This is a genomic window from Streptomyces sp. NPDC053673, from assembly GCF_055585225.1.
Genome location: NZ_JBVJKN010000009.1, coordinates 168465 through 224411, shown reverse-complemented (window position 1 = coordinate 224411; position 55947 = coordinate 168465). Strand labels below are relative to the sequence as shown.

At 69.9% G+C, this 55947-nt stretch carries 53 protein-coding genes (2 of these 53 running past the window's edge); 30 read left to right on the top strand and 23 right to left on the bottom strand.

The window, feature by feature from the left end; translation table 11 throughout:
• A protein-coding gene (locus ACZ6ZQ_RS16235; RefSeq protein WP_469769182.1) for a cystathionine gamma-synthase crosses the window boundary here: on the top strand, nt 1–333 show its 3' end. The gene continues 813 nt to the left of window position 1, outside the view; only the last 333 of its 1146 coding nucleotides appear in the window; its start codon lies off the left edge, out of view; it ends in the stop codon at nt 331–333.
• A 285-nt stretch (nt 334–618) separates the two neighbouring features.
• On the opposite strand, the gene ACZ6ZQ_RS16230 is transcribed toward ACZ6ZQ_RS16235, so the two are convergent.
• From ACZ6ZQ_RS16230 to ACZ6ZQ_RS16215, 4 genes are read right to left on the bottom strand one after another with little or no spacing between them, the layout of a single operon-like run.
• Complete coding sequence (locus ACZ6ZQ_RS16230) at nt 619–810, bottom strand: DUF1059 domain-containing protein (RefSeq protein WP_453665443.1); 192 nt, start codon at nt 808–810, stop codon at nt 619–621.
• Nucleotides 811–863: 53 nt separating this feature from the next.
• Nucleotides 864–1115 (bottom strand): hypothetical protein, encoded by a 252-nt coding sequence (locus ACZ6ZQ_RS16225; protein WP_469769181.1) that lies wholly within the window; start codon nt 1113–1115, stop codon nt 864–866.
• Nucleotides 1112–1612, bottom strand: a complete 501-nt coding sequence (locus ACZ6ZQ_RS16220; protein WP_469769180.1) for a sigma factor-like helix-turn-helix DNA-binding protein — start codon at nt 1610–1612, stop codon at nt 1112–1114. The genes ACZ6ZQ_RS16225 and ACZ6ZQ_RS16220 overlap by 4 nt, the downstream gene beginning before the upstream one ends.
• Before the next feature lie 31 nt (nt 1613–1643).
• Nucleotides 1644–2174 carry a MarR family winged helix-turn-helix transcriptional regulator gene (locus ACZ6ZQ_RS16215; RefSeq protein WP_469769179.1) on the bottom strand — a complete coding sequence of 177 codons (531 nt, stop codon included), beginning with the start codon at nt 2172–2174 and terminating at the stop codon, nt 1644–1646.
• Nucleotides 2175–2340: 166 nt separating this feature from the next.
• Here ACZ6ZQ_RS16215 and ilvA point away from each other — a divergent pair, with 166 nt between their 5' ends.
• The 3 genes from ilvA (at nt 2341) to ACZ6ZQ_RS16200 (ending at nt 5753) form a co-directional block, all read left to right on the top strand.
• The gene (ilvA, locus tag ACZ6ZQ_RS16210; protein WP_469769178.1) at nt 2341–3570 is read left to right on the top strand and encodes a threonine ammonia-lyase; all 1230 of its coding nucleotides are present in this window, start codon (nt 2341–2343) and stop codon (nt 3568–3570) included.
• 297 nt (nt 3571–3867) lie between these two features.
• Nucleotides 3868–4902, top strand: a complete 1035-nt coding sequence (locus ACZ6ZQ_RS16205; protein ID WP_469769177.1) for an ATP-binding cassette domain-containing protein — start codon at nt 3868–3870, stop codon at nt 4900–4902.
• Nucleotides 4899–5753 (top strand): ABC transporter permease, encoded by an 855-nt coding sequence (locus ACZ6ZQ_RS16200; protein WP_469769176.1) that lies wholly within the window; start codon nt 4899–4901, stop codon nt 5751–5753. Before ACZ6ZQ_RS16205 ends, ACZ6ZQ_RS16200 begins: the two co-directional genes overlap by 4 nt.
• 68 nt (nt 5754–5821) lie before the next feature.
• On the opposite strand, the gene greA is transcribed toward ACZ6ZQ_RS16200, so the two are convergent.
• Together greA and ACZ6ZQ_RS16190 are read right to left on the bottom strand one after the other, a co-directional pair.
• Nucleotides 5822–6319 carry a transcription elongation factor GreA gene (greA, locus tag ACZ6ZQ_RS16195; RefSeq protein WP_453668936.1) on the bottom strand — a complete coding sequence of 166 codons (498 nt, stop codon included), beginning with the start codon at nt 6317–6319 and terminating at the stop codon, nt 5822–5824.
• Between the two features lie 169 nt (nt 6320–6488).
• Nucleotides 6489–6905: a DUF4307 domain-containing protein gene (locus ACZ6ZQ_RS16190; RefSeq protein ID WP_469769175.1), complete on the bottom strand. Its 417-nt coding sequence runs from the start codon at nt 6903–6905 to the stop codon at nt 6489–6491.
• Between the two features lie 97 nt (nt 6906–7002).
• On the opposite strand from ACZ6ZQ_RS16190, the gene mca reads away from it, so the two are divergent.
• Nucleotides 7003–7884, top strand: coding sequence for a mycothiol conjugate amidase Mca (mca, locus tag ACZ6ZQ_RS16185; RefSeq protein WP_469769174.1), 882 nt, complete (start codon nt 7003–7005; stop codon nt 7882–7884).
• Nucleotides 7877–8113: a hypothetical protein gene (locus tag ACZ6ZQ_RS16180; protein WP_469769173.1), complete on the top strand. Its 237-nt coding sequence runs from the start codon at nt 7877–7879 to the stop codon at nt 8111–8113. Before mca ends, ACZ6ZQ_RS16180 begins: the two co-directional genes overlap by 8 nt.
• Before the next feature lie 137 nt (nt 8114–8250).
• On the opposite strand, the gene ACZ6ZQ_RS16175 is transcribed toward ACZ6ZQ_RS16180, so the two are convergent.
• Entirely contained in the window at nt 8251–11631 is a 3381-nt protein-coding gene (locus ACZ6ZQ_RS16175; RefSeq protein WP_469769172.1) for a tetratricopeptide repeat protein, read from the bottom strand.
• 179 nt (nt 11632–11810) lie between these two features.
• On the opposite strand from ACZ6ZQ_RS16175, the gene ACZ6ZQ_RS16170 reads away from it, so the two are divergent.
• From ACZ6ZQ_RS16170 to ACZ6ZQ_RS16140, 7 genes are all read left to right on the top strand, one after another.
• Entirely contained in the window at nt 11811–12254 is a 444-nt protein-coding gene (locus ACZ6ZQ_RS16170; protein WP_469769171.1) for a Scr1 family TA system antitoxin-like transcriptional regulator, read from the top strand.
• Nucleotides 12244–12438, top strand: coding sequence for a DUF397 domain-containing protein (locus tag ACZ6ZQ_RS16165; RefSeq protein WP_469769170.1), 195 nt, complete (start codon nt 12244–12246; stop codon nt 12436–12438). The genes ACZ6ZQ_RS16170 and ACZ6ZQ_RS16165 overlap by 11 nt, the downstream gene beginning before the upstream one ends.
• A 141-nt stretch (nt 12439–12579) precedes the next feature.
• On the top strand, nt 12580–14610 hold the full coding sequence (locus ACZ6ZQ_RS16160; RefSeq protein WP_469769169.1) for a thioredoxin domain-containing protein: 2031 nt from the start codon (nt 12580–12582) through the stop codon (nt 14608–14610).
• 205 nt (nt 14611–14815) lie between these two features.
• Nucleotides 14816–16072 carry a glycosyltransferase gene (locus ACZ6ZQ_RS16155; protein ID WP_469769168.1) on the top strand — a complete coding sequence of 419 codons (1257 nt, stop codon included), beginning with the start codon at nt 14816–14818 and terminating at the stop codon, nt 16070–16072.
• A complete protein-coding gene (locus ACZ6ZQ_RS16150) occupies nt 16069–17700 on the top strand; it encodes an ArnT family glycosyltransferase (protein WP_469769167.1) in 1632 nt (543 codons plus the stop codon). Before ACZ6ZQ_RS16155 ends, ACZ6ZQ_RS16150 begins: the two co-directional genes overlap by 4 nt.
• Nucleotides 17701–17726: 26 nt before the next feature.
• Complete coding sequence (locus ACZ6ZQ_RS16145) at nt 17727–19073, top strand: glycosyltransferase (protein WP_469769226.1); 1347 nt, start codon at nt 17727–17729, stop codon at nt 19071–19073.
• A 204-nt stretch (nt 19074–19277) separates the two neighbouring features.
• Nucleotides 19278–21695, top strand: a complete 2418-nt coding sequence (locus ACZ6ZQ_RS16140) for a galactose oxidase-like domain-containing protein (RefSeq protein ID WP_469769225.1) — start codon at nt 19278–19280, stop codon at nt 21693–21695.
• Here ACZ6ZQ_RS16140 and ACZ6ZQ_RS16135 read toward each other — a convergent pair.
• Together ACZ6ZQ_RS16135 and trhA are read right to left on the bottom strand one after the other, a co-directional pair.
• Nucleotides 21673–22296, bottom strand: a complete 624-nt coding sequence (locus ACZ6ZQ_RS16135; protein ID WP_469769166.1) for a TetR/AcrR family transcriptional regulator — start codon at nt 22294–22296, stop codon at nt 21673–21675. The two genes, ACZ6ZQ_RS16140 and ACZ6ZQ_RS16135, sit on opposite strands and share 23 nt — an antisense overlap.
• A 191-nt stretch (nt 22297–22487) precedes the next feature.
• Entirely contained in the window at nt 22488–23165 is a 678-nt protein-coding gene (gene trhA, locus ACZ6ZQ_RS16130; protein WP_469769165.1) for a PAQR family membrane homeostasis protein TrhA, read from the bottom strand.
• A 208-nt stretch (nt 23166–23373) separates the two neighbouring features.
• Here trhA and ACZ6ZQ_RS16125 point away from each other — a divergent pair, with 208 nt between their 5' ends.
• Nucleotides 23374–25197, top strand: coding sequence for a phosphoenolpyruvate carboxykinase (GTP) (locus tag ACZ6ZQ_RS16125; protein WP_469769164.1), 1824 nt, complete (start codon nt 23374–23376; stop codon nt 25195–25197).
• 249 nt (nt 25198–25446) lie between these two features.
• Here the strand turns inward: ACZ6ZQ_RS16125 and ACZ6ZQ_RS16120 are convergent, their stop codons facing one another.
• Nucleotides 25447–26316: a hypothetical protein gene (locus ACZ6ZQ_RS16120; protein WP_469769163.1), complete on the bottom strand. Its 870-nt coding sequence runs from the start codon at nt 26314–26316 to the stop codon at nt 25447–25449.
• A gap of 373 nt (nt 26317–26689) precedes the next feature.
• On the opposite strand from ACZ6ZQ_RS16120, the gene ACZ6ZQ_RS16115 reads away from it, so the two are divergent.
• Nucleotides 26690–27805: a glycosyltransferase gene (locus ACZ6ZQ_RS16115; RefSeq protein ID WP_469769162.1), complete on the top strand. Its 1116-nt coding sequence runs from the start codon at nt 26690–26692 to the stop codon at nt 27803–27805.
• Between the two features lie 157 nt (nt 27806–27962).
• Here the strand turns inward: ACZ6ZQ_RS16115 and ACZ6ZQ_RS16110 are convergent, their stop codons facing one another.
• Together ACZ6ZQ_RS16110 and ACZ6ZQ_RS16105 are read right to left on the bottom strand one after the other, a co-directional pair.
• Nucleotides 27963–28349 (bottom strand): SCO4983 family protein, encoded by a 387-nt coding sequence (locus ACZ6ZQ_RS16110; protein ID WP_469769161.1) that lies wholly within the window; start codon nt 28347–28349, stop codon nt 27963–27965.
• 117 nt (nt 28350–28466) lie between these two features.
• Nucleotides 28467–29678, bottom strand: coding sequence for a pyridoxal phosphate-dependent aminotransferase (locus tag ACZ6ZQ_RS16105; RefSeq protein WP_469769160.1), 1212 nt, complete (start codon nt 29676–29678; stop codon nt 28467–28469).
• Nucleotides 29679–29930: 252 nt separating this feature from the next.
• On the opposite strand from ACZ6ZQ_RS16105, the gene ACZ6ZQ_RS16100 reads away from it, so the two are divergent.
• Both ACZ6ZQ_RS16100 and ACZ6ZQ_RS16095 read left to right on the top strand, forming a co-directional pair.
• A complete protein-coding gene (locus ACZ6ZQ_RS16100; protein ID WP_469769159.1) occupies nt 29931–31016 on the top strand; it encodes a Kelch repeat-containing protein in 1086 nt (361 codons plus the stop codon).
• A gap of 137 nt (nt 31017–31153) precedes the next feature.
• Nucleotides 31154–31789 carry an alpha-ketoglutarate-dependent dioxygenase AlkB gene (locus ACZ6ZQ_RS16095; protein ID WP_469769158.1) on the top strand — a complete coding sequence of 212 codons (636 nt, stop codon included), beginning with the start codon at nt 31154–31156 and terminating at the stop codon, nt 31787–31789.
• Here the strand turns inward: ACZ6ZQ_RS16095 and ACZ6ZQ_RS16090 are convergent.
• From ACZ6ZQ_RS16090 to ACZ6ZQ_RS16055, 8 genes are all read right to left on the bottom strand, one after another.
• Nucleotides 31786–33081, bottom strand: coding sequence for a phosphatase PAP2 family protein (locus ACZ6ZQ_RS16090; protein ID WP_469769157.1), 1296 nt, complete (start codon nt 33079–33081; stop codon nt 31786–31788). The genes ACZ6ZQ_RS16095 and ACZ6ZQ_RS16090 overlap by 4 nt on opposite strands.
• A 416-nt stretch (nt 33082–33497) precedes the next feature.
• Nucleotides 33498–34865, bottom strand: coding sequence for a cytochrome P450 (locus tag ACZ6ZQ_RS16085; protein WP_469769156.1), 1368 nt, complete (start codon nt 34863–34865; stop codon nt 33498–33500).
• Nucleotides 34862–35719, bottom strand: a complete 858-nt coding sequence (locus tag ACZ6ZQ_RS16080; protein WP_469769155.1) for a hypothetical protein — start codon at nt 35717–35719, stop codon at nt 34862–34864. The genes ACZ6ZQ_RS16085 and ACZ6ZQ_RS16080 overlap by 4 nt, the downstream gene beginning before the upstream one ends.
• A gap of 290 nt (nt 35720–36009) precedes the next feature.
• Nucleotides 36010–37224, bottom strand: a complete 1215-nt coding sequence (fabV, locus tag ACZ6ZQ_RS16075; protein ID WP_469769154.1) for an enoyl-[acyl-carrier-protein] reductase FabV — start codon at nt 37222–37224, stop codon at nt 36010–36012.
• Nucleotides 37225–37357: 133 nt separating this feature from the next.
• Complete coding sequence (locus ACZ6ZQ_RS16070; protein WP_469769153.1) at nt 37358–37486, bottom strand: hypothetical protein; 129 nt, start codon at nt 37484–37486, stop codon at nt 37358–37360.
• On the bottom strand, nt 37483–37629 hold the full coding sequence (locus tag ACZ6ZQ_RS16065; RefSeq protein ID WP_469769152.1) for a hypothetical protein: 147 nt from the start codon (nt 37627–37629) through the stop codon (nt 37483–37485). Before ACZ6ZQ_RS16065 ends, ACZ6ZQ_RS16070 begins: the two co-directional genes overlap by 4 nt.
• Before the next feature lie 48 nt (nt 37630–37677).
• Entirely contained in the window at nt 37678–37941 is a 264-nt protein-coding gene (locus tag ACZ6ZQ_RS16060; protein ID WP_469769151.1) for a DUF397 domain-containing protein, read from the bottom strand.
• Nucleotides 37938–38732 carry a helix-turn-helix domain-containing protein gene (locus ACZ6ZQ_RS16055; RefSeq protein WP_469769150.1) on the bottom strand — a complete coding sequence of 265 codons (795 nt, stop codon included), beginning with the start codon at nt 38730–38732 and terminating at the stop codon, nt 37938–37940. Before ACZ6ZQ_RS16055 ends, ACZ6ZQ_RS16060 begins: the two co-directional genes overlap by 4 nt.
• Nucleotides 38733–38826: 94 nt before the next feature.
• Here ACZ6ZQ_RS16055 and ACZ6ZQ_RS16050 point away from each other — a divergent pair, with 94 nt between their 5' ends.
• The 10 genes from ACZ6ZQ_RS16050 (at nt 38827) to ACZ6ZQ_RS16005 (ending at nt 49058) form a co-directional block, all read left to right on the top strand.
• Complete coding sequence (locus tag ACZ6ZQ_RS16050; protein WP_469769149.1) at nt 38827–39303, top strand: ATP-binding protein; 477 nt, start codon at nt 38827–38829, stop codon at nt 39301–39303.
• 500 nt (nt 39304–39803) lie between these two features.
• Nucleotides 39804–40202: a hypothetical protein gene (locus ACZ6ZQ_RS16045; RefSeq protein WP_469769148.1), complete on the top strand. Its 399-nt coding sequence runs from the start codon at nt 39804–39806 to the stop codon at nt 40200–40202.
• Between the two features lie 111 nt (nt 40203–40313).
• Nucleotides 40314–41060, top strand: coding sequence for an ATP-binding cassette domain-containing protein (locus tag ACZ6ZQ_RS16040; RefSeq protein WP_469769147.1), 747 nt, complete (start codon nt 40314–40316; stop codon nt 41058–41060).
• Between the two features lie 2 nt (nt 41061–41062).
• Nucleotides 41063–42325 (top strand): DUF7224 domain-containing protein, encoded by a 1263-nt coding sequence (locus ACZ6ZQ_RS16035; protein ID WP_469769146.1) that lies wholly within the window; start codon nt 41063–41065, stop codon nt 42323–42325.
• Nucleotides 42322–42933: a hypothetical protein gene (locus ACZ6ZQ_RS16030; protein ID WP_469769145.1), complete on the top strand. Its 612-nt coding sequence runs from the start codon at nt 42322–42324 to the stop codon at nt 42931–42933. The genes ACZ6ZQ_RS16035 and ACZ6ZQ_RS16030 overlap by 4 nt, the downstream gene beginning before the upstream one ends.
• A gap of 164 nt (nt 42934–43097) precedes the next feature.
• The gene (locus ACZ6ZQ_RS16025; protein WP_469769144.1) at nt 43098–43751 is read left to right on the top strand and encodes a hypothetical protein; all 654 of its coding nucleotides are present in this window, start codon (nt 43098–43100) and stop codon (nt 43749–43751) included.
• An 87-nt stretch (nt 43752–43838) separates the two neighbouring features.
• Nucleotides 43839–45386: a polyprenol phosphomannose-dependent alpha 1,6 mannosyltransferase MptB gene (mptB, locus tag ACZ6ZQ_RS16020; RefSeq protein ID WP_469769143.1), complete on the top strand. Its 1548-nt coding sequence runs from the start codon at nt 43839–43841 to the stop codon at nt 45384–45386.
• A 118-nt stretch (nt 45387–45504) separates the two neighbouring features.
• Nucleotides 45505–45966, top strand: coding sequence for a hypothetical protein (locus ACZ6ZQ_RS16015; protein ID WP_469769142.1), 462 nt, complete (start codon nt 45505–45507; stop codon nt 45964–45966).
• Nucleotides 45967–46022: 56 nt separating this feature from the next.
• Nucleotides 46023–48050 carry a bifunctional polysaccharide deacetylase/glycosyltransferase family 2 protein gene (locus tag ACZ6ZQ_RS16010; protein ID WP_469769224.1) on the top strand — a complete coding sequence of 676 codons (2028 nt, stop codon included), beginning with the start codon at nt 46023–46025 and terminating at the stop codon, nt 48048–48050.
• A 168-nt stretch (nt 48051–48218) separates the two neighbouring features.
• Nucleotides 48219–49058, top strand: coding sequence for a trypsin-like peptidase domain-containing protein (locus ACZ6ZQ_RS16005; RefSeq protein ID WP_469769141.1), 840 nt, complete (start codon nt 48219–48221; stop codon nt 49056–49058).
• Nucleotides 49059–49062: 4 nt separating this feature from the next.
• On the opposite strand, the gene ACZ6ZQ_RS16000 is transcribed toward ACZ6ZQ_RS16005, so the two are convergent.
• Both ACZ6ZQ_RS16000 and ACZ6ZQ_RS15995 read right to left on the bottom strand, forming a co-directional pair.
• Nucleotides 49063–50682: an N-acyl-D-amino-acid deacylase family protein gene (locus ACZ6ZQ_RS16000; protein ID WP_469769140.1), complete on the bottom strand. Its 1620-nt coding sequence runs from the start codon at nt 50680–50682 to the stop codon at nt 49063–49065.
• A gap of 60 nt (nt 50683–50742) precedes the next feature.
• Nucleotides 50743–52032 (bottom strand): alanine racemase, encoded by a 1290-nt coding sequence (locus tag ACZ6ZQ_RS15995; RefSeq protein ID WP_469769139.1) that lies wholly within the window; start codon nt 52030–52032, stop codon nt 50743–50745.
• A 184-nt stretch (nt 52033–52216) separates the two neighbouring features.
• Between ACZ6ZQ_RS15995 and ACZ6ZQ_RS15990 the strand changes: the two genes are divergently transcribed.
• From ACZ6ZQ_RS15990 to ACZ6ZQ_RS15980, 3 genes are read left to right on the top strand one after another with little or no spacing between them, the layout of a single operon-like run.
• Complete coding sequence (locus ACZ6ZQ_RS15990; protein WP_469769223.1) at nt 52217–53290, top strand: sugar kinase; 1074 nt, start codon at nt 52217–52219, stop codon at nt 53288–53290.
• Complete coding sequence (locus tag ACZ6ZQ_RS15985; RefSeq protein ID WP_469769138.1) at nt 53287–54039, top strand: IclR family transcriptional regulator; 753 nt, start codon at nt 53287–53289, stop codon at nt 54037–54039. The genes ACZ6ZQ_RS15990 and ACZ6ZQ_RS15985 overlap by 4 nt, the downstream gene beginning before the upstream one ends.
• A 26-nt stretch (nt 54040–54065) precedes the next feature.
• Nucleotides 54066–54479: a RidA family protein gene (locus ACZ6ZQ_RS15980; protein ID WP_469769137.1), complete on the top strand. Its 414-nt coding sequence runs from the start codon at nt 54066–54068 to the stop codon at nt 54477–54479.
• A 126-nt stretch (nt 54480–54605) separates the two neighbouring features.
• Here ACZ6ZQ_RS15980 and ACZ6ZQ_RS15975 read toward each other — a convergent pair whose 3' ends face one another.
• On the bottom strand, nt 54606–55947 hold the 3' portion of the coding sequence (locus ACZ6ZQ_RS15975; RefSeq protein ID WP_469769136.1) for a M14 family metallopeptidase. Its footprint extends 23 nt past the window's final position; 1342 of the gene's 1365 nt are visible here — the last part of the coding sequence; its start codon lies off the right edge, out of view; its stop codon occupies nt 54606–54608.

Sequence of the window (55947 nt, the reverse complement as noted above, 5' to 3'; positions counted from 1 at the left end):
CACCCGAAGGTGACGCGTGTCCTCTACCCGGGGCTCGAGGAGCACCCGGGCCATGAGACCGCGGCCAAGCAGATGAAGCGTTTCGGCGGCATGGTGTCGTTCCAGGTCCAGGGCGGCGAGGAGGCGGCGGTCGAGGTCTGCAACCGCGCGAAGCTCTTCACCCTCGGTGAGTCCCTGGGCGGCGTCGAGTCCCTGATCGAGCACCCGGGCAGGATGACGCACGCCTCTGTGGCGGGCTCGGCGCTGGAGGTTCCGGCGGATCTGGTGCGGCTGTCGGTCGGGATCGAGGCGGTGGACGATCTGCTGGCGGATCTCCAGCAGGCGCTGGGCTGATGGCGAGGGCCCGGGTCGGCGACATCGCCCGCCCGGGCCCGGTACAGCTCGACCTCGCTCGGGCTCGGTTTCGGCTCGACCTCGCTCGGGCTCGGTTTCGGCTCGACCCTGGTCGGGCTCGATTGCAGCTCGACCCTGGTCGGGCTCGGTTACAGCTCGACCTCGCTCGGGCTCGGTTACGGCTCGACCTCGCTCGGGCCCGGTTACAGCTCGACCCGCTCGGGCGCCGTTCCGCCGGGTCCCGGCGCGTGGCCGGGTGTCTCAGCCCCGGTCCCCTGCCCCCGGTCAGGCGCCGACCTTTTCGTCCTCCAGCATGTTGCTGATCTGTTCGCGCAGTTCCGCGCTGTCCTCGTGGCCATGGACGGAGACCGCGTGCTCGGTCGCGGCCCGGAGGACTTCCTCCTCCTCACCCGCGATGGTGAGGGTGCAGTTCGTCTCGCTCGGGAACCTGCGGCAGTCGGCAACTTTTCTGGTCATGACGACCTCCTGTGCTGGTGCGTTGCCCCGCTCTTCCCAGGATAGAACCGGGCTCACCAGCCCTCGATCTCAGGCGTCGTCGCCGACGGAGGAACGCTCCACGGCTCGACGACCGCCGCCCACACCGCGAACGCGACGGCGGCGGCGAGCAGCAGCAGCCAGCCCACGCGGTGCAGGGTGCGGCGGCGGCGCAGCAGCCGGGTGCCGCGGGTGGTCGCGCGGACGTACAGGTCGGCGGGGACCAGCGGGTGGGGGATGTCCAGCAGGCGCCGGACCTCCTCCTCCTTGACATTGCGGCGGCTCATGACGGGCCCGCCGTCCAGACCGGTGCCCGCAGGCGCGGCGGGCGGGTGCTGCGCAGGGTGGAGACGGCGCGTTCGCAGATCGCCCGGACCCGCTCGACCGGCAGCCCGAGCAGCGCCGCGGTCTGCTCCTCGGCGACGCCCTCGTACAGCCGCAGCACCACGATCAGCCGTTCCTGCGGGCTGAGCCGGGCCAGTACGCCGACGTCCGCGCCCTCGTTCCAGGTCCGCTGGTGGAAGCGCCAGGCCGTCCGGGCGAAGCGGGCGGCGAGCTCCTGGCGGGTGCGGTCGTACGGGTCCTCGCCGCGCAGCCTGTCCCACTCCGCGTACGTGTGCGCCAGCGCCGCGACCAGCAGCCGCTGCGCGTGCGGATTGTGCCCGTGAGGCTCGGCCGTGAGCAGGGTCGCGGCATGCAGCAGCCGGCCGGCCGCGCCCGCGACGAATGCCTCGAACTCGCGGGCGCGGCGGCCGGCGAGTGCCGTCTGCCGCGTTTCTCGCACGTCCTCATATCAAGGCAGGCGGCGTCCCGGGTCAAGAGGCTGGGGGCGTCTCCGTTTCGACGGCCGGCAGCCCGGCCTGGCGGGCGGAGAGCGCCGAGTTGAACCGGGTGAGCAGGGTGCAGAACGACTCCCGCTCCTCCTCGGTCCAGCCGTCGGTCACCTGGGCCATCAGCTCGCGTCGCGAGCAGCGGACCTCGTCCAGGCGGGCCTGGCCGCGCGGCGAGAGCTGGAGGACGACCGCGCGCCCGTCCTCGGGGTGCGAGGTGCGCTTGACCAGGCCGGTGTCGACGAGCGGCGCGACCTGGCGGGTGACGGTCGACGAGTCGATGCCCATTCCGGCGGCGAGGGCCTTGACGCCCATCGGGCCTTCCTGATCGAGCCGGTTGAGCAGGAGATAGGCGGCGCGGTCCATGGAGTTGCGCACCTGGCCGACCCCGCCGAGCCGGGTCTGCTCGGCACGGCGTGCGAATACGGCGACCTGGTGCTGCAGGGCATCGAGGAGACCGGGGGCTCCCTGAGGTTCGGGGGCCGAGCCCCGGGAGTCAGGCGCAGTGGTCGTCATGTCCTGAGATGTGGGCATGGCTGCGAGGGGCTCTCTCGTGCGGTGGTCGGTTGGTGGGGGACAGAGTACGCGGACCGGGGCGGGTCCGTACCTGCCCTGCGAAATCCCGTGGACCCCTGTGTGACCGGGGCCGCTGTCAGGCCGCTGAGCTGCGAGACTTGCTGTCATGAGCTTCCGTACGCCAGGCCCCTTTCACCCGCTCATCCTGGACGACGTCCGCGGTGCGCAGAAGATGCTCTCCGGCGTGGCCAGGCTGACCCCGATGGAGGGCAGCCGGTATCTGTCCGGCCTGGTGGGAGCGCCTGTCCACCTCAAGTGCGAGAACCTTCAGCGGACGGGGTCGTTCAAGCTGCGCGGTGCGTACGTACGTATCTCGGGGCTGCGGCCCGAGGAGCGTGCGGCGGGCGTCGTCGCGGCGTCGGCGGGCAATCACGCGCAGGGAGTCGCACTGGCGTCCGCGCTGCTCGGGGTGCGCTCGACGGTGTTCATGCCGGTGGGGGCGCCGCTGCCGAAGGTCGCGGCGACCCGGGACTACGGCGCCGATGTGCGGCTGCACGGCCATGTCGTCGACGAGACGCTGGCGGCCGCGCAGGAGTACGCGCACGAGACCGGCGCGGTCTTCATCCACCCCTTCGACCATCCGGACATCATCGCCGGGCAGGGCACGGTCGGCCTGGAGATCCTCGAACAGTGCCCGGAGGTACGGACGATCGTCGTCGGTGTCGGCGGCGGCGGGCTCGCGGCGGGCATCGCGGTCGCGGTGAAGGCGCTGCGCCCGGATGTGAAGGTGATCGGGGTGCAGGCGGAGGGCGCTGCGGCGTATCCGCCCTCGCTGGCGGCGGGCCGGCCGGTGTCGATCGAGGCGCCGACGACGATGGCGGACGGCATCAGGGTGGGCTGTCCCGGCGATGTGCCGTACGCGATCGTCGAGGAGCTGGTGGACGAAGTGCGTACGGTCTCCGAGGACGCCCTCTCCTCGGCGCTGCTGCTCTGCCTGGAGCGGGCGAAGCTGGTCGTCGAGCCGGCCGGCGCGAGCCCGGTCGCGGCACTGCTGAGCGACCCTCGCGCGTTCCAGGGGCCGGTCGTCGCGGTGCTGTCGGGCGGCAATGTGGACCCGCTGCTGATGCAGCGGATCCTGCGGCACGGTATGGCCGCGGCGGGCCGTTACCTGTCGCTGCGGCTGCGGCTCCCCGACCGGCCGGGGGCGCTGGCGACGCTGCTCGGGGTGCTGTCGGTGGTCGATGCCAACGTGCTGGACGTCGGGCATGTACGGACCGATCCGCGGCTGGGCCTCACGGAGGTCGAGGTGGAGCTCCACCTGGAGACGAAGGGGCCCGAGCACTGCACGGAGGTCGGTACGGCGCTGCGGGACGCGGGGTATCGCGTCATCGGCTGACTCGCCGGCGGCCGGCTCCGGGCCCTGTCCGGGCGATCTTGTCGGGGCCGCGTCACCCGGTCATCGGCTCTCGCCGTCGGCGGTTCGTCATCGACCGCGTCATTCCCCTTGTGTATCGCGATGTATCGCGTTACGGTCCGCTGGCGGGTCATGGAAATTCGCCTGCGCCGACACGTGGCGAAATCTAAGCTTGCGTAGCAATCGCGCGGAATAAGCAGTGCGTAAACAGCACGTGAGCAGTACGTGAGCGGCCCGTACGCAGGAAGCAACCCACCCTCTGCCACTGGGAGTACCCACATGCCAGGCGCCATTTACGCCGAAGGTCTGGTGAAGACCTTCGGCGAGGTAAGGGCTCTGGACGGAGTTGATCTCGATGTCCCCGAGGGCACGGTCCTCGGAATGCTCGGCCCGAACGGCGCGGGCAAGACGACCGCCGTGCGCGTCCTGACCACCCTGCTGCAGCCCGACAGCGGCAAGGCGGTCGTCGCGGGGATCGACGTCCTCAAGCACCCCAACGAAGTCCGCCGGTCCATCGGCCTTTCCGGTCAGTTCGCCGCCGTCGACGAGTATCTGACCGGCCGCGAGAACCTGCAGATGGTCGGCCGCCTCTACCAGATGAGCGCCGGTGCGGCGAAGACCAGGGCAGGCGAGCTGCTGGAGCGGTTCAGTCTCGCCGACGCCGCGGACCGACCCGCCAAGACCTACTCCGGCGGCATGCGGCGCCGCCTCGACCTCGCCGCGGCGCTGGTCGTCTCGCCGCCCGTGATGTTCATGGACGAGCCCACCACCGGCCTCGACCCGCGGAACCGCCAGGCGCTGTGGGAGGTCATCAAGGAACTCGTCAGCGGCGGTACGACACTGCTGCTGACCACCCAGTACCTCGAAGAGGCCGACCACCTCGCCGACGACATCTGCGTCGTCGACCACGGCAAGGTCATCGCCCGCGGCACGTCGGACCAGCTCAAGGCCCGCACCGGCGGGGAGCGCGTCGAGGTCGTCGTCCACCGGCCCGAGGAGATCGCCCCGGCCCGTGACGTCCTCCAGCGCTTCGGCACGGACGGTACGGAAGCCGGTCGGGTCGCCGTCGAGGAGCACATCCGAAAGCTCACCGTCCCGGTCGCGGGTGGCGCCAAGCTCCTCGCCGAGGTCATCCGCGAGCTGGACACCCGCGGTATCGAGATCGACGACATCGGCCTGCGCCGCCCCACCCTCGACGACGTGTTCCTGTCGCTGACCGGTCACGTCGCCGAGCAGGCCGCGGAGGACAGCAGCGAGGTCCCGGCGGCCCGGCCGGCGAAGGACCGCAAGGCCAGGAAGGAGGCCGTGAAGTGACCACCGTCCAGGAACCGGCGGACCGCGTCGCGGCCCCCCGCCCGCGCGGCGGCATCGCGCAGTCGGTCAACGACTCGCTCGTCGTCGCCAAGCGCAATCTGATCCGGATGACGCGGATCCCCGAAATGATCATTTTCGGGATGATCCAGCCGATCATGTTCGTGGTGCTGTTCAGCTACGTCTTCGGCGGCTCCATGCAGATCGGCGCCTCCACGTCCCCTTCCGTCTACCGCGAGTTCCTGATGGCGGGCATCTTCGCCCAGACCGTCACCTTCGCCACGGCCGGTGCGGGCGCAGGCATCGCCGACGACATGCACAAGGGGCTCATCGATCGCTTCCGGTCGCTGCCCATGGCGCGCGGCGCCGTCCTCACCGGGCGTACGCTCGCGGATCTCGTCCAGACGGCGCTGACGGTCGTGGTGCTCGCGATCGTCGCGCTGCTCGTCGGCTGGCGGGTCCACGAAGGCGTCCTCAAGGCGCTCGGAGCGTTCGCCCTGCTGCTTCTGCTCGGGTACGCGTTCTCCTGGATCGGAGCACTGATCGGTCTGTCGGTCCGTACCCCGGAGGCCGCCACCTCCGGCGGTCTGATCTGGCTGTTCCCCGTCACGTTCATCTCGAACGCCTTCGTGGACTCCAGCAAGCTGCCGTCCTGGCTGCAGCCTGTCGCCGAGTGGAATCCGTTCAGCGCGACAGTGCAGGCGTGCCGTGAGCTGTTCGGCAACCCGGGCGTCTCGACATCCGACGCCTGGCCCATGCAGCACCCGGTGTGGGCGTCGATCATCTACTCGATCCTGATCGTCGCCGTGTTCCGCACGATGGCGGTGCGCAAGTACCGCTCGGCGACGGTCTGACCCGTCAGCGACGGAAGGCCCCGGCACCATCGGTGCCGGGGCCTTCCGCACACGGCCGCTGAGGGCGGTCAGCCCTGGTAGGGCTTGGCCTCGATGATCTTGACCATGGCCGTCTTGCCGTTCGGCAGCTCGTACTCGGCTTCCTCGCCGACCTTCTTGCCGTTGACGCCCGCGCCGAGCGGGGACTGCGGCGAGTACGTCGAGATGTCCTCCGACGCGTACTCGCGGGAGGCGAGCAGGAAGGTCTCGGTGTCGCTCTCGTCGCCGTCGAACGCGACCGTCACGACCATGCCGGGGGCCACCATGCCGTTGTCCGCCGGGGCCTCGCCGACCTTCGCCTTCTCCAGGAGCTGGGTCAGCTGGCGCACACGGAGCTCCTGCTTGCCCTGCTCCTCCTTGGCCGCGTGGTACCCGCCGTTCTCCCGCAGGTCGCCCTCCTCGCGGGCTGCCTCGATCTTCTTGGCGATCTCGACACGCGCGGGACCAGACAGGTACTCCAGCTCGGCCTTGAGCTGGTTGTACGCCTCCTGGGTGAGCCAGGTGACGTTCTCGCTGGTCTGGGTCACAGGTGCTCCTCGTAGGTACTGGGGATACAAAGCATCGCCCTACCCAGAAGGATGTGCCTTCACGAGTGGGCGAAACCACGAGCCTAACAATTGGTGCGGGAAAGGGGGAGGACCAAAAGCCCTCAAAAATGCGTCAACGCAGGTCAGCCCTGATGGGGCGGGGAAAACATCAGCCCTTTGGCCCGCTGTCCGCGGTACAGCCCACCAGCTCGGCACTGGTCGCTTTCGCCGTCGTACGCACCGTGACGACCTCGTCCACACGGCTCTCGCGCACGTCGAAACGCACGTCCCGCCGGCCGACCTCGCTGCCGTCCTCCGCGCGGGACCGCAGCGTGCAGTAGCCCTGGGCGTCCTTGTCCTTGCGGACCTCGAGATGGACCTGGACCTTGTCGTCCGCGGAGACGTCGAACTTGATGACCTCGGCGCTGATCCGCTGTCCGCTGACGTAGTCGTAGCCGAACCAGCCGACCATGCCGAGCAGGCCCACGCCGAGCACCGCGCCGACGATCTTGAGCTTGCGGTCCGCGCGCTCGTCCGCCGAGCGGCCGTAACGGTCACGGGGAAGTCCCTCGCGTGCCGCGGTCATGATCGTCCTCTCACAGTCCGGGATCCCGGAATTTTCGGTCCCCCGATTCCGTCACTATAGAAGCTGTCCCGAGCGACAAATGACTGAGGATCGAGTCTTGACTGATCAGCTGCGACTGATGGCCGTTCACGCCCACCCCGACGACGAGTCGAGCAAGGGCGCGGCCACGATGGCCAAGTATGTGTCCGAGGGGGTGGACGTGCTGGTCGTGACCTGCACGGGGGGCGAGCGCGGCTCCATCCTCAACCCGAAGCTCCAGGGCGACAAATACATCGAGGAGAACATCCACGAGGTACGCCGCAAAGAGATGGACGAGGCCCGGGAGATCCTGGGCGTGAAGCAGGAGTGGCTCGGCTTCGTCGACTCCGGCCTCCCCGAGGGCGACCCGCTTCCGCCGCTCCCGGAGGGCTGCTTCGCCCTGGAGGACGTCGACAAGGCGGCGGGCGAGCTGGTGCGGCAGATCCGCTCCTTCCGCCCCCAGGTCGTCACGACGTACGACGAGAACGGCGGGTACCCGCACCCGGACCACATCATGACCCACAAGATCTCGATGGTGGCCTTCGAGGGCGCGGCCGACGCCGAGAAGTACCCGGAGTCCGAATTCGGCCCGGCCTGGCAGCCCCTGAAGCTCTACTACAACCAGGGCTTCAACCGCCCGCGCACCGTGGCCCTCCACGAGGCGCTGCTCGCCCGTGGTCTGGAGTCCCCGTACGGCGAGTGGCTGGAGCGCTGGAAGGAGTTCGAGCGCGTCGAGCGGACCCTGACCACGCATGTTCCGTGCGCCGACTTCTTCGAGACCCGCGACAAGGCCCTGATCGCCCACGCGACCCAGATCGACCCGGACGGCGGCTGGTTCCGCGTGCCGATGGAGATCCAGAAGGAGGTCTGGCCGACCGAGGAGTACGAGCTCGCCAGGTCCCTGGTCGACACTTCCCTCCCCGAGGACGACCTCTTCGCGGGCGTCCGCGACAATGACTGACATGAGCGCTAGCGCAAACCTCGCAATGTCGCACCTCGTCCCGCTCGCCAAGGAGCTCGACGAGAACAAGGTGACCCCGGGCGTCCTCGGGTTCATCGTCTTCGCCGTCATGGCCGTCGGTGTGTGGCTGCTGATGAAGTCGATGAACCGCCACATGGGCAAGGTGAACTTCGAGGAGGCGCCGGAAGCCGGCGCTGCCGCGTCCGCCAAGGACGCTCGGCGCGAGTAGCCGGCGCAAGTAGCCGGCGCGAGTGGTGAGCGCGAAGCGGCAACGCGAGAAACTCGCGGCCGTGCGCCGGGGCTGGTGCCCAGATGCGTGTCCCGCATGTGCCCGCCAGCGCCGGCGCCGCCCGCGCCCCGGGCGGATCACTCCCGCGCGGGGTCCACGGGTACCCCCATCACCTCCCGGGCGTGACGGTTCGGCACCATCCCCAGCTGCCACGCCTGCCAGCCGTCCTCCAGGCGGACGCCCCGCTCCAGCACCAGGGCGAAGGCCTCCATGCAGTCCTCCAGTCTGCCGTCGCGCGTCGCATGGGACTCCTCGCGCAGCCGGGCCAGCTCCTCCTGGGCGACGACCGTGCCGATCTCGACACCGCCCGCCGAGGCGTACGGGAGCAGGGTGCAGCGCAGGAAACGGGCCCAGTCGCCGCCGCGGCTGTCGTGGTACGAGGCGAAGAGCGCGGCCGCTTCGTCGCAGAGCTCCAGGGCCTGGGCGGGACGGTTGTTCCCGGCGTCCACGATCGCCAGCTCCAGACAGGTCCAGGCCTCGCCGTGAGCCACACCGATGCGGCGGAAGTCGGCGCGGGCGTCGACCAGGAGCTGGCGGGCGAAACCGGAGTTGAGGAGGTTGCCCGTCTGCGCGGCGCGCTGGTCACGGGTGGCGCGGCCCGAGTGGTGGCGGGCACAGGCGAGTCCGTACACGTCCCGCATCCGGGAGAACATCGTGCGGGCCCGTTCCAGTTCACGCACCGCCTGGTCGTGATCGCCGCGCTCCTCCAGCGCCTGGCCCAGGTAGTACAGCGTCCACGCCTCGCCGCGCGCGTCCTCACTGTCCCGGTGCCGGACCAGCGCCCGCCGGAGCTGGTCCACCGCGGGCGACGGGTCACCGTCCACCAGCCGGGCCCGGGCCAGCTGGGTCAGTGCCCACGCCTCGCCGCGGTCGTCCCGGGTGCGGCCGTACAGATCGAGGGCCTCGCGCAGCTCCGACTCGGCGCGCGCCACATCGCCCATGCGCAGGCACACCTGGCCCAACTGGAAGTGCGTCCAGGCCTCGCCGTGCAGGGACTCGCCCTTGCGGTGCAGCCCGAGCGCGGTGGAGAGCAGCGTGAGCGCCTCCGCGAGATTCGCCCGGTCCCGCTCGACGGCGGCCAGGGCGTGCAGGGTCCAGGCCCGGTCCGCCGCGAGCACCTCGGACGACTGCAGCTCGATCGCCTCGCGCAGCTTCGCCGCGGCCTCCGTGAGATTGCCCTGGTGGTGCAGCGTGATGCCGAGGGAGCACAGGGCACGGGCGGCGCCCGCGTCGTGCTGCGCCTCGCGGTAGAGGTCCACCACCGACGACAGGGTCGTACGGGCCTTGTCCAGCTCGCCGAGCTGACGGGCCGCGATACCGGTGCGCCACTGGACCGAGCGGACCAGCAGGCCCTGGTCGACGGCCTGGGTCAGGTCGTTGATCTCGCCCAGGCGGTAGAGGTCGCCGCGCAGCAGGCAGTAGTCGCACAGGGCGCCCAGCAGATTCTGCACGGCCTGCTGGTCGACGCCCTCCGCGTGGCGCAGCGCCGCCGTGATGAAGCTCGACTCGTCGTCCAGCCAGCGCAGCGCCGCCTCCAGCGAGGCGAAGCCGTGACCGCCGAACTGATCGGCGCGCGTCGACGTCTTCCCGTCGACGAGCCGGATCACCGAGTCGGCGAGCTCCGCGTACCCGATGATCAGCCGTTCCTGTGCGGCCGTGCGCTCCGCCTGCTGCTCCTCGTCGAGCAGCCGCGCCAGCGCGAAGGCCCGTACGGCATCGTGCAACCGGTAGCGCTCACCGCGCACATGGTCCAGCAACCCCGCCCGGGACAGCGCGGACAGCAACTGCAGCGCCTCCGCCTCGTCGGTCGCCAGCAGCGCCGCCGCCGCGGCCGCGCCCAGCGACGCCCGCCCCGCGAGCGCCAGCCGGCGCAGCAGCCGGCGCGCCTGCTCCGGCTGGTCCGTGTAACGCAGCCACAGCGCCCGCTCGACCGGCCCGACCGGGCCGTACGCACCGAGGTCCGCGGCCAGCCGCTCAGGAGTCCTGGACCCCAGCGAGGAGCCCGCGATCCGCAGCGCCAGCGGCAGCCCGCCGCACAACTCCCGTATCCCGTCCGCCGACTGTGAGTCGTACGGTCCTTCCAGCGACTCCTCCGCGGCCGCCGTGAGCAGCTCCTCCGCGCCCGCCGCGTCCAGCGCGTCCACCGGCAGCCGGTGCACCCAGGCCGGAATGTCCTCCGGCAGCTCCAGCGGCTCGCGCGCGGTCACCAGCACCAGGCTGTCCGAGCGCTCCGGGATCAGGGTCCGCACCTGCCCGGCGTCGCTCGCGTCGTCCAGGACGACGGTGACCGGCAGCCCGGTCAGATGCTGGTGGTACAGCTCGCTCAGCCGCCGCACCTGCTGCTCCGCGGACGCCCGCTCGCTTCGGGGGGCCGACGCAGGCTGGGGCGGCGTCGCGTGCCGATCGCTCTCGCCTGGCTGCGTTGCGCTCGTGGCGCGCAGCACCGCTGCGCTCTCCTCCCGCGCCTTGCCATGCTCGGCCCTCGACCCGCTCCTTCTCCCGCCCCAGCCTGCGTCGGCCCCCCGGAACAACAGCTGCTCGCGGGGCGCGCCCAGCCGGTTCAGCAGGTGCAGCAGCGCGTCCCGGGTCGGCAGCGGCTCCTCGTCGGCGGAACCGCCGCGCAGATCCACCAGGCACGCGCCCCGGAACTGGTCCTTCAGATGGTGCGCGGCCCGCACCGCCAGCGTCGTACGCCCCGACCCCGGCGCACCGTGCAGCACCACCACCGTCGGCTTCGTCTCCGTCGAGGCACGCGCCGCATGCACCCACTGGGCGATCTGTGCCATCGCCTCCTGGCGGCCCGCGAACGGCCCCGCGGGCTCCGGCAGATGCCCGAACGACTGCTCCAGCACACTACGGCGGCGCGCCGCCTGGCTGCGGTCCGCGCCGCGCAGCGCCGGCCCCGCCGCGGTCTTCCTGGCGGGACGCGCCGTGGAGGCCGTCAGCATCCGCTGCTGGTCCAGGAACGGCCGGATGCCTCGTACCTCCAGCGCCGTCAGCCACTGCAGCCGCAGCTGCTCGGGCCCGCCCGGCTGGCCGAGAGCACCGGCTCTGCGGTGCGCCGCCGGCCAGTGCGCCGCGGTCACCTTGGCCACCGTCGCGGCGGCCCCGGCCACCGCGACCACCGCCCCGGCGCCGAGCGCCGTGCCCGTAGCGGTCCCCAGCGCCATGTCCGCGCCGATCGCCGCGGCTGCCGCAACGGCCGTGACGAGCACCGGAGTCGACACGTTCTGGCGGCTGAACCGCTCGCCCAGCGACAGCTGACCGGCCTCGGCCTCCTCCACCGCGTGGAGATACGCCGCGTACTCCTCGTCCGCACTCGCCGCCAGCCCGTCCAGCGCCGCCCGGCCACGCGCCAGCAACGACGCGGAGTCACTGCGCCCACCGGAGCGGCGCACCTCCTCCTCGACGGCACGTACCAACAGCCGCTCGGCTTCCGCCCGATGGCTGTCCCGCATGAGGGTCCCCCTCCGAGAGCTTCCGCTTCCGGGGCCAAGTGTCCTGCGTGACGCGCGTCAGCGCGAGGGAGTCCGGCGATCACGTGTCCTGCCCGGTCCTCGCTCGTCCCCCCCGTCCCGCCCCGGTCCCGCTCGGTCCTGACCCGCCCCCGCCCCGCCGGGGAGCGGCCGGCGGCGCGGTGTCAGACGTCCGGCCGGTACCGGCCCGCGGCGGTCGACGACTCGAGAGGCAGCAGTACCTGTATGCCGGGGACAGGGTCTTCAGTGTTCTGCTTGCCGAGCAGTCTCTCTACACCAACTTCGGCGGCCCCGAAGTGATGACAGCTCAGCTTGATCGTCTTCTGGCAGTCATGCGGCTATCGAGGGTCAGCCTGGGGATCGTTCCTCGTGACGCCAGAATGAAGGTCTGGCCTGGCAACTCGTTCTCGATCTTCGATGACAAGGTTGTGCACGTTGAGACGTTCTCTGCTGAGCTATCGGTGACCCAACCACGAGAGATCGAGGTCTATTTCAAGGTCTTCGAGCTACTCCGACAGTCGGCCGTTTACGGGCAAACCGCAAGGGCGCTGATCCTTTCCGCAATCGATCATTTTCAAGGACTGGGAGAGGTAAGTGGCAACTGAATCGCCGAACTGGCACACAAGCTCATACACGAGGTCCGATAGCTGCGTCGAAGTCGCAGACAACGACCCGGCGAAGGTCATGGTCCGTGACACGAAGGACCGCGACGGCGGAACCCTGACCTTCCCGCCGTCGTCCTGGGCGGCGTTCGTGGAGTTCGCGACGGAGGTCGGGCTGCCGGGGTGAGGGAGACCAGGAGCGGACCCGCCGCCTTGCTCCATTAATCAACGCTCACCACGTGATGGCGCACGAGTGTGAATCGGGCACGCGGGGGAAGGGTTCGCGGGCTTCGCCGCCGGGGTCTTGTGGTGTGAGAGGCTGGCTCGTATGAACCGGTTGGGTGGTGCGACCTCGCCTTATCTGCTCCAGCACGCCGAGAATCCGGTCGACTGGTGGCCCTGGGGGCCGGACGCCTTCGAGGAAGCGCGTCGCCGCGATGTGCCGATTCTGTTGTCGGTTGGTTACTCTGCGTGTCATTGGTGTCACGTCATGGCGCACGACTCCTTCGAGGACGACGACACCGCTGCGTACATGAACGAGCACTTCGTGTCCGTCAAGGTGGACCGTGAGGAGCGGCCCGACGTGGACGCCGTCTACATGGAGGCCGTGCAGGCCGCCACCGGGCAGGGCGGCTGGCCCATGACCGTGTTCCTGACGCCGGACGCCGAGCCGTTCTACTTCGGTACGTACTTCCCGCCGGCCCCCCGCCACGGCATGCCGTCCTTCCGGCAGGTCCTGGAGGGCGTCACCGGCGCCTGGACCGGGCGGCGCGAAGAGGTCGCGGAGGTCGCCGGGAAGGTCGTCCGGGATCTGGCGGGGCGGTCGCTCGCGTACGGGGCGCAGGGGCAGCCGGGCGAGGAGGAGCTCGCGCAGGCGCTGCTCGGGCTGACCAGGGAGTACGACCCGATGCACGGAGGCTTCGGCGGGGCGCCGAAGTTCCCGCCGTCGATGGCCCTCGAATTCCTGTTGCGGCACTGGGCCAGGACCGGTGCCGAGGGCGCGCTGCAGATGGCCGCGGACACCTGTGAGGCGATGGCCAGGGGCGGGATCTACGACCAGCTCGGCGGCGGGTTCGCGCGGTACTCCGTGGACCGTGAGTGGGTGACCCCGCACTTCGAGAAGATGCTCTATGACAATGCGCTGCTGTGCCGGGTGTACGCGCATCTGTGGCGGGCCACCGGCAGTGATCTGGCCCGGCGGGTCGCGCTGGAGACCGCCGACTTCATGGTGCGGGAGCTGCGGACACCGGAGGGCGGTTTCGCGTCCGCGCTGGACGCGGACAGCGACGACGGGACCGGGAAGCACGCGGAGGGGGCCTACTACGTCTGGACGCCCGAGCAGCTGACCGAGGTGCTGGGCGAGCAGGACGCGGAGTTCGCGGCCCGGTACTTCGGGGTGACCGAGGAGGGCACGTTCGAGGAGGGGGCCTCGGTACTCCAGCTGCCGCAGGACGCCGGTGTGGCCGACGCCGCACAGGTCGAGTCCGTCCGGGCGCGGCTGCTCGCCGCGCGTGAGGAGCGGGCGCGGCCCGGGCGTGACGACAAGATCGTCGCCGCCTGGAACGGGCTGGCGATCGCCGCCCTCGCGGAGGTGGGCGGGTACTTCGACCGGCCGGATCTGGTCGAGCGGGCGACGGAGGCCGCCGATCTGCTGGTACGGCTGCACATGGACGACGGTGCGCGGCTGTGCCGTACCTCCAAGGACGGGCAGGCCGGGGCGAACGCCGGGGTGCTGGAGGACTACGCGGATGTCGCGGAGGGCTTCCTGGCGCTGGCGTCGGTGAGCGGCGAGGGCGCGTGGCTGGATTTCGCGGGTTTCCTGCTGGACATCGTCCTGGATCAGTTCACCGGCCCCGAAGGGCAGTTGTACGACACCGCCCATGATGCGGAGCAGCTGATCAGGCGGCCCCAGGACCCCACCGACAACGCCACGCCCTCCGGCTGGACCGCCGCTGCCTGTGCGCTGGTCTCGTACGCCGCGCACACGGGTTCCGAGGCCCATCGGACCGCTGCCGAGCAGGCGTTGGGCGTGGTGAAGGCGCTCGGTCCGCGCGCGCCCAGGTTCATCGGGTGGGGGCTTGCGGTCGCCGAGGCGCTGCTCGACGGACCCCGGGAGGTCGCGGTCGTCGGGCCGCAGGGTGACCCGGGCGTGCGGGAGCTGCACCGGGCGGCGCTGCTGGGGACGGCGCCCGGCTCGGTGGTCGCCGCCGGGGAGCCGGACAGCGGGGAGTTTCCGCTGCTTGCGGACCGTCCGCTGGTCGACGGGCGGCCCGCCGCGTATGTCTGCCGGCACTTCGTCTGTGCTGCCCCGGTCGCCGAAGTGGAAGCTCTGAGGCGGGAGTTGACGCCTGGTGCGTAAGGGGTTCTGAGGGAATCCGGTGGCTTGGCCGAAACGTGCCATTCATCGAATCAGCCACATGGCCGTCACGGTTTCTGCCTATTCTCTTCACCGCTGACACAGCAGCTGCGCGTGGGGGCATGCGCAGGGGGTTTCAGGGGGGAAGAGCGCGCGGTGGGCAAGGGGGCCTGCCGCCGTGACGGTCACCCCTGCTTAAGGGGGGCCAATGCTCACTTCCGTGTTGATCGCCGCTGTCTCCATGGGGCTGTTCTGGATGGCGGCGTTCACGCTCTGGTGGCAGATGCATGCGTGGCGTACACCGGAGACACTCGCGTCCACCCGGTTCGAGAGCCCGGCGGGCGCACAGGGACTGTCGTTCTCCCTGTTGCTGCCCGCCCGCCACGAGCAGCTGGTGCTGGAGCACACCATCATCCGGCTGCTGGAGTCCAGCCACCGCGACTTCGAGATCATCGTCATCGTCGGGCACGACGACCCGGAGACCACCGAGGTCGCGGCGCGGGCCGCGGTCCGTGATCCGGACCGGGTACGGGTCGTCGTCGACACCCATGACACCAAGAACAAACCCAAGGCGCTCAACACCGCGCTGCCGCACTGCCGTGGCGATGTCGTCGGGGTCTTCGACGCCGAGGACCAGGTCCACCCAGAGCTGCTCGCCCATGTCGACCACGCCTTCACCGCCACCGGCGCGGACGTCGTCCAGGGCGGCGTCCAGCTGATCAACTTCCACTCGTCCTGGTACTCGCTGCGCAACTGCCTGGAGTACTTCTTCTGGTTCCGCTCGCGGCTCCATCTGCACGCCGCGAAGGGATTCATCCCGCTCGGCGGCAACACCGTCTTCGTCCGCACCGACGTCCTGCGCGAGGCCGGCGGCTGGGACCAGAACTGCCTCGCCGAGGACTGCGACCTCGGCGTACGCCTGTCCAGCGTCGGCAAGAAGGTCGTCGTCGCGTACGACGCCGACATGGTCACCCGCGAGGAGACCCCCGGCACCCTGATGTCCCTGCTCAAGCAGCGCACCCGCTGGAACCAGGGCTTCCTGCAGGTCTACCGGAAGAAGGACTGGAAGCAACTGCCCACGCTCGGGCAGCGGATGCTCGCCCGCTACACGCTGATGACCCCGTTCATGCAGGCCTTCACCGGCCTGATCATCCCGCTCAACGCGGCCGTGGCCTTCTTCCTCGACGTGCCCGTCGGGGTCGCCTTCATCACCTTCCTGCCGCTCATCACCGCGATGGTGACCTTCGTCTTCGAGGTCGTCGGACTCCACGACTTCGGCACGCAGTACGGGCTCAGGGTCCGCTTCCCGCACTACCTCAAGCTCATCATCGGCGGCCCCTTCTACCAGGTGCTCCTCGCGGGCGCGGCCGTACGGGCCGTGTGGCGCGAGCAGCGGGGCCGTAACGAGTGGGAGCTGACCAGCCATGTCGGCGCGCATCTCTCCCGAGAGGACGTCCCCGCGTGACCTCCACCCTGACGGCGGCGCCATCGGTGGCGGCCGCCCGCCCCGTCGATCCCCGGAGACACCTGGCCGCCCGGCCCGTCGTCCGCTTCCGCTCCTCCCGGCCCGATCTGCTGCTGTGCGGGATCCTGCTCGTGGCGATCCTGCTGGTCCAGGGGTGGAACATCCAGCACTTCCCGACCCTGAGCGACGACGAGGGCACGTATCTCGCCCAGGCCTGGGCGGTCCAGCAGGGCGAGGGCCTCGCCCACTACACGTACTGGTACGACCATCCGCCGCTCGGCTGGATCCAGCTCGCGGCCCTGACCTGGATACCCTCGCTGATCGCGCCCGAGTCGATGACGGTCGCGTCGATGCGGGGCGCGATGCTGCTGGTCAGCGCGGTCAGTGCGGTGTTGCTCTACATACTGGCGCGGCGGCTGTGGCTGCCGCGCTGGGCGGCCGGTCTCGCGATGGTGCTCTTCGGCCTGTCCCCGCTCTCCGTCGTGCTGCAGCGGGAGATCTTCCTCGACAACCTCGCCGTGATGTGGATGCTGCTGGCGTTCTGCCTCGCGGCCTCGCCGAGCCGGCATCTGTGGCACCACTTCGCGGCCGGGCTCACCGCGGCGGTCGGGGTGCTGACGAAGGAGACGATGCTGGTCGTCCTGCCCGCGCTGCTGGTGACGATGTGGCGTTTCAGCCACCGCGACACCCGTAAGTTCGCGGTCACCGGCGCGGTCACGGCCTGCGCGCTGATCGGCTTCTCGTACCCACTGTTCGCCCTGCTCAAGGGCGAGTTGATGCCCGGCGAAGGCCATGTGTCGCTGTGGGAGGGCATCACGTACCAGATGAGCCGCCCGGGCTCCGGCTTCATCCTCACCGAAGGCACCGGCTCGTACGGCGTCCTCCAGTCCTGGCTCTACTACGACCGGGTCCTTCCGCTCGGCGGCCTCGCGGGCGCGGCGCTGCTGCTGGCCACCGTGCGCTGGTCGGTGACCGCGCGGGCGCTCGCCGGGCCGGCGCTCGCCGTCGCGATCCTGGCGGCCGTCGCGATGCGGCCGTCCGGCTATCTGCCCGCGATGTACGTCATCCAGGCGCTGCCGTTCCTGGCGCTGGTGCTGGCCGGGGGGACGGCGAGCGTCGCGCACGCGGTGCTGCGCAGATGGCGCAGTCCGAGCGAGGGCCGGCCGGCCGCGGTCGCCCGCCGGGCGGTGGCCGTGCTGCTCGCGGTGGGCGCTGCCGGGTACGTCGTACCCCGCTGGTACGACGGCGACCGCTCCGCCATGACGGCCGACGCCAACGCGCCGTACCGAGCCACCGCCTCCTGGCTGTCGGGGGAGATCACCGATCCGGCTCGCACCCGGGTCCTCGTCGACGACGCGCTCTGGCTCGACCTCGTGCATGCGGGGTACGAGCCCGGGCTCGGCGCGATCTGGTTCTACAAGGCCGACCTCGACCCTGCCGTGACGAAGACGATGCCCGGTGGCTGGCGCGACCTCGACTACGTCGTCGCCTCCCCGACGGTGCGGCGCGACGCGCGCGATCTGCCGCTGGTGAAGGCCGCATTGGAGCATTCGACGCCCGTCGCCACCTTCGGTGCGGGCGAGGACCGGATCGAGATCCGCGAAATCGGGGGAGCTGAACGGAATTGACGAGCCGTCACGCCAATGTCGAAGGCCTGTCCGATCCGGTCGGCGATGCGCGGCAGCCCCGCGCGGTCGACGCGCCCGTCGACGTCGCCGAGCCGGCTGCCGTCACCATCGTCATCCCGACCTTCAACGAGTCCGGGAACGTACGGGAGTTGCTGCACCGGCTCAGCGGGTCGGTGCCCGCACGGCTGCCCTGTGAGGTCGTCTTCGTCGACGACTCCACCGACGACACCCCGGCGGTGATCGCCGAGGCCGCACGGGAGTGTCCCTTCCCGGTGTCCGTCATCCACCGCGAGGCGCCCGAGGGCGGGCTCGGCGGGGCGGTCGTGGAAGGGATGAAGGCGGCCGCGTCCGACTGGATCGTGGTCATGGACGCCGACCTGCAGCATCCGCCGTCCCTCGTGCCCGATCTCGTCGCCACCGGCGAGAAGGAGTCCGCCGACCTCGTCGTGGCCAGCCGTTATCTGCCCGGAGGCAGTCGGGCCGGGCTCGCCGGCGGCTACCGGGTGGCCGTCTCGCGAGGCGCGACCTGGCTGACCAAGGGGCTCTTTCCGCGTGCCCTGCGCGGGATCAGTGACCCGATGAGCGGGTTCTTCGCGATCCGCCGCGCAGCCGTGACCGCCGACGCGCTGAAGCCGCTGGGCTACAAGATTCTGCTGGAGCTGGTCGTGCGCTGCCGGCTAGGTCCTGTCCGGTTGATCAGGCCGGATCAGGGAGCGGGGTCTGGTGCCGTGGATCGCAAGGCGGAGGAGGGAGTCGACGCGGAGCGTCGGCGACTGACGACAACGCCGCGAGGCGCGGTGCCAGGGCACGCGAGCCCGGCAAGATCGGCCGGACAGGGCCTGACCGCGGTCGCCGAGGTGCCGTTCGTCTTCCAGGACCGTTTCGCGGGCGAGTCCAAGTCGACGGCGAAGGAAGGCGCGCGCTTCCTGCGGCATCTGGTCGAGCTGCGCACCGCCTCCCCGCTCGCCCGGATGATCGCGTTCGGGCTGATCGGGCTCTCCGGCTTCGTCCCCAACCTCCTCGCGTTGCACGCGCTGGTCAGCGGGGCCGGGCTGCACTATCTGCCGGCGGAGATCCTCGCCAACCAGCTGGGCGTGGTGTGGAACTTCCTCCTCATCGAGGTGCTGCTCTTCCGCGACCGGCGTCATCACCGGCACTGGGCGGACCGCTTGGGCCGGTTCGCGCTGCTCGCCAACGCGGACCTGGTGCTGCGGATCCCGCTGATCGCCCTGTTCGTCGGGCAGTTCGAGCTGGCGGTGCTGCCCGCCACGGCGCTGGCGCTGCTCACCACGTTCGTCCTGCGCTTCGTCGGGACCGAAGCGCTGGTCTACACCGGCGCGCGTCGCCGTGACCGCACCGGTACCCCCCGATGACCGGCCTGTCCGGCCGGGGGTCCGGGGCCCGCGGCGGCAGCCGCTGATGTCCCGGTCCCCGGGAGAACGCAGTCTGCCGCGAAAAGGAGGCAACGCAGGAAGCCGTACCGCCAGGAGCCGTACCGCAAGGAGCACCAGTTGATGCCATCCACACCGTTGATGCCGTCCATACGCAGAACGACCGCCCTGTTCGCCGTCGCCGTCATGACCGCGGGCCTCCTCCTCTCCGCCCAGCAGCCCGCCACCGCGGGCCCGAACCTCGTCAAGAACCCCGGCTTCGAGACCGCCGGCAGCGGGGACATGCCGTCCTGCTGGTCCAAGTCCGGCTGGGGCGACAACGACTTCACCTTCACCACGACCGCCGACGCGCACACCGGTTCGGCCGCGATGAAGGTCGAGTTGACCCGACGCGTCGACGGCGACCGCAAGGCCCTCATCACCGAGTCCGCCGCCTGCGCGCCGAACGTCGTCCCGGAGCGTCAGTACGACCTGTCGTTCTGGTACAGGTCGACGACCCCGGACACCGCCCTCACCCTCTTCCGGCACGACACCGTCCTCGGCTGGCAGTACTGGACCGACCTGCGCACCCTTCCCATGGAGGCGGGCTGGACCCGCAGCGAGGTCCGTACGCCCGTCATTCCGCCGAACACGGACCAGATCACCTGGGGCGTCTCCGTCTTCGGCACCGGCAGCGTCACCACCGACGACTACGCGATGGAGGAGGTCGCCCCGCCCGCGCCCGACCCGGTGTGCACGGGCACGGCCGAGGAGTGCGCCAAGGGCAGGTGGGAGGTCATGCCCACGCAGAACCCGGTGCGCTCCATGCACTCCGTCGTGCTGCATGGGGGCACCTCCCAGGCCGGAGGCTCTGGGGGAGGCAAGGTGCTGTTGATCGCGGGCTCGGGCAACGACCCGTCGATGTTCGCGGCGGGCACGTTCACCTCCGCCGTGTACGACCCGGTGGCGGGCACGTACAAGAACATCCCCACCCCCGCCGACATGTTCTGCGCCGGCCATGTGCAGCTGTCCGACGGGCGGGTGCTCGTGATGAGCGGCAACAAGGGCTATCCGTCGGCCGACGGCACGATCGGCTACCAGGGGCTGAAGGACTCGTACACCTTCGACCCGGCGACGGAGACGTACACGCGGACGAACGACATGAACGGCGGGCACTGGTATCCGTCGGCGACGATCCTCGGCAACGGCGACGTGATCTCCTTCGGCGGGCTGAAGGAGGACTCGACGGGCAATGTGACGGCGGAGAAGTTCTCGGCCGCGCAGAACAAGTGGCTGCCGATGAACGAGGTCAACCAGACCTGGTCGTACTGGGGTCTGTACCCGTCGATGATCCTGATGCAGGACGGCCGGCTCTTCTACTCCGGCAGCCATGTCTTCGGCAACGGCACCCAGGGCACGGGTGCCTCGATCTACGACTACGACGCCAACACCATCACCGACGTGCCGGGCCTGCGGAACAAGGACCAGCGCGACGAGAGCGCGAGCGTGCTGCTGCCCCCCGCGCAGGACCAGCGGGTGCTGACGGTCGGCGGCGGCAACAACGAGACCAATCCGGTGGCCAACCGGCTCACCGACATCATCGACCTCAAGCAGCCGAGCCCGCAGTACACGGCGGGCCCGCCACTGCCGCAGGGCCTCGTCGACCAGGGCCAGGGCAAGCGGCCGCAGACCGGTGACGAGGGCAAGATGTTCGTGTCCGCCGTACTGCTGCCGGACGGCAAGGTGCTGGAGACCGGCGGTGGTCTGCACGACCGGGCCGACCCGGTGTACGAGGCGTCGTTCTTCGACCCGACGACGAACACGTACGAGGAGGGCCTGGCGGCCGACCCGATCCCGCGGACGTACCACTCCTCGGCGTTCCTGCTGCCCGACGGCCGCGTGATGGCGGTGGGCGACAACCCGGGCAACGGCACGTACAACCACAACGTGTCGATCTACACCCCGCCGTATCTGCTCAAGGGTCCGCGGCCGCGCATCACTTCGGTGATCGACAAGGAGTGGCAGTACGGCGCTACGCAGCGGATCACCGTCGACCGGCCGATCGCCAAGGCGGAGCTGATCCGTCCGGCGGCGGTCACCCACTCCTCGGACCCGAACCAGCGGTTCGTGGATCTGCCGATGAGCGTCATCGACGACCGCACAGTCGACCTGAACGTCACCAGTAACCCGAATCTCGCGCCGCCCGGCTGGTACATGCTGTTCGGCGTCGACGCCAACGGCGTTCCGACGGTCGCCGAGTGGGTGCACCTCGGGGCCGCGCCCGCGGCGCTCGCGGCTGCCGGCGACGCCCCCACGGCGCATGTCCACGACTTCGCGGGCGACCTCGCCAAGTCCCCCAGGAAGAACGGCAGGAAGCGGGCCTCGGCGCCGGTGAGTCCGCAGGTCGCGGGCTGCGACCGGCACTACGGCTCGGTGAACGTGTGCGTGCCGCTCGCCTTCCCGGAGCCGGTGAAGGCGACGACGAAATCCCGCTGCGACTGGCTCACGGCGCACGGGTACGGCCGGCTGAAGGTCAACGGGAAGGACGATCCGCTGCGGCTCGACCCGGACCGGGACGGCCGGACCTGCGGAAAGGGGGACCTCAGAGGGTCAGGCCGTCCTTGAGCGTGTCCAGGGCGCGGTCGAGGAGCGCGACCGGATCACCTCGCTGGTCGTGCTCCGCCCAGTAGATCGTCACTTCGCGCAGGGCACCCAACACGGCGGCGGTGAAGACCCGTACTTCCAGGTCGTCCGCGTCCCGACCGGTGCGCTCGGCGAGGGCGCGCGACAGCAGGAGGGAGGTCTCGGCCATGGTCTCGGTCATCCGGGCCCGGACGGCCGGGACCTCCACCAGCAGCCTCGTGCGCTGGTACATCTCGTCGGGGTCGCTCTCCTGGAGGGCCCGGACGGCGTGTGTGATGACGAACCGCAGCGACTCCAGGGGCGGCTCGTCGGCTGGCCGCCCCCGCAGCACCTGTTCCATGATCGGGTCGTACTCGTCGGTGAGGACGATGTCTTCCTTGGTGGGGAAGTAGCGGAAGACGGTGGAGGGGGAGACCTCGGCCGCCGCCGCGATCTGCTCGATCGTGGTCGCCTCGTAGCCCTGCTCGGCGATCAGCCGGTATGTGGCCCGGCGGATCGCGATGCGGGTCTTGAGCTTCTTGCGCTCGCGCAGCCCCATCGGAGGCTGGTGCTCTTCGAGCGGCGTGCGTACGGAGGCGGCCATGGTCGTCATTGTCGGGCATCCGCCGTGGGTCCGGCCATGTCCGGGGACTCGGACGGCAGCTGTCAAATGGTGGTAACTCTCAAAAGTTGGTGGCCGTCAATATGCCGGGAGGCCCGTGGCGGCTGCCACGGGCCTTCCGGTGAGGAGTGAGAGGCGAGGAGTGGGGGTGGGGCCCGGGTTACGCGTACGTGCTATGCGTGCTGGTAGGCGACCAGGGAGATGCCCACGTAGTGGACGACGAACGCCGCCAGCGTGAGGGAGTGGAAGACCTCGTGGAACCCGAACCAGTGCGGTGACGGGTTCGGCCGCTTCATTCCGTAGATCACGCCGCCCGCGCTGTAGAGCAGCCCGCCGATGATCACGAGGACGAGCACCGCGATGCCGCCCTCACGCATGAAGTCGGGCAGGAAGAAGACCGCCGCCCAGCCCATCGCTATGTAGCACGGGGTGTAGAGCCAGCGTGGGGCGCCGACCCAGAACACCCGGAACGCGATTCCCGCAACCGCAGCCGCCCACACGGCCCACAACAGCACTCGCCCGGTGGAGTCCGGAAGGAGTAGCAGCGTCAGCGGGGTATAGGTACCGGCGATGATCAGAAAAATGTTCGCGTGGTCGAGCCGACGGAGGACGGCCGTCGCGCGCGGGCCCCAGTCGCCCCGGTGGTACAGCGCGCTCACACCGAAGAGTGCGCAGGCGGTGAGCACATAGATGCCGCAGGCAATGCGGCCTCGTGTCGAATCGGCGAGCGCCGTGAGAACGACGCCCGCGATGAGCACGGCGGGGAACATCCCCGCATGCAGCCACCCCCGCAGCCTCGGCTTCACCGGCGGTGGATCTGTCTCGGTCGCGTCGGATGCGGCTGCTGTCATGGCGGCATGCTACCTACGCCTCCGTAGGTCTCGGGTACGAGTGTTGATGCTCACGTGAGGGGCCCTCTGGACATATGCGCAGACTCCACCGATGATCAGATGAGTGCGGTCGGCACCGGATGAGCGCCAGAGAGATAGATGCAGTGAAGCATCCGGGTCGCAGCCCCCACGGGGCACCAACCTTCATACCCCTCACTTAGGAGCGATCGTGGCGCGCGACATCGCGGCTCCCAGCACCGTCCCCACCAATCACCAGGAACTGATCGCCTGGGTCGACGAGATCGCAGCTCTGACGCAGCCGGACAAGGTCGTCTGGTGCGATGGTTCCGAGGCCGAGTACGAGCGCCTGTGTGAGGAGCTCGTCGCCAAGGGAACGTTCAAGAAGCTGGATCCGATCAAGCGCCCGAACTCGTACTACGCCGCCTCCGACCCGACCGATGTCGCCCGGGTCGAGGACCGCACCTTCATCTGCTCCGAGAAGGAGGAGGACGCGGGCCCGACCAACCACTGGAAGGCCCCGGCCGAGATGAAGGCCATCTTCTCCGGCGAGAAGGGCATATTCCGCGGCTCGATGCGCGGCCGGACGATGTACGTCGTCCCGTTCTGCATGGGCCCGCTGGGCTCTGACCTCTCCGCGATCGGCGTCGAGATCACCGACTCCGCGTACGTCGCCGTCTCCATGCGCACCATGACCCGTATGGGCCAGCCCGTCCTCGAGGAGCTCGGCTCCGACGGCTTCTTCGTGAAGGCCGTCCACACGCTGGGCGCTCCCCTTGCCGAGGGCGAGCAGGACGTGCCGTGGCCGTGCAACTCCACGAAGTACATCTCGCACTTCCCGGAGACCCGCGAGATCTGGTCGTACGGCTCCGGCTACGGCGGCAACGCGCTGCTCGGCAAGAAGTGCTACGCCCTGCGCATCGCCTCCGTCATGGCCCGCGACGAGGGCTGGCTCGCCGAGCACATGCTCATCCTCAAGCTGACCCCGCCGCAGGGTGAGCCGAAGTACGTCGCCGCCGCGTTCCCCTCCGCCTGTGGCAAGACCAACCTCGCCATGCTGGAGCCCACGATCTCCGGCTGGACCGTGGAGACCATCGGCGACGACATCGCCTGGATGCGCTTCGGCGAGGACGGCCGGCTGTACGCGATCAACCCGGAGGCGGGCTTCTTCGGCGTCGCGCCCGGCACCGGCGAGCACACCAACGCCAACGCCATGAAGACGATGTGGGGCAACTCCGTCTTCACCAACGTCGCGCTGACCGACGACGGCGACGTGTGGTGGGAGGGCATGACCGAGGAGCTGCCCGAGCACCTCGTCGACTGGAAGGGCAACGACTGGACGCCGGAGTCGGAGACCCCGGCCGCCCACCCCAACGCCCGCTTCACCGTCCCGGCCGGGCAGTGCCCGATCATCGCCCCCGAGTGGGAGGACCCGAAGGGCGTGCCGATCTCGGCGATCCTCTTCGGCGGCCGCCGCGCCACCGCCGTCCCGCTGGTGACCGAGTCCTTCGACTGGCAGCACGGAGTCTTCCTCGGTGCGAACGTGGCCTCCGAGAAGACCGCCGCGGCCGAGGGCAAGGTCGGCGAGCTGCGCCGCGACCCGTTCGCGATGCTGCCGTTCTGCGGCTACAACATGGGCGACTACATGGCCCACTGGCTCAAGGTCGGCAAGAACGCCGACCAGTCCAAGCTGCCGAAGATCTACTACGTGAACTGGTTCCGCAAGAACGACGCGGGCAAGTTCGTCTGGCCCGGCTTCGGCGAGAACGGCCGCGTCCTGAAGTGGATCGTGGAGCGCCTGGAGGGCAAGGCCGAGGGCGTCGAGACCCCGATCGGCATCCTGCCGACGCGCGACGCGCTCGACACGGACGGCCTCGAACTGGCCGACGAGGACCTCGACTTCCTGCTCAAGGTCGACACGGACGTGTGGCGCGAGGAGGCGGCGCTGGTCCCCGAGCACCTCAACACCTTCGGTGACCACACCCCGAAGGAGCTGTGGGACGAGTACCGCGCGCTGGTGGCCCGCCTGGGCTGAGCCCGCAGCCGGCTCGTGGCCGGGGCCCGCACCGTACAACGGCGTACGGAGCGGGCCCCGGCCCTTGCCTTTCTCGGGCACCGCACTTCGTGGCTGAGCGAGGGGACGGTCGACAGCGTCCGGCTGGGCGCGACGGCGTGACGCCTTGCGGCACACATGCGTGTGCCGTGCCCGGGACGATGCCCGGGCACGGCACACTACTGTTCCGTCAGGATTCGGACTGGTTGTCGCCGGGCGATGCCCGGCTCATCAGTCCTTCCGGTTCAGGGGGGTGTTCCTCAGCGCCCCGGTGAGCGCCTTCTCGCTGTGGAAGTTGCTCACTGCGACCTCCGCCGGTTCCGTGAGCTCGACCCACGGCTCGTCCCAGACGAAGCCCAGCCCCTCGACGTCACCGTGGGTCTCCCACACCTCGCCGTCGGTGGTGAGCACCTTGGCGTAGGCCGAGTTGCCCTGGGAGGTGATGGACGCGGCACACGGGTTCGCGGGGAAGCCGGGGTTCGGATCCCCATCGCTGATGTTCTGCCAGGCGTACGGTCCGATGGCCTCGAAGTCGATGCCGTCGCCGTCCTCGTCATCGTCCGGGACTCCGTTGCCGTTCGTGTCCACGGCGGCCTCGTGGAGCCGCTGGCCGACGAAGTACTGCCCGCCGGTGAGCACCACGCTGAACTCTTCGGCGTTGTTGGGAGCGTAGCTGTCGATGTCGGAGCACGGTCCCGTGTCACCGGTGGCTCCGGTGTCACCGGTCGGTCCGGTGTCGCCGGTCGGTCCCGTGGCGCCACCGGGTCCGGTGTCGCCCGTGGCACCGGTGGCACCCGTGGCGCCGGTGGCGCCGGTGGCACCCGTGGCGCCGGTCGCCCCGGTCTTGCCCTTCTTGCCCTTGTCCTTGCACTTGTCGTTGTTCAGGAACGCGTAGGGGCCATCCTCGTCGTAGCACTCGTCGGCCAGTGCTGCCGTGCCTCCCATGTCGACCGACGAACGAGGGCTGGGCGCAGTCGCCAGTGCGGGGCTGCTGAGGCCCAGCATGATGAGCGCCACAGACGTCATCGCGCCGCCGACAAGCCATCTGCGTCCCTGCGGCAGCGGGCCGAGCCCGGGGACAGTCCTGTTTTCAGGACTCATGAAGTGACCTGCTTTCTTGAGTGGAGCTGATCGTGCGTGAGGTGGGTACTCACAGGTCGTCCTCCGGGACGTGGCTGTCGTGCCTGCGTTGCCCGCGGGATCGCCCGGGGCCTGACGGGGTAGCCGGGACGTCGCGCTTCGCCGCCTTTTGTCCGAAAGCGCCTGTGGTGTGCCGTTGGCCATGATTCGGCGGTGACTTCGGCGTTTGTCAGCAGGCGCGCCGAACGATCAACGCATCGGGCGCGTACGGGACATCCGAAGGGGCTAGACATCGGCGTGCCGGACCGGTTCCGTGCCGGCCGGCCCCTAGCGTCGCGCGCACAGCTACGCGGGGATCGGTGATGACGTGAAGCAGCCGTCCATTTGCCTTTGCATGATCGTGAAGAACGAGTCCGGCGTCATCGAACGCTGCCTCGCATCGGTCCGTGACCTCATCACCACCTGGGTGATCTCCGATACGGGGTCCACGGACGGGACGCAGGAACTGATCCGCAAGACACTCAGCGGCATCCCCGGCGAGCTCCACGAGGAGCCGTGGGTCAACTTCGGTCACAACCGGAGCCTGAACATCAGTCACGCGCGCGGTAAGGCCGACTATCTGCTCCTGGTCGACGCCGACCTGGAGATCCGGCAGGACGGCCCCCTCCCGCCGCTCACCGCGGCCTCCTACATGCTGCGGCACGAAGGCAACCTGGAGTACCGCATCAAGCGGCTGGTCAGGGGTGACCTCGCCTGGCGCTACGAAGGTGTCACGCACGAGTACCTCACCACCGACGAGCCGGCCGATCAGGCGAACCTCGACGCCCTGGTCATCGTGGACCACGCCGACGGGGGATCGCGTCACGACAAGTTCGAGCGCGACGCACGCCTGCTGAGCGCCGAGCTCGAACGGGACCCCGACAACCCCCGCACCGTCTTCTACCTGGCCCAGACCATGCGGGACATGGGGCGGGCGGAAGAGGCCATCGGTTTCTACGAGCGCCGCGCGAAGATGGGCGGCTGGCCCGAAGAGGTCTACTACGCACAGCTCCAGGCCGGAATCCTCAAGGCCGACAACGGTGACTGGCCGGGCGGCATGGATGCGCTCGTGCAGGCCTGGGAGAGCAGGCCCCATCGCCTCGAAGCCTGCTACGAGTTGGCCTCACGGCTGCGGGTCATGGGCCGTTACCGGGCCGCGCACGCCTTCGTCTGCGCCGGACTCAACCGGCCCGTTCCGAACGATCTGCTGTTCGTCAGCCCCTGGGTGTACCGCTGGGGGCTGCTGTTCGAGTACTCGATCATCGCGTACTGGGTGGGGGACTGGCCGGGCTCCTACCAGGCGTGCGATCGGCTCCTGGCCATGCCCGATCTCCCCGAGGCCCGTCGCGAGCAGACGCTTGCCAACCGGGAGTATGCCGCCAAACGTCTCTCCGCGGTCCTCAGCCCGCCCTCCGCGGCGTCGGCAGGACGCAAACGGGCGAAGCCCTCGATGGCGAAGTCCAAGCGATAGGGCCGAGCGCGACATTCTGAACGCCGAGGGGAGCCGCGCCAGTTGCCGTGGCTGCGGCCCCGCCACCGCCACGTACCGCCTTGGGGTCCGCCGGCGGTGCGGTTCCTCGATGGTGGCACCCGGTCCGCGCGCCTCCGCGGCCCGCGGACCGGGGCCGTCAGGGGGTGCCGACGAGCTGCGCGTCGCGCAGAGCGGCGGTGTGTGCGTCCATGCGCTCGGCCGAGAGGATCGCCGCGGCGGTGTCGGCGCGCGAGGCGGCGACGACCAGGGCGCGTCCGGCGAGGGCGAGGGCGCGGTGGTGGAGGGCGGCCGGGTCGGCGCCGCTCAGTCCGGCGTGGCGCGCGGGCGGGGCGCCACGCAGCCGGGCGACCTGCTCGGCGATGCGGTCGGCCTCGGTGTCGAGCCCGAGCTCGTCGGTGACGGCGAGGAGTGCGGCGAGGTGGCCGGCGAGCTGTATGTCCAGCTCCTCCTCGCGGGTGCGGTGAGGGAAGTCGGTCTCGCCGGCCATCGAGTGCACCGACTTCGAGCGGATCGGCTCGTACATGGGATGGCCTCCTGCAGTAGCTCTGCGGCCATCCTAGCTTAGATTCCGTCTAAAGTTGAGTGGAGTCCGAAGATCCTGGAGATGGGGAGATCCCGGCGACAGCCGGGATCTCACGGGTCACGGCTGGCCGTATCCGTCCAGGAAGTTCCCGATCCGCGTCACCGCGTCCGCCAGGTCCTTCGCGTTCGGCAGCGTGACGATCCGGAAGTGGTCCGGCTCGCGCCAGTTGAAGCCGGTCCCGTGCACGACCATGATCTTCTCGGCCCGCAGCAGGTCCAGCACCATCTGGCGGTCGTCCTTGATCTTGTAGACGTTCGGGTCGAGCCGCGGGAAGAGGTACAGCGCCCCCTTCGGCTTCACGCACGTCACGCCCGGGATCTGGGTCAGCAGGTCGTACGCCACATCCCGCTGCTCCAGCAGCCGCCCGCCCGGCAGCACCAGATCCTCGATCGACTGCCGCCCCTGGAGCGCGGCGGCCACGGCGTGCTGCGCCGGCATGTTCGCGCACAGGCGCATGTTCGCCAGGATCGTCAGGCCCTCGATGTACGAGGCCGCGTGCGCCTTCGGGCCGCAGACCGCGAGCCAGCCGCTGCGGTAGCCCGCCACCCGGTAGTTCTTGGACATCCCGTTGAAGGTCAGCACCAGCAGATCGGGCGCGATCGAGGCGGTCGGGGTGTGCGTGGCCCCGTCGTAGAGGATCTTGTCGTAGATCTCGTCGGAGCAGACGACCAGCTGGTGGCGGCGGGCGATCTCCGTCAGCCCGCGCAGCATCTCGTCGTCGTAGACCGCACCCGTCGGATTGTTCGGGTTGATGATCACGATCGCCTTCGTCCGATCGGTGATCTTCCGCTCGATGTCCGCGAGGTCCGGCATCCAGTCGGCCTGCTCGTCGCACCGGTAGTGCACGGCGGTCCCGCCCGCGAGCGAGACGGAGGCGGTCCACAGCGGATAGTCCGGCGCCGGTACAAGCACCTCGTCACCGTCGTCGAGCAGCGCCTGCATCGACATCTGGATCAGCTCGGAGGCGCCGTTGCCGAGGTAGACGTCCTCGACCGACAGGGGGATGCCCTTGGTCTCGTAATGGCTCATGACCGCGCGCCGCGCGCTGAGCAGGCCCTTCGCGTCCCCGTACCCGTGCGCGTCGCCGACGTTCCGAAGGATGTCCTCGAGGATCGCCGGCGGGCACTCGAACCCGAAGGCGGCGGGGTTTCCGGTGTTCAGCTTGAGGATGCGGTGACCTGCTGCCTCAAGCCGCATCGCCTCCTCGAGCACCGGGCCCCGGATCTCGTAACAGACGTTGGCGAGCTTGGTCGACTGGATCACCTGCATGACGCGAGCTTACGGGGGTGCCGGGCGAGACGCTCAGTGTTTTGTGCCACGTCGGGTGCTTCGGGGCTTGGGCCGGTTGGCCGCACTGTGGTGGCACGGTGGCCGACCGTGACCGTGGATGGAGGGGAGTGCAACTCTCGTTCGCGCCGTGGCACACCGCCGCGGCCTGCCGGAAAGAGGTAGTCGATGGTGGGCAATCCGTTCTCTGACCGGGCGATACCGCCCGGTGCGCGGTCCCGGTGGCGGCGGGTCGTGATCGCGCTGATTGTGCCGCTGCTTGCGTTGACGGCGACCTCCGCGCACGCCCAGGGTGTGTGGCTGACCGTCAAGCCGCTGGGGGTCGCCAGGGAAGCCCTGGCGGTGGCGAGGACTGCGTGCCCGGACGACCGGAAGGTCACCTGCGTGTACGCGATCGGGGGAGAAGGCGCTGCCGCGGCCGGTAGTGCGGAAGCCTTCAACCCGCGCATCAACGCGTGGGCGAACCTTCCTGCCCTGCCGACGCCGCGCAGTCACCTGGCCGCGACGACGGCACGCTGCCCCAAGGGGGTGAAGAACGGCTGCGTGTACGCCATCGGCGGGCGCACGGAGCCGGGCGGTGACGTCAGCGCCAAGGTGGAGGTGTACAGCCCCTTCACGAACACCTGGAAGACCGTGAGCGACCTGCCGACCCCCCGTGAATCCCTGGCAGCGGCCACAGCGCCGTGCCCCAGGGGCGTCAAGGGGCTGCGAGGGAGCTGCGTGTACGCCATCGGCGGCGACACCGACGGCGCCGCGGGCCAGACGCCGTCGAGCACGGTCGAGGCGTACAGCCCGGCCACGGACACGTGGGCGACACTCCCCGACCTGCTGACCGCTCGCGCGGGTCTGGCGGCGGTTGGGGCTGACTGCCCGCCCGGGCTCGGCTCGAAGAACACGTGCGTGTACGCCATTGGCGGCGACACCGGCGACGGTACGACGCCGTCGGACGCGGTCGAGGTGTACAACCCCGCCACCAACCTCTGGTCGAGGCTGGCCTCGCTGCCGACGGCGCGCAGCTTCCTGGGCGTGGCGGCGGCACCTTGTCCCCAGGGGACCAGGAACGGTTGCGTGTACGCCGTCGGCGGGGACGACGGCTCCGGCGATGGCGTGAGCGACAGGGCGGAGACGTACAGCATCGTCGGCAACACCTGGGAGACCCTGCCCTCTCTGCCGACTCCCCGCGCGGACCTCGGTGCCACGAGGGCGTCGTGTCCCAAGTCCCCGAAGAGCAGGTGTGTGTATGCCGTCGGCGGGGAGCTCAGTAACGGGATGGCTACGACCACGGTGGAGGCCTTCGCGATCGAGCGTCGTCACCACTGAAGAACCACCCGCCCCGGCCGCCCGGCCACGGAAACGGGGGCACTGCACCGGCCAGCCCCCGTTTCCGTCGCCCGGTGGGGGGCGACAGCCCTCAATGAAATAGCGCACGTGTTCGGTTTTCTGGTTACCCTTGATGTATGGCAGCAGTCCATCTGCAGGGGTCGCTCTTCGACCAGACCGACGAGATCCGCCTCGGTCCGCTGACGGGCGTCGTCCGCAGGACCGTGCTCGGCGACGGGGCCTGGCTCGACGTTCTGCCGGGCTGGCTCACCGGCGCGGACGCGCTGTTCGAGGAGCTGGCCGACGGCGTCCCGTGGCGAGCCGAGCGCCGGCAGATGTACGAGCACGAGGTCGACGTGCCCCGCTTGCTCGCGTACTACCGCGAAGGGGACCCGCTCCCGCACCCCGTCCTCGCCGAGGCGCGCGACGCCCTCTCCGCCCACTACGCCGACGAGCTCGGCGAACCCTTCGCGACGGCCGGGCTCTGCTACTACCGCGACGGCCACGACAGCGTCGCCTGGCACGGCGACCGCATCGGGCGAGGCGCCCGGGAGGACACGATGGTCGCCATCCTCTCCGTCGGCGCCCCGCGCGATCTGGTGCTACGGCCCCGGAACGGCCGCCGCGACCCCGTCCGCAAGGCCCTCGGTCACGGCGATCTCGTCGTCATGGGCGGCTCCTGCCAGCGCACCTGGGAGCACGCCGTACCGAAGACCGCGCGGCCGGTCGGCCCCCGCATCAGCATCCAGTTCCGCCCACGCGGCGTGAACTAGTGCCCTGACCGGGCCAGTTCGGGCTGCGGTTCGCGTCGTGGTTCCGGCAGATGCACCGACACGGCCTTCCGTTCCCACAGCTTGGTGGTCCGTACGAAGCCGTAGACCACCGAGGTCATCGCCAGAATGAGCAGCGGCCCGAACACCCACGGATGTTCGGCCATCTCCATCGACAGATAGCGATACGACGCCAAGAGCGCAGCGAAGACCGCGGTGCCGTAGGCGACCAGCCGGATTCCCTGCCGGTCCCAGCCGCGGTCGAGCGAACGCAGCGCCGTCTCGATCGTGAGCGTGAACACCACACCGGCGACGATGTCCGCGCCGTAGTGGTAGCCGAAGCCCAGCGTTGCGCCGAGCGTGGCGATCAGCCAGAAGGCGCCTGCGAGTCGCAGAGCCCGCGGGCCCTTGCGGGAATGAATGAACAGCGCGGTAGCCCACGCCGTGTGCAGGCTGGGCATGCAGTTGCGCGGGGTGATCTCGTCGAATGGCATCGGGTGCGGGGTACTGACCGGCGGCGGCGTGCCCGGCCACAGGTCGGCCACCGCCCAATGCCCCCCGTCGGCACCGTAGGCGAAGATCGGTCCGACCACCGGGAAGATCATGTAGATGCCCGGCCCGAGCAGGCCGATGACCAGAAACGTGCGCACCAGATGATGGCCCGGGAAGCGGCGCTCCACCGCTACTTTGCGCAGCTGGTACAGCGCGACGACGACCGCGGCCACCTCGAGCTGAAGGTAGACCCAGTCGAGAACGTGGGCGCCGACCGTGCCGGTGGCCTCGACGATCCGGCCCACCAGCCACGACGGGTTGCCCAACGCGTGATCGGCGGTTGCCACGTACTGGTCGAGCACCGCCGGGCGGGTCTTCGACGTGATCAGCAGCCAGGTGTGGCCGGTCTTGCCGCCGACCACCAGCAGCAGGGCCAGTCCGACGCCTTTCAGCAGCAGGACGCGGTCCCGGCCGGTGCGGCGCGTGACGGCGATGACGGCACAGGCCAAAGTCACCCACAACGCGCCGTTGCCGAACATCATTTCGGCGTCGACGGCCCACCGCACGAGCCAGAAGGCGATGTCGATGCCGATCGCGGCGCATGCCGCGATGAACCGCTGCCGCCAGGTGAGCACCACCATCATCAACGCCATACCGGCGTAGAGCCCCGTCCCCGATCTGGGGGCGAATATCACCTCTCGCGCCTGGTCGGTGATCGGCCCCGGCTCGCCGTACCGACGCGCGGCGATCTCCAGTGCGATGAGGAATCCGAGCCCCACCACACTCACCGCGACCCACAGCATGACGCGTGGTTGACGCCGTGCAGCCAACTGAAGGCTGCCATCTGTTCGCGAAAACCCTCGCGTTGTTGTAGGTATCAATTTCCAGCCGGTTTTTCACATTTCAATATGATCGTTACGGGCTCGAACATGCTAGCGGAGCAAGTGGGTTCGCTGATCACGGGTACGACGAACACGGCGGCGAGCAGGCTCGCTTGGTCGTCGGTGACCACACGGCGGCCGCTGGAGCGTGCGGCCGGAGTGATCCGGCCGAGCTCGTCGAGAGGGAGCACGTCGAAGCCCGCGATGTTGCGGACGGGGTATCGGAGGCGGATCCGAACATTTCGCCCGCGCGATCTGCGCGGACGTGGACGGCTGAGGTGAGGTGAGGGCCCGGGCACCCAAGGGTGCCCGGGCCCTCAGCAGGCGCCCTGCCCTGCTTACTCGCTGAGCGGCCGCAGCCTGCAGCGTGCCGGCCCCGCGGCCCGCAGCGTGATGCCCGTGTCGACGGGGACGTCCACGTCCACCGCCCGCAGTTCGTACGCCCGCAGGATCATCGAGAGCGCCAGCACGGACTCCAGCATCGAGAAGTGCTGACCGATGCAGGCCCGCGGCCCGCCGCCGAACGGGAACCAGGCGTACCGGGGGCGCTCCTTCTCCCGCTCTGGTGCGAACCGGTCAGGGTCGAACCGCTCCGGATCCTCCCAGTACCGAGGGTGCCGGTGCGTCACCCACGGCGCCACGATCACATCCGCGCCGGCCGGGATCGTGTACCCGCCGATCTCGGCCGCCGCGACCGCCTGCCGCCCGATGACGGGACCGGCCGGGTACAGCCGCATGGCCTCCTTCAGCACCTGGGTGAGGTAGGGGAGCGCGTCGAGGTCGTACGCCTCGGGCGTCCGGCCGGCGAGTACACGGTCTGCCTCCGCGCGCGCCCGCTCCTGCATCTCGGGGTGGCGGGCCAGGAGATGCAGCGCGAACGCGAGCGATGTCGCCGTCGTCTCGTGCCCGGCGAGCAGGAAGATCAGCACCTGGTCCCGGATCTCGGCCGCGTCCAGACTGTCGTCCTCCGCGCTCCGCGCCTGCGCGAGCAGAGTCAGCAGGTCGTCGCCCTTCGCGGCGTCACCCTCCGCGCGCCGCTTCTCGATGATCCGGTCGCACACCGCGTACAGCTCGTCCATCGCGGCGGCGGCCTTGCGGTTGGAGGGAGTCGGCCAGCTGCGGGGCGGATTGGCAGGCGAGTATCCGCGCTGGAGTGTGTAGCTCCCGATCACCGGGAAGCAGCGCTCCACGACATCGACCGCGGCCTCGACATCCACGCCGAACAGAATGCGGGCGACGGCGCGCAGAGTGAGCCGCGTCATCTCGTCGACGACATCGACGGTGGCGTCGGGTGCGTTGTGCCAGCCCGCCAGGAGTGAGGCGGTCTCGTCGGTGACGGCCTCGGCGTAGCCGTCGACCCGGCGGCGGGTGAAGAGCGGCTGCACAAGGCGGCGCTGCCTGAGATAGTCCTCGTCCTGGCTGGTCAGCAAGCCGTTCCCGAACGACTCCCGGACCTCTTGATAAAAGGCGTTGTCCTTACGGAAGTTGGCCGATTCGGTCGCCAGCACCTGCTGGGCACCCTCCGCCGAGAACACCGCGTACAACTCCACCCGCAGCCCGGGCGGACCCGCGGTGAACCTGACGACGTCCCCGTGCTCCCGCTGTGCGTTGAGATACGTACCGAGTGAGTCCCGCTTGAGATCGAACATCGAGCCAAGCAGCGGCAGGCCCGCGGGGCCCGGAATCTCCGTGCCAGTGGTTGTCATACGTCCACGGTAGGGATGCCGGTACCGATCCGGTACCTGGCCGGCGGAAGGTCGCTCCTGAGCGCCGCCACCCTGCGCCGCACCTCTTCCGGCTCCAGCGGTACGCGACAGCCGTCGCACACCCCGTCGGGCAGCGCCTCCGGCGTGCCCGGCACTCCGCATTCCGTGCATTCGACGAGCGTGCGGCGCTGCGGTCGTACGGGAACGGGCGGCGGCATCTTGGCCATCAGCCGGCGGCGGGCGAAGGCGCCGGCGGAGTGGACCTGTTCCGGCAGGCCGGACGTGAGGGCGTGCAGCAGCTGTTCCGGGGTGGCCCCGTGCGCCAACCACTGCGTGGCGAGCGCTTCGAGCGTGGCGCACTCGGCGGCGGAAAGGGTCATGCGGGGGTCGGTCCGCCCGGCGCGGGCAAGCGTGTCGTAGGCCTGCGAGGGCGGTTCGGGGGTTTCGGAGGTCGCCTCTTCGGGTGGTACGTCACCGCGAACGAACCGCGCCCACCAGGCGCTGTCGCGGGCGGTGCGGGTGAAGTACGTACGGAACACCCACTGCGACAGCCCCTCCCCGAGGGACTCGCGCACGCGCCGCAGATGCCCGGCCGCCGCAAGCCCGTTGAGGGCCTTGGTCACGGCCTGCTGGCCGTAGCGGGGCAGTTCGCGGGCGAGCGTCTTGATGTCGATCGCGGCGCCCTCGGGGAGCCGGTCGATGAAGGCGGCGATCTCCGCCTCGCGGGCGGGGAGATGGTCGAAGTCGCCCTTGCGGCGGGGGACTTGGCCGGGGGCGGTGCGTTTGCCGTAGCCCGGCTTGGCCATGGGGTGTGCGGGCGTGGGCAGGGCAGCACTATTGTTTTCAGCAGCCACGAGATCGCCTTTACCGATCTTGAAGGTCAGACCCCGGCGGGTGTTGGTAGCACCCGGTCGGGGTCGTTTGTTGTTGCGAACGCTAGAGGGTCGCGACAGTCCGTGGCAAGCCGGTCACGAAATGTCATCTCTGGTGGTTCGGTGGGCACTTGGGAGGGTGGGTGGGTTGGACCCACCGCCCATTCCTTACATAAGGAGCTCGGGTCCCGGATCCCGGATCTCGGTCACGAAGGCGGTCCATCAGCGGATGAGTTGCTCGTTGGACGGCACGAGCAGTTCCTCCAGGGTGTTCAGCTGGTCGGGTCGGGCCAGAGCACGTCGGTCTCGACCGGCGTGGTGTAGTCGACGCCGGGCACGGCGAAGCCGTACAGGCGCCGTACCTCGTCGTGGAACCAGTCCAGGCCGGCGAGGTCGCCGATGGTGTCGGTGGTGGCCTTCTTCCAGCGCTCGGCCACCGTGGCCTGCACGGAGTCGGCGAGTTCCCAGGTGTCGAGGCGTACGCGGCCTTCGTCGTCGAGGGTGAGCGGGTGGGCGCCGGTGAGCTGGTCCCAGAGCTTGACCAACTGCCCGATGGGCGGGACCAGTGCCTGGCCGAGGACGCCGCGCAGCAGGCCGACGTAGAGGGCGATGCCGGGGACGGCGGTGGAGGACTGGGTGACAGCGGCACCGTTGACCGAGGTCACCGCCCGGCCACCGACCAGCTCGCCGAGCCGTTCGTCGAGGGTGCGGGCGGTGGCTTCCAGGTGGGACTTGGCGGCACCGATGGTGCCCTGCCGGTAGATCGCGGCGTTGAGCGGCGATCCGATGTAAGAAAGGGCGGCGGTGGTGAAGCCTTCGGCGAGCAGGTCCCGGCCGGCGAGGTGGTCGATCCAGCGTTCCCAGTCTGTCCCGCCCATCACCGCGACGGTCTGGTCGATGTCGTCGCCCTCGGCCGGCGCGGTCTCGACTTCCTTGACCTCCGGGGCGCCCTGGTCGTCGAAGACGAGGGTCTTGGTGCGGTAGGCCCGGCCGATCGGCTTGAGCACAGAGGCGTACGTGGTGCCGGTGTCCGGGTCGGTACGGCGCGGGGCGGCGACGGAGTAGACGAGGTGGTCCAGTCGGCCGCCGAACCGCTCGGTGAGGAGGTCGGCGACCTGGTCCTTCATGGCATTGCTGAAGGCGTCGCCGTTGAGGAAGACCATGTCCCGACCGTGGGCGCGGGCGAGATCGGCGACGGCGGCGGTCCGGTACCAGCCGGCCGTGGCCGTGCGCCGCTCGGTGGGCGCCTTCTCGAAGCACACCCCGATGCCGCGGATCCCCGCTCGGGCTAGCCCGGCGATCGTCGCGGCGAGTCCGTACCCGGCGGAGGAGCCGATGACGAGCGCCACCGGCCCGTCCCCGTCCGGTACGGACGACGGGGCCGGTACGGCCTGCCACATGTCTTTGACGAGCTGTTCGCAGCCGGCCGGGTGGGAGTCGAGGAAGAGGAATCCGCGGCTGCGGGGGCTGATGACGCGTTCGCTCACGAGGGAGTCCTTGAGGTCGGCTCGGACGAGGACGCGGCCGCGAGTGGGGCGACCGCATCCTGTAAGTCTGCGACCCTTCGGATACGCGCGGTGACATCATCCGGCACAGAGAACGCGAGTCGGGTTTGGAGGGTCACCACCAGTTCGAGCCGAGACGCCGGATCCTGCTCCAGCTCGGCCCACGGCGCGCGAATTCCTCGCGCGGCCGGCCCGTCACCCACACCAGCGCCTTGACAGCCACCGCCGCGGTGTCGACGCTCACCGCTGGCTCCCCGCAGCCGTGGTGTTCATACGGGCCATCAGGGCCGCGGGCGGGATCGCCCTCGGGGGACGGCGGCCGGTGGAGGTGCCGGCCTTCTGGTCGAACCGGTCGATCAGCAGGGTGCACGAGTCGCCGAGGAACATCCATGTCAGATCGTGCGCTGAGCCGAGACTGTCGGGCGTACGCGTTCCTTACATAAGGCGCTCGGATCCCGAATCCCGGATCTCGGTCACGAAGGCGGTCCAGGCGGGGGCGGCGACGGCGAAGCGGGGGCTGGTGGCGCCGAGCTTGGAGTCGCGGACGTGGATGGTGTGGGGGCAGGTGGCGACCTCGACGCAGGCGCCGCCCTCGCTGTCGCTGTACGTGGACCTGTGCCAGTCGAGGGCGACTTCGATGCACGCGCTGCCTTCGCTGTCGCTGTAGCTGGACTTGAACCATGTGAGTCTGTCGCTCATAGCTCTTCGGCCACCTTTCTGATGAACTCGGCTGAGTCCTCGACGCAGAGGGCGTGCCTGCGGATCATGTCATGCGCCTGGGTCAGTTCACTGACCTTGTCGCGTTCAGCGTAGAGCGCACTGGTCTTCTGCCCCTCTGCCCAGGCGTAGAGCTCGTGCTCCGGTGACTCCAGAAGGACAATAGGGCCATTGAGTGCGACGCCACTGCAACGCCCCGTCGGCAGCACCTGGATGGACACGTTCCGCAACTCACCGGTTTCCAGCAGGCGTTGCAGCTGACGCTTCATCGCCTCGTCGCCCCCGGTCATCGTCCGCAGCGACGCCTCGTACAGCGCGAAGTTGAACATCGTGCGGGTCTTGTGGGTCAGCGCCTCCTGCCGCTGCATTCGTCCCCTCACCCGCTCCTCCACCGTCTCGTCGTCCAGGGGCGGACAACTCTCGCTGATCAGCGCCCGCGCGTACGCCTCGGTCTGGAGCAACCCCGGAATCAGCAGCGGCTCGTACCAGTGCAGCGCGATCGCCTCCGCCTCGATCGCCATGAACTCCTTTGCCCTCTCCGGAAACGGCTCCGGCTTCAGGAACTCCCGCGCCGCCAGCAACTTCCCCTGCGCCCCGCACATCTGGTCCGCGATCTGGAGGAGCCGCACCGTCGGTCTGCGGCGGCCCTGTTCCATCGACTTGACCGACTCGTACTCGTAGTTCGCTTCCCTGCCGAGCTGCTCCCGGGTGATCCCGGCCTCCGTCCGCCACAGCTTGATCTGGTTGCCGCAGTAGCGCCATGCCTCGCTCAAGGGCCTGCCTCCCCGGGACGTACTGGGTACAACCACGGTTCGTACCCACGCAGTTACTCCACGAGGCTATGCCTGCGCCAGCACCGTATGAGCCATGAATCAGCACATCGAGTGGCGGCTGCCCCGCAGCCCGCGCAGTGCGGGCCGCGCCCGTGCGCTTCTGGCCGAGCAGGCGAGGGACTGGAAGATCCCGGACGACATGACCGAGACGGCCGTACTGCTGCTCAGTGAGCTGGTGACGAACGCGTGCCGGCACGCCCGGGTCTCGCCGGGCCGTGAGGTGTGGACGCGGTGTGTGCTGGGCGGGGACGGGGCGACGCTGCGGGTCGAGGTGTCCGACGCGAGCGAGGTGCTCCCGTGCCCGCGTGTGGCCGCGCCCGACGACGAGTCGGGGCGCGGGCTCACGCTCGTGGCCGCGCTCGCCGACGCGTGGGGTGCGTATCCGCGGGAGTGCGGCATCGGCAAGACGGTGTGGTGCGAGGTGTCGCTGCTGCCCAGCCAGGAATCGGCCAATTCCGCTGATCTGGGCGGCAGCCTGGACAACTGTTGTGTCGTCCCCCGCGTCGAGTGAGGGCTTTGACGCCCTTGTCGGCTCACGGGATGCCCGGGGTCTTGGTGGGCTCCGGGCTCGGCGACAGCTCGGCGGGTCGTAAATCCAGTGTGTACAGCCGAAGGGGCCAAGCGCCACGTCGTCGATCATGTCGTCACCGGCCGGAATACGTCCTGTCCGGTGCGGACCCCATTGCGAGGCGCCCCCCAGCGCGAGGCGGCGCGCGCGGGCCGAGGACCTCGGTGCCTTGCCAACCGATCTGGTGTGCATGCTACTTCGCCCATCACAAGCGCGTATTCCGCATGCGTGAGCTGGCTGCCCACGAGCGTGCGGCGGTTGATCGCAGTCCGGCAGCGGCTCGTGGCGGTCACCCGTAACGCGGAACCTCAGATCTTCCTCAGGTCGAACGTTAGTTCCCCTACCGTTGCGGGTGAGTAGTCATATGATCACTCAGCGAGCTCGCGCTGACCACGTAAAGCTCACGCGACCCTCGGGTCGCACCATTCTGGAGGGGGAGGACCATGCGTAACGCGCGGAAAGTCGTTGCATTCGCCGGTGCCGTTCTGATGCTCGGACTGGCGGCAGCTCCAGCGCACGCAGAGAACTACCGCGACACCAGCCTGACCGGCTGGCGTCCGTGGGCGGAGTCCAGCCGGTGGAAGGACAACAACAGAGACGCTGTCAAGACGTCCGTGCGCTTCGCGGACTGCCACACCGACGGTGGTGGCGGCGGCCTCAACTCGGCAACCCTGGCCCTGTACAAGGACGTCTTCGGCCCGGATGAGAACAAGGGGTCCAGGACGAACAAGTGCAACACGTACACGTGGGGCGATGAGTCGGCCGGTGACTACTACTTCGTACTCAAGGGCTTCAACCCCGGTGGTGTTCTGACAGTGAAGAGCATCCGAATCAGCTGGTAGTGCTTCAAGTCGTCGCTCCCACGACCGTATGGTCGTGGGTGCGACGGCACTCTTCGCGTCTCATGCTCGAGCTGCGTGTGGAGATCGCGCGGCGGATTGATTTTGGTGCACATGACCTTGCACTTCAGCGACGTCAGCTTCCGTTACAGCCGCAACACTTCGGTGCTGAGTGGACTGGAGCTGTCCGTCAACGAGTCAGCAACAGTCCTTCTGGGCCCCAACGGAGCCGGCAAGTCGACTCTCATGGCGCTGGCGGCGTCGCATCTGTCGCCGGACAGAGGACGTATCTCGTGGCGGCGCAAGAGCCCTGTCGGCGGTCGCTCCACGAAGGCCTATCGCAGGGCGGTGGCATGGCTGCCTCAGACCGTGGTGGCTATACCGGGCCTGACGGTCCGTGAGCAGGTTGCCTATTCCGGGTGGCTGAAAGGCATGTCACGCACGGAGGCGTGGGACGCGTCGGCGGCAGCATTGCAGCGGGTGAAACTGACTGACCTCGCGGGGCGACGCAGCCACCAGCTTTCCGGTGGGCAGGCACGCCGCATGGGCCTGGCCGGTGCTCTCGTCCACGACAGCGAACTGATCCTGATGGACGAACCGACCGCCGGCCTGGACCCCACCCAGCGACGCGTCTTTCGCACGATCCTGGAATCCCTTGTCCCGGACGTGCATGTCATCGTCTCAACCCATCAGACCGAAGACCTCGCCGACTCCTACTCCCACGTAGTCGTGCTGGACCGCGGAATGGTGCGCTTCCAGGGCAGCACAACGGACTTCCACGCCTTGGCCGGCACCGCACACCAGGGAGCTCGTGAGCGGGCGGAGGCGGCCTACGCCCGCCTCGTACACGGGGAGGTCTGACGATGCTGCTGCGTACCGCGTTGCGCACCTCCTCGGCCGCCTTCGGACTGCCGCTCGCCGTGGTCTTCGTCTTTCTGGCGCTCTCCGACGACCTCACGACCTTCGTCACGGACAACTACTGGCCCTCTGCCATCGGAAGCGCCACCTTCGCACTGCCCTTCATCGCCACCGGCTGCGCAGGACTCGGTGCATGGGAAGGAGCCCGGCTGACAAGGGGCCAGGTCTTCACACAGACGACCGCGCGATCGCCCCTGGCCATCGTGACGCCCGTACTGCTGCCGGTAGTAGTGACGGGGCTGATCGCAGCGCTCACCGCCGTCGCCCTCACCACCAGCGCCTCTGGGACGACACCGTCGCTGTCCGAGACAGGCGTCGTCCTCGTCGAAGTCCTGCTGATCAGCGCCAACACGGTGCTCGGCTATCTCGTCGGCCGCCGGTGGCCAGCGGTCATCTCGGTGCCGGTGACGCTCGTCGCGGCATTCATCGCCAACGCCTACCCCGTGTCCTGGGACATCCTGTGGATCCGTCACCTCGTAGGGGGTGGGCTGCACAACTGTTGCGCCGTGGACCAGGTGCTGGACTCACGCGCGATGTGGAGCGCTGGGGTCTTCGCACTCACGCTCACACTCGCGGCAGGACTCGTGGTCCAGTTCCCGCGTCGCAAAGCCATCTTGGTGGCATCCCTGGCGCTCGCCATCGCCGGTGCGGCGACCTCTTCCTGGTTCGCGCACGATCTGACGGCCGACCCCGTGAGTGACAGACCGACCGCAGCTCTCATCTGCGAGGATTCCGCATCCGTCCGCGTCTGTCTGTGGCCCGAGGTACGCGACAGTGCCATGGTGAGAAGCGAAACCGAACGAGCCCTGACCCGGCTCACGACAGCCGGCGTCGACGCGCCGCCTGTCTTCACCATGGCGGCAAGCCCTGCCAGGGAACAGGCCAAGCTCGGGATCCTCCCTGATGCCACACGCGCGGAGATTCCCGTAGCGGTCGTCGCCGGGATCCTTCCGCAACCGCCGGAGTGCGCGGACACCCAGGACTATCCGGCAGGCGCCGCGCGAGAACCGCTTGCCGCCTGGCTGATGCTGACGGCCGGCGTGCCCGGTGACATCGTCTCCGGGCAGGTGACCCCGGAGGCGGCCACTCTCGCCCGCACAGTCACCCAGCAGCCGAGGAAGCTGCAACAGGCCTGGTACAAGACCAATCTCGTCGCCATCCAGTCGTGCACGACCAAGCCCGAGCTAAGCGTCGAGGGGGCCCGGTGATCTGGTGGCTGCGCGCACGCGGCGCGGTCGGCCTCCTCGCCACCGTCTGCCTCACCATGCTCGGAGGGCTCCTCGCCGGCGAAGCGGAACTGCCCATCCCTGTGCTCACCGGACAGTCGGGCACCTTTCTTGTAGGACACCTGATCACCGTCCTGCCCGCCGTCATGCTCATGTATGGCATGGGGCGCACCGACACAAGGGTCGAAAGCGTCGCCTGCCGCCCCATGCCCGGATGGAACGCAACACTGGGACTGGCCACAGCAGCGGCAGGCGCAACCGCTGCCGGGCTCCTGCACCTCATCTCAGCAAACGACATCACGATCGTCCTCGGACGCAACCTCACTGGCTACATCGGATGCGCCCTGCTACTGACGACAGTCCTCGGTCCCCGCATTGCCGCGGTCCTGACCACCGCACTTCCCCTGCTCTGCGCGGCCACGGGCTGGCAACGCGGTGGCCAGCCCGAACGATGGGCGTGGATCCTGCAGCCGGCTCAATCCTCCGCCGCGGCAGCAACAGCTGTCGGGCTGCTCGTCGTGGGTGCAGCGCTCGCTTCCGCGCAGATGCACGGTGCCCTGGCACGACTGCACCGACGAGCTGGAGCCTGAGGAACAGATCCGCGGTGGCGGATCCGCCGCTCAGGCTCCAGTCGTAAACCGCCACCGACCATAGCAGTGAGCAGCGGCTTCGAGATCGGCGACGGCGTGCGACTTCGCCAGGGGTGTGCTGCGCTTGATGCTGTGGACGCAGCGCCTCACCACCCGGAGGAACCATGTCCCACACGACGAAACCGTCCCGGCACCTGAGCGGTCTGCGGGACGCCCGCTACGGCGAGGTCATTCTCATCTCGCCGGACGAGGACGGTGGACTCAAGGCGGCCGTCTACAACACCTTCGGTCTCAACGACTGTCCGCCCGAGAAGTGGAACGCGCTCGACCCCCGTGCCCTGGCGGAGCAGTTCCAGGTGCCGATCGTGTTCCTGAACGGCCCCCGCTTCTGGACGATCGACGAGGTTACGACGTACGCGTGGGGGGACACCGCGATGTTCGACGGCCTGGAGGCCCGCTGGGCGGCCGAGCTCCGCATTCCTCCGGAGATCGACGTCACCGGGGCGACGGCGAAGAAGTACTACGTCGATTCCACGGTGGAGCGCGACACCGAGTACGTCCTGTCCGCCGGCAAACCGATGTACGCGCTGATCGCCCCGGGCGACCGGGCGTACGTGCTGCAGGCGTATTCCCACACCGTGGACGACAGCCAGACGATGGACTCCCTGGCCACACTCGGCGAGCGACTGAGGCTCCCGCAGGGCTGGCAGTACCGGGTCCACATCCCGGAGGTCGACGTGATCGTGCGGACGGTCGAGGGAAAGGCCCACGTCGTGCAGGACGAGCTGGAGAACACGTACATGCTCCTCGCGCGCTGAGTGGGCGAGGGCGGGCGCTGTAAGCTCGTCAATCCTTGCGATCCTCGCGATCTGTGCGATCCGTGCGATCCGGCAAACCGGGTGGGAATGGACCTGCTGCTCATGTGGAAGCGGAGTGCGACCGGGGTGCGCCGGCTGGGGGCGATCGGTGCACTGGCGATCGCGGCCGGAGGTACGGTCGCCGGGGCCTTGCCGGTTCGTGACCCGTGGGGGTTGTGGGTTCCGCACGGGTCCGGAGTGACCATCGCGGCGGCGGTGCTCGCGTACGCCGGGCTGACGCTGCTGGTCCTGGCCTGGTGGTCGTACGGGCGGCTGCTCGCGGAGCCGGACGGCCCCGGGGTACGGGACAGCCTCGTCACGCTCGGCTGGTGGGCCGCGCCCCTCGTGCTCGCGCCGCCGCTCCACAGCGCGGACGTCTACAGCTACATCGCCCAGGGCGCGATGGTCCTCGACGGCCATGACGTCTACACACACGGACCGTCGGTCCTCGCCCCGGACTCGCGCGGCGCCGACGCCGCGGCCAGTGTGGGCGGTCACTGGACCGAGACCCCGGCGCCGTACGGGCCGGTCTTCCTTGTCCTGGCGAAGGCGGTCGTGTGGGTCACGGGCGGGACGCTCGTGCCCGCCGTGCTCGGGATGCGGCTGATCGCCGTGGCCGCGCTCGTACTGATCGTCTGGGCGGTACGGCAGCTCGCCGTCGCCTGCGACGCGAGCGGGAGCCGCGCGCTGTGGCTGGCCGCGCTCAACCCTCTCCTGCTGTTGCATGTCGTCGGCGGGACGCACAACGACGGGCTGATGATTGGCCTCATGCTGACCGGCGTCGTCTGCGCGCTGCGCGGGCGCCCGCTGCTGGGCAGCGGGGTCGTCGCCCTCGCCATGATGATCAAGTCTCCGGCGGCCGTCGCCCTGCTCTTCATCGGCGTGATCGTCGTCCGTCAGGGCGGTGGCTCGCTCGTCCGGCGCGTACTGAAGGGATTCCTCGGTCCCGGCCTGGTGTCCGCCGCGGTCGCCGCCGGCGCCACGCTCCTCGGCGGCACCGGCTTCGGCTGGCTGCGGACGCAGAGTGTCGCCGGAACCATACACACGCCGCTGTCGCTCTCCAGCGACCTCGGTCAGGCCGCCGGGGCGCTGGCGCATGCGGTGGCGGGCGCGGACCTGGTCACCGTGAAAGGGGCCGTGCAGAGCCTCGGGCTCGCCGCCGCGCTCGCGGTGATCGCCATCCTGGCCTTCCGGACGCTGTTCCCGTGGCGCGGCCGTCCGGCCCTCCACGCCGTCCACGGCCTGGCTCTGTCACTGCTGGCGCTGGTCGCGCTCTCGCCGATGGTGCAGCCGTGGTACCTGCTGTGGGGGATGGCGGTGGTCGCCGCGACCGCCGCATGGGACGGCCTGATCGTCCGAGTGCTGATGGTTCTCTCCGTGAGCCTGGTGTACGAGACCGCGCCCTCGGGCCACACCCCGCCGTACGGCTTCGTGCTCGCCGTCGTCGCGGCCGTCGTCGCGGTCGCGGCCCTGCGCCGGCTGCCTCCGCATCCGCGTCCTGTGCCTGCGCCGGGCCCGTACCCCGGGAGCCGTGGGCAATCGACCGGACCCGCCGACGCCACCGGGGCATCGGCCACGGCGCGGCCGGCGCCATAGGGCGCATCCGCGGCCCGCGGCCCGCCGGGGTCCGGGCGGCCCCGCGCATAACGGACAGAATGTCGGGTTTGGTACCTGGCTTCGAAGTGGACTCCTTCAGTCCGTACAATCCGCGGCTATGACTCGACAGGAGAACGCGGTGTTCGTCGATGCCTCGGGGCGCAGGCGCCGCCTCATGAGGTATGCGTCCGTCGTCATGGGTGCCGCGTGTGTCTGCTTTGTCGTCATTGTCCTGGCCGGATTCTTCGGCGCCGGGCCGGCCGGCGGGCCGCTGCCCTGGAGTCAGAGCCGGCAGGATCCGCCTCCCGCGGTCGACGAGCCGACCCCGTCCACCGCCGAGTCCCGGGAAGCCGCCGACGACAAGGCCGACGCGGAGGCGGTCTCGGACGCGGCCTCTCCTTCGGCCTCCGCCACCAGGGGATCCGACGCATCGGGGAGCCCCGGTACCGACGGGGCCGGTCCGGCCGCCACCGCCACCACGGCGCCCCCGGCGGCAAGTCCTGCGGCGAGTGCCCTTCCCGGGAACTCCGGCAACGCGCCCCGGCGCAGCCCCGCCGCGGACGGCAAGGGGCCGAAGTGACCCGGCACGCCCTGCGCAGGGACCCCCGCGCTCACTGGGTGCTGCTGATTCTCACCATGGCTGTCGCCGCCACCGCCCTGATCTTCAGCGGCTACGGGCGGCACGAGATAGCCCCGACCGCCGCGCCCGCCGGCCGGTGCCCGGCCACCACGGCGTCCGAGTTCGCCGACGGGCCCGTCCTGCGGCAGGCCCCGAAGACCGGCGAAGCCGCCGGGGCCCGGATGCCTTCCGGCAGCGTCGCCCTCACCTACGACGGCGGCCCTGACCCGGCCTGGACCCCGCGCCTGCTCGACCTGCTGAAGCGGCACGACGCCAAGGGCACCTTCTTCCTCACCGGCACCCAGGCCGCCGCCCACCCCGATCTGGTACGCCGGATCAAGGACGAGGGCCACGAGATCGGCTCGCACACGTACACGGACGCCAATCTCGCCGGTCTCTCGGAGCCGCGCTTCCGTCTTGAGCTCGCCCTCACCCAGAACGTCCTGGCCGGCACCGCGGGCGTCGGCACCCATCTGCTGCGCCTCCCGCACACCGCGGACGTCGCCACCCTCTGCGGCGACATGGGCGAGGCGGCCCGGCGCGCCATCGCCGACGGCTATGTCCTCGTGGCCGCCGATCCGTCCGGCCGGGACGCCGCACAGGGCGCCGTCCGGCAGCTCACCGGCTCGACCGGCGCCATCGCCGAGACCGAGCGGCTGCTGACCGCCACCCGCGGCGACCGGGTCACGTACACGACCGTCGGTGCCGGTCTCGGGCTGCGGGGCACCACCTATGCCGTCTCCGGCGCCGCGGAGTGGAAGGGGGTCGCCGTCGTCCGCGCCCAGCAGGCGTCCCGGGCCTTCGCCGACGGCATGACCTGGTTCCTGCTCGTGGCCGGTGTGATCACCGCGGCCCGGCTGGTGATGCTGTTCACCGTCGCCCGTGTGCATGTGAAGCGCGTACGGGGCAGGCGCTCCCGGCGTCGTGGCGGGCCACGCTTCCCACCGCTCACCGACCCGGTCTCGGTGATCGTCCCCGCGTACAACGAGGAAGCGGGTATCGAGGCGACGGTGCGTTCGCTGCTCGCCTCCAGTCACCAGGCCGTCCAGATCATCGTGGTCGACGACGGCTCCACCGACCGGACCTTCGAGATCGCCGAGTCGATCGACGACCGCCGGGTCATGGTGATCCGCCAGAACAACTCCGGGAAGGCCGCCGCCCTCAACACCGGGCTGGCCTGGGCCCACTTCGACATCGTCGTCATGATCGACGGTGACACGGTCTTCGAGCCCGACGCGGTCTTCAACCTGATCCAGCCGCTTTCCGACCCGCGCGTCGGCGCGGTCAGCGGCAACACCAAGGTCGGCAACCGGCAGGGCGTCCTCGGCCGCTGGCAGCACCTCGAGTACGTCATCGGTTTCAACCTCGACCGCCGCATGTTCGACGTCATGGAGTGCATGCCCACCGTTCCGGGCGCGATCGGGGCGTTCCGCCGTGACGCGCTCCTGCGGGTGGGCGGCGTCAGCGAGGACACCCTGGCCGAGGACACCGACCTCACCATGGCCCTGGGCCGGGCCGGCTGGCGCGTGGTCTACGAGGAGTCGGCCATCGCCTGGACCGAGGCCCCCTCGACGGTGCGGCAGTTGTGGAAGCAGCGCTACCGCTGGTGCTACGGCACGCTGCAGGCCATGTGGAAGCACCGCGGCGCGCTGCTGGAGCGGGGCGCCGGGGGCAAGCTCGGCCGCCGTGGTCTGACCTATCTGCTGCTGTTCCAGACGGTCCTGCCGCTGCTCGCCCCGCTCGTCGACGTCTTCGCCCTGTACGGACTGCTGTTCCAGGGCGCGGGTCAGGCGGCGGCGGTCTGGCTGGCCTTCACCGCGGTCCAGGTCTTCAGCGCGGTGTACGCACTGCGCCTGGACCGGGAGAAGTTCGAGCCCCTGTGGACGCTGCCGCTCCAGATCTTCGTCTACCGGCAGCTGATGTACCTGGTCGTCGTCCAGTCGGTGGTCACGGCCCTGATGGGCAACCGCCTGCGGTGGCAGCGGATGCAGCGCACGGGTTCGGCGACGGACACCCTGGAGGACCGTCGCGCGGTGAACGCCTGACGTAATGCCAGTCGGGCAGGCCCACGCGGGTGGCTCGCCGCCGCCGCCGACGACGGCTCCTTCCTTGGCCGAAAAGGATGCCTTGATGGTGTGAGTTGGCCCCTCGACAATGCGCATGACAACTCCGGATTCACTCCGGTCACTCACGTCGCAAGAGGGGACCCCCACATGAACAAGCCTCTCGCCGCCGCGCTCCTCGCTCTCGCGCTCTTAGGAGCGGGTGCCGCACCCGCGATCGCGTCGACGCCCCCCGCCGACACCGGGACCCAGGTCAAGGCCGTCGACTTCGCCGGGACCGTCGCGCTCAGCAACTGTTCCGGTTCCGTGGTCCGTACGCCCGACTCGCAGCCGGACGACCCCGCCCTCGTACTCTCCAACGGCCACTGCCTGGAGACCGGCTTCCCCGCACCCGGCCAGGTCATCGTCGACCGTCCCTCGTCCCGCTCCTTCGGACTCCTCAACTCCGCCGGGAACAGAGTCGGCACGCTCCGGGCAAGCAAGATCGCGTACGGGACGATGACCGACACCGACGTCTCGCTCTACGAACTCACCACCACGTACGCACAGATCGAGAGCCGGTACCGCATCAAGGCGCTGGAGCTGGACGCGGCGCACCCGGTCGCAGGCAAGGCCATCAAGGTGGTCTCCGGCTACTGGAAGCGGATCTACAGCTGTGACATCGACGGGTTCGCCTACCGCCTGAAGGAAGGCTCGTGGACCTGGAAGGACTCGGTCCGCTACACCTCGTCCTGCAACACCATCGGCGGTACCTCCGGCTCGCCCGTCATCGACGACGCCACCGGCAAGGTCGTCGCCGTCAACAACACCGGGAACGAGGACGGCGGCCGCTGCACGGACAACAATCCCTGCGAGGTCGACGAGAACGGCAACGTGACCGTCCGCGAGGGCATCAACTACGGCCAGCAGACATACATCATCGTCCCGTGCATCGGCGTCGGCAACAAGATCGACCTGGGCCGTCCGGGCTGCACGCTGCCCAGGCCCTGACCGCTCACGGCGTCCTGCGGATCGCCTTCCCGGCCAGTACGTCCGTACGCTTCCCGTCCTCGATGACGAAACGCCCGTCGATCAGGACATGCGGAATGCCGGCCGGGAGGGTGCGCGGGGCGTCGAACGTGGATCCGGCTGCGACCGTGTCCGGGTCGAAGAGGACCAGGTCCGCGCGGTAGCCCTCGCGCACCAGGCCCCGGTCGGGGAGGCGCAGCCGGGCCGCCGGGCGCGAGGTGAGGTGGGCGACCGTCTCCTCCAGGGAGAGGACGCCCAGGTCACGGGCGTAGCGGCCGAGGTACTGCGGGAAGGTGCCGTACGCCCGCGGATGCGGCTTGGAGCCCTGGAGGATCCCGTCCGAGCCTCCGGTGTGCACACGGTGGCGCATGATCGCCCGGACGTTCTCCTCGTGGCCGACGTGCTGGAGGATCGTCGAGCCGAGCCGGTCGGCGACGAGCAGGCGGCGGGCCGTGACCCATGGCTCCTCGCCGCGCATCCCGGCCGACTGCTGGATCGTCCTGCCCACGAACGACGCCAGCCCGGGGTCGCTCACACCCGAGATCTCGATCGTGTCCCACTCGACGGGCACGCCGTGGCAGCCGTCCGAGCCGATGACCTCCAGATGGTGGCGGATCCGCTCGGCGGCCTGGTCGTCCCGCAGGCGCGCCAGCGTCGCCTCGGGGCCGCCCTCGCTCGCCCAGCTCGGCAGCGTCGCGACGAGCGTGGTGCAGCCCGGGGTGTACGGGTACGTGTCGAGGGAGATGTCGGAGCCCGCGTCGAGCGCCTCGTCGAGCAGGGCCAGCAGCTCCGGGGCGCGGCCCTTGTTCACACCGAAGTTCATGGTGGCGTGGGCGAGATGGAGGGCGCAGCCGGCGTCGCGGGTGAGGGCGACCATCTCCTCGTACGCCTCCAGGGCGCCGGCGCCGTACGAGCGGTGGTGCGGGCAGTAGTAGCCGTCGTAGGCCGCCACGACCCGGCACAGCTCGGTGAGCTCGGCGTCCTGCGCGTACATGCCGGGCGTGTAGGTGAGTCCGGAGGACATACCGACGGCGCCCTGCTCCAGGCCCTCGGCGACGAGCTGCTTCATGCGCCGGAGTTCGGCGTCGGTGGCCGGGCGGTCGTCCCAGCCGACGGCGTACATACGGACCGTGCCCTGGGGGACGAGGTACGCGGCGTTGACGGCGATGCCCTGGCCTTCGAAGTTCCGGTCCAGGCGGTCGAGGTACTCGCCGACCGTGCGCCAGTCGAAGTCGACGGAGGTGTCCTCGGGCGCGCCGCCGTTCCAGCCGGTGATGGACCTGCGGACCTCGGCGAGGGTGCGGTCGTCCACCGGCGCGTACGACAGGCCGTCCTGGCCCAGGACTTCGAGGGTCACGCCCTGGGCGGCCTTGGCACTGTGGTCGGGGTCGCGGAGCAGCGCGAGGTCGCTGTGCGCGTGCATGTCGACGAAGCCGGGGGAGAGGGCGAGGCCGCGCGCGTCGAGGGTGCGGCGGGCGGTGGGACGCGGCCCTTCGCCCTCGCGGCGTATCTCGCTGATCCGGCCGTCCTGGAGGGCGACGTCGGCGCGGTAGGAGGCACCGCCGGTGCCGTCGATGACGCGTACGTCGCGGATGACGAGGTCCATGTGCGGGCTCCTGCTCCCGTGCTCGGAGGCGCTCAGAAGAACGTACGGATGTAGGGGCGCTCAGAAGAACGTGCGGATGTAGTCGACGACCGTGCCGTCCGCCTCCACCAGAGGGATCAGCTGCCACTTGTCGAACGACGTGCACGGGTGGGAAAGGCCCATGCCGAGCCAGTCGCCGACCTCCAGGTCTGCGCCCTCCTCCGTGCGGACCCAGCCGTGCTGGTCGGAGAGGCCGGTGACGGTGATGCCGGTGGCCGGGCGGATCTCGCCGTCGCGGGCGTCCCGGACGACCTGGGCCTCGGGGAGGTCGAGGTCGTACGCGGCGTCGCGCTTGCCCGCGTTGGTGAAGGCCTGCTGAGGGGTGGGCCGGGAGACGACCTGGGCCCAGAGCCGGAACGCCGGCTCCAGCGCGCCCTCCTGCGGGACCCGGTTGAAGGGGGTGAGGTGCTTGTAGTGACCGTCGTCGTGGGAGACGTACGCGCCGGAGCGCAGCAGCTTCAGCACGGGGCGGGACAGTTCGGGGAGCTCCGCGAACACCTCGGCGACCGCGTCGAACCAGGCGCTGCCGCCCGCGCTGACGACGATCTCGGGGGCGTCGGCGAAGCGTCCGTCCTTGTCGAAGGCCGCGGCGAGAGCGGTGAGGCGGCGGAGCCAGTCCCGTACCCGCTCGGACGTCGCGTCCGGGACCTCGCCCTCGTATCCGGCGACGCCCACCAGGCGCAGGGTGCTCGTGGCGGCGACCGCGTCGGCGACGGCGGCGCAGTCGGCGTCGGAGCGGGCACCGGTACGGGCGGTCTCGCCCGCGCCGAGCTCGACGACGACGTCCAGCGGGCGGCCGACGCCGCTGTCGCGCAGGGCTTCGTCCATCAGCTCGACACCGCGGACCGAGTCGGCGTAGCAGACGAAGCGGAAGTCGGGGTCGCCGTCCAGCTCGGTGGCGAGCCGGCGGAGCGCCACGGGGTCGACCAGCTCGTTCGCGAGGAAGATGCGCCGGATGCCGAAGGCGCGGTAGACGCGGACCTGGTGCGGGACGGCGGCGGTGATGCCCCACGCGCCGCGCTCCAGCTGGCGGGCGAAGAGCTGAGGGGACATGGAGGTCTTGCCGTGCGGGGCGAACGCGAGGCCGTGGCGCTCGGTGTAGGTCTCCAGAAGGGCGAGGTTGTGCTCCAGGGACTCCGCGGACAGCGCGAGGACGGGGGTGGTGAAGCCGCCGGTGAAGAGGTTGCGGCGCTGGGCGGCCAGCTCGCCGACGGTGAGGCCCTCCGCGTCGGGCGGCAGCGCCTTGAAGCGGTGGTCGACGGGCTCGCGGTCCAGCTCGGCGAGCCGCTGGGCGGCGCTGTCGGCGGGCATATGAGCCTCCTTCAGGAGCGTGTTGCAGTATATGCAACAGTCGTTGCGCATATCGCTTGACGCTGTCTAACATCCGAGCGGACGCCGGGTCAATGGACCCACAGGACCAGCGAGGAGTGCCAGGGTGACCGGAGCCGCAGCCGTCGACGGTGACGTCGTGGACGTCGTCTGCCTCGGCGAGTCCATGGTCACGTTCCTGCCGTCGCGGCCGGGCCGCCTCGCCGACGTGCCGTCCTTCGCCCGCACCATCGGCGGCGCGGAGTCGAACGTGGCGTGCGCGCTGTCGGCGGCCGGGCACGCGGTGAAGTGGGTCAGCCGGGTCGGGGCGGACGGCTTCGGCGACCACCTGATCGCGGCGGTCGCGGCGTACGGCGTCGACACCACCGCGGTCCGCCGGGACGCCACGCGCCCCACCGGCATCTACTTCCGGACGGCCACCGACCGCGCGACGGACGCCCACGAGGTCCTCTACTACCGTGCGAGTTCGGCGGCGTCCGCGATGTCCCCGGCCAACGTCCCCTACGAGGACCTCGCCGGCGCGCGCGTCCTCCACCTCTCCGGCATCACCGCGGCCCTCTCGCCCGACTGCCTCGCCCTGATGCGCACCCTCACCGCCCCACGCCCCGGCCGCCCGCTCGTCTCGTTCGACGTCAACCACCGCCCCGGACTCCGGCACGACGACCCCGCCGTCCTCCTCGACCTCGCCCGCGGCGCCGACGTCGTCTTCGTCGGCGAGGACGAGGCGGGAGAGGCGTGGGGCCTGCGCGGCGCGAAGGCGATCAGGGAGGCGCTCCAGGAGCCTGCGGTGCTGGTGGTGAAGCAGGGTGCGGGGGGCGCGGTGGCCTTCAGCCGCTGCGCGGAGCCATTCCCCACCCCGCCCCTTCCCGAACCGGGGGCTCTGCCCCCGGACCCCCGCGCCTCAAACGCCGGCGGGGCTCAGAATGAAGTGCCCCCCGACACCGTCACCCACGTACCCGCCCCGCGCGTCACCGTCGTCGCCCCCGTCGGTGCCGGAGACGCCTTCGCCGCCGGGTTCCTCTCCGCGACCCTCCGCGGACTGCCCACGCGGGACCGGCTCCGCCACGGACATCTCATGGCCGCCGCCGCCCTCACCGTCCCCGGCGACCTCGGGACCCCGCCGCCCACCCCGTATGCCGACCGCCTCGTCGCCCTCGACGGCGAGGGCTGGGGGAGACTTCACCTCGGCCCCGGCTGGACCGCAGCCGCGCAGGCCACGGAGGAGGTACGTACGTCATGAGCCAGACCGTCGACCGCGCGCTCAGCATCCTGCCGCTGCTCGCGCAGGGCCCCGCAGACCTCGGCCAGGTCGCCGAGCGGCTCGGCGTCCACAAGTCCACCGCGCTGCGGCTGCTGCGTACGCTCCACCAGCACGGTCTCGTCTACCGCCAGCAGGACCAGCGCTACCGCCTCGGCGCCCGCCTCTTCGCCCTCGCCCAGGAAGCCGTCGAGAACCTCGACATCCGCGAGATCGCCCACCCCCACCTCGTCGCCCTCAACGAGCAGTGCGGCCACACGGTCCACCTCGCCGTCCACGAGGAGAACGAGGTCCTCTACATCGACAAGGTCGAGAGCCGCTACCCGGTCCGGATGTACTCCCGCATCGGCAAGCCCGTCGCCCTCACCGTCGCGGCCGTGGCGAAACTGCTCCTCGCCGACCTGCCGGAAGCCGAGCGCCGCGTCCTCGCCGAGCGCCTCGACTACCCCATGTACACGTCCCGTTCGATCCCGAACGCCGGCGCCTTCCTCAAGGAACTGGCGACCGTACGCGAACAGGGCTGGGCCACCGACCTCGGTGGCCACGAGGAGTCCATCAACTGCATCGGAGCTCCCATCCGCGGTGCGGACGGCCGCGTCGTCGCCGCCATGTCGGTCTCCGCGCCGAACGTCGTCGTGACCGCCGAGGAACTTCTCACCCTCCTCCCGCTGGTGCGCCGCACCGCCGACGCCATCACCCGGGAGTACTCAGGCACTGCCCCCCATTCGTAAGAGACCGGCCCACCGAAGGACACCGCATGACCGAGAAGACCGCGATCACGCCCCCCACCCACACCGCCCCGCCGGCCAAGTTCTCCCACGGCGTCCGCAAGGGCAACATCCTCCAGGTCGCGGGCCAGGTCGGCTTCCTCCCGGCCGACCGCGAGGGAACCGGCTCGGCCCCCACCGTCGCCGGGCCGACCCTGCGCGAGCAGACCCTCCAGACCCTCGCCAATGTCGCCGCGGTCCTGACGGAGGGCGGCGCGAGCTGGGACGACGTGATGATGATCCGCGTCTACCTCACGGATGTGGACCACTTCGCCGAGATGAACGCTATTTACAACGAGTACTTCGCGAACCTGGAGGAAGTGCCGGCCGCCCGCACCACGGTCTACGTCGGCCTCCCCAAGGGCCTCCTGATCGAGATCGACGCCCTCGCCGTACTGAGCTGATCTTCTCGGGCTTCGTGGTGGCCGCGGCACTGAGTCTGGCTCTCTAGGCTGTACGGGCGTACGGCCGTACAGCCGCGGGGCGCCCGGGACTTCACATCCCGGACGCCCTGCAGTCGCACCTGCGACTCAGCTTCCGCTGCAGTACTGCTGCTCCTTGCCGATGGAGCGATACATGCAATCGGAATTCTCCAGCAGCTGCAGCACCGCGTCCCGGTTACGGCTCGTCTCGCGCTCGATCACCTCGTCGGGCGGGTAGAAACCACCGCCCGCGAAGCCCGTCGGATACATCTCGAAGGTGTACGCGAAGATCTTCTGGTTGCCCCACAGCCAGTCGTCGATCGACCCGTCCGTGATGTAGAGGTCGCTGGACTGCTCGGCCGTGTAGCCGTTGCTCGCGGCCATCTTCCGGCCGACGGTGGCGAAGGCGTCGCGGTCGTCCTGGGTCAGGCCCGGGGCGGTGTCGGACCTGGTGTAGCCGTACGGCCACAGGACCAGCTCGCTGTAGGTGTGGAAGTCGATGCCGGCCTTGATCTGCTGCTTCCCGCCGACGACGCGGGAGCGTGCGAAGTCGGCGACCACCTTCACCTCGGGGGCGGACTCGGCGGACCGGCCACGGTACGTCTCCGAGCCGGGGGAGCCGGAGGAGCCACCGCAGCAGCCCCACTTGAAGTTCCAGTTGCGGTTCATGTCCGTGCCGACGTACGACGAACCGGAGTTGGGCTGCCGGTTCTTGCGCCAGCTGCGGTAGGAGCCGGTGGCGATGTCGTACTCGCCGCCGTCCGGGTTGAGGTCCGGGACGATCCAGATCTCGCGGCCGTTGACGGCGTTGGTGACCCGGGAGTCGGTGCCGTAGTCGTCGCCGAGCTCACGCAGCAGATAGAGGGCCATCTCGACGGTGAGGTGCTCGCGGGCGTGCTGGTGGTGGGTGAACAGGACCTCGGGCTCGTTCTCGTCCGTGGCGACGTTGTCGCTGACCTTGATGGCGATGATGTCCCGGCCCTGGTACGACTTGCCGATCACCCGTTTGCTCATGATGTTCGAGTGGGCCGCGATGCGCTGGTCGATCTCCGCGTTCATCTCGGCGTAGTTGTGGTAGCGCGCGTCGGCGGACGGGAAGTCGAACGGCTCGGCGGCCGTGCCCGCCGCCCTGCGCGACGGCGGCGCGGGCAGGGCTTCGAGTTCGTGGCCGAGTGCGCGGAGCCGCTTCGCCTGGGCGGCGTTGGCGCTGATGACGACGGTGTGGTCGCGGGCCTCGTCGATCGAGACGCCGGTCGCGGCGATGGCGTTGCGTTCGGCGACGGTGGACGGGCCGTGGATCTCGTACTGCCTGGTCTGCTCCTCGGTCTCGGCGGAGGCCGTGGGGGCCGTGGGCTCCGGCGCGGGCGAGGCGGTCGCGGTGAAAGGGACCGCCACGGCGAGGGCGAGCAGGGTCGCGAGGGCGGCGGACCGGGTGACGGACCTGCGGCCG

Bases quoted from the DNA above. Each gene is read 5' to 3' on its own strand.
- ACZ6ZQ_RS15995 (WP_469769139.1), bottom strand. From the start codon at position 52,032: ATGCCCGCCGACAGCGCCGCCCAGCGGCTCGCCGAGCTGGACCGCGAG.
- ACZ6ZQ_RS16110 (WP_469769161.1), bottom strand. From the start codon at position 28,349: ATGTACGAGCCGATCCGCTCGAAGTCGGTGCACTCGATGGCCGGCGAG.
- ACZ6ZQ_RS16040 (WP_469769147.1), top strand. From the start codon at position 40,314: ATGACCTTGCACTTCAGCGACGTCAGCTTCCGTTACAGCCGCAACACT.
- ACZ6ZQ_RS16065 (WP_469769152.1), bottom strand. From the start codon at position 37,629: ATGTTCCTCGGCGACTCGTGCACCCTGCTGATCGACCGGTTCGACCAG.
- ACZ6ZQ_RS16215 (WP_469769179.1), bottom strand. From the start codon at position 2,174: ATGACGACCACTGCGCCTGACTCCCGGGGCTCGGCCCCCGAACCTCAG.
- ACZ6ZQ_RS16025 (WP_469769144.1), top strand. From the start codon at position 43,098: ATGTCCCACACGACGAAACCGTCCCGGCACCTGAGCGGTCTGCGGGAC.
- ACZ6ZQ_RS16090 (WP_469769157.1), bottom strand. From the start codon at position 33,081: ATGCTGTGGGTCGCGGTGAGTGTGGTGGGGCTCGGATTCCTCATCGCA.
- ACZ6ZQ_RS16175 (WP_469769172.1), bottom strand. From the start codon at position 11,631: ATGCGGGACAGCCATCGGGCGGAAGCCGAGCGGCTGTTGGTACGTGCC.
- ilvA (WP_469769178.1), top strand. From the start codon at position 2,341: ATGAGCTTCCGTACGCCAGGCCCCTTTCACCCGCTCATCCTGGACGAC.
- mptB (WP_469769143.1), top strand. From the start codon at position 43,839: ATGGACCTGCTGCTCATGTGGAAGCGGAGTGCGACCGGGGTGCGCCGG.
- ACZ6ZQ_RS16115 (WP_469769162.1), top strand. From the start codon at position 26,690: ATGATCGTGAAGAACGAGTCCGGCGTCATCGAACGCTGCCTCGCATCG.
- ACZ6ZQ_RS16135 (WP_469769166.1), bottom strand. From the start codon at position 22,296: ATGGCCGCCTCCGTACGCACGCCGCTCGAAGAGCACCAGCCTCCGATG.
- ACZ6ZQ_RS15985 (WP_469769138.1), top strand. From the start codon at position 53,287: ATGAGCCAGACCGTCGACCGCGCGCTCAGCATCCTGCCGCTGCTCGCG.
- ACZ6ZQ_RS16000 (WP_469769140.1), bottom strand. From the start codon at position 50,682: ATGGACCTCGTCATCCGCGACGTACGCGTCATCGACGGCACCGGCGGT.
- ACZ6ZQ_RS16010 (WP_469769224.1), top strand. From the start codon at position 46,023: ATGGCTGTCGCCGCCACCGCCCTGATCTTCAGCGGCTACGGGCGGCAC.
- ACZ6ZQ_RS16105 (WP_469769160.1), bottom strand. From the start codon at position 29,678: ATGCAGGTGATCCAGTCGACCAAGCTCGCCAACGTCTGTTACGAGATC.
- trhA (WP_469769165.1), bottom strand. From the start codon at position 23,165: ATGACAGCAGCCGCATCCGACGCGACCGAGACAGATCCACCGCCGGTG.
- ACZ6ZQ_RS16205 (WP_469769177.1), top strand. From the start codon at position 3,868: ATGCCAGGCGCCATTTACGCCGAAGGTCTGGTGAAGACCTTCGGCGAG.
- ACZ6ZQ_RS16035 (WP_469769146.1), top strand. From the start codon at position 41,063: ATGCTGCTGCGTACCGCGTTGCGCACCTCCTCGGCCGCCTTCGGACTG.
- ACZ6ZQ_RS16050 (WP_469769149.1), top strand. From the start codon at position 38,827: ATGAATCAGCACATCGAGTGGCGGCTGCCCCGCAGCCCGCGCAGTGCG.
- ACZ6ZQ_RS16095 (WP_469769158.1), top strand. From the start codon at position 31,154: ATGGCAGCAGTCCATCTGCAGGGGTCGCTCTTCGACCAGACCGACGAG.
- ACZ6ZQ_RS16085 (WP_469769156.1), bottom strand. From the start codon at position 34,865: ATGACAACCACTGGCACGGAGATTCCGGGCCCCGCGGGCCTGCCGCTG.
- ACZ6ZQ_RS16045 (WP_469769148.1), top strand. From the start codon at position 39,804: ATGCGTAACGCGCGGAAAGTCGTTGCATTCGCCGGTGCCGTTCTGATG.
- ACZ6ZQ_RS16120 (WP_469769163.1), bottom strand. From the start codon at position 26,316: ATGAGTCCTGAAAACAGGACTGTCCCCGGGCTCGGCCCGCTGCCGCAG.
- ACZ6ZQ_RS16155 (WP_469769168.1), top strand. From the start codon at position 14,816: ATGCTCACTTCCGTGTTGATCGCCGCTGTCTCCATGGGGCTGTTCTGG.
- ACZ6ZQ_RS16180 (WP_469769173.1), top strand. From the start codon at position 7,877: ATGACTGACATGAGCGCTAGCGCAAACCTCGCAATGTCGCACCTCGTC.
- ACZ6ZQ_RS16160 (WP_469769169.1), top strand. From the start codon at position 12,580: ATGAACCGGTTGGGTGGTGCGACCTCGCCTTATCTGCTCCAGCACGCC.
- ACZ6ZQ_RS16060 (WP_469769151.1), bottom strand. From the start codon at position 37,941: ATGAGCGACAGACTCACATGGTTCAAGTCCAGCTACAGCGACAGCGAA.
- ACZ6ZQ_RS16190 (WP_469769175.1), bottom strand. From the start codon at position 6,905: ATGACCGCGGCACGCGAGGGACTTCCCCGTGACCGTTACGGCCGCTCG.
- ACZ6ZQ_RS16230 (WP_453665443.1), bottom strand. From the start codon at position 810: ATGACCAGAAAAGTTGCCGACTGCCGCAGGTTCCCGAGCGAGACGAAC.
- ACZ6ZQ_RS16140 (WP_469769225.1), top strand. From the start codon at position 19,278: ATGACCGCGGGCCTCCTCCTCTCCGCCCAGCAGCCCGCCACCGCGGGC.
- ACZ6ZQ_RS16005 (WP_469769141.1), top strand. From the start codon at position 48,219: ATGAACAAGCCTCTCGCCGCCGCGCTCCTCGCTCTCGCGCTCTTAGGA.
- ACZ6ZQ_RS16225 (WP_469769181.1), bottom strand. From the start codon at position 1,115: ATGAGCCGCCGCAATGTCAAGGAGGAGGAGGTCCGGCGCCTGCTGGAC.
- ACZ6ZQ_RS15990 (WP_469769223.1), top strand. From the start codon at position 52,217: ATGGTCACGTTCCTGCCGTCGCGGCCGGGCCGCCTCGCCGACGTGCCG.
- ACZ6ZQ_RS15980 (WP_469769137.1), top strand. From the start codon at position 54,066: ATGACCGAGAAGACCGCGATCACGCCCCCCACCCACACCGCCCCGCCG.
- ACZ6ZQ_RS16015 (WP_469769142.1), top strand. From the start codon at position 45,505: ATGACTCGACAGGAGAACGCGGTGTTCGTCGATGCCTCGGGGCGCAGG.